This is a genomic window from Parasphingomonas halimpatiens, from assembly GCF_036663795.1.
Lineage (GTDB): Bacteria > Pseudomonadota > Alphaproteobacteria > Sphingomonadales > Sphingomonadaceae > Sphingomonas.
Window position 1 is genome coordinate 1 of sequence record NZ_JAXOJP010000003.1, and the last position, 56,808, is coordinate 56,808.

51 protein-coding genes, 1 tRNA gene and 3 pseudogenes (1 of these 55 only partly in view) are annotated in these 56,808 nt (G+C 66.0%); 37 read left to right on the forward strand and 18 right to left on the reverse strand.

What is annotated here, in order from left to right; translation table 11 throughout:
• Nucleotides 1-118 (forward strand): annotated as a pseudogene (locus U1839_RS03885) (IS5 family transposase); the annotation flags it as partial.
• Here the strand turns inward: U1839_RS03885 and U1839_RS03890 are convergent.
• The 3 genes from U1839_RS03890 to U1839_RS03900 form a co-directional block, all read right to left on the reverse strand.
• Nucleotides 115-921, reverse strand: coding sequence for an SH3 domain-containing protein (locus U1839_RS03890; RefSeq protein WP_332802363.1), 807 nt, complete (start codon nt 919-921; stop codon nt 115-117). The pseudogene U1839_RS03885 and the gene U1839_RS03890 overlap by 4 nt on opposite strands.
• A 113-nt stretch (nt 922-1,034) precedes the next feature.
• Nucleotides 1,035-1,196 carry a DUF3309 family protein gene (locus U1839_RS03895; RefSeq protein WP_281126205.1) on the reverse strand — a complete coding sequence of 54 codons (162 nt, stop codon included), beginning with the start codon at nt 1,194-1,196 and terminating at the stop codon, nt 1,035-1,037.
• A 90-nt stretch (nt 1,197-1,286) separates the two neighbouring features.
• Nucleotides 1,287-1,685: a glycine zipper 2TM domain-containing protein gene (locus U1839_RS03900; RefSeq protein WP_332802364.1), complete on the reverse strand. Its 399-nt coding sequence runs from the start codon at nt 1,683-1,685 to the stop codon at nt 1,287-1,289.
• 379 nt (nt 1,686-2,064) lie between these two features.
• Here U1839_RS03900 and U1839_RS03905 point away from each other — a divergent pair, with 379 nt between their 5' ends.
• The 5 genes from U1839_RS03905 (at nt 2,065) to U1839_RS03925 (ending at nt 6,079) form a co-directional block, all read left to right on the forward strand.
• A complete protein-coding gene (locus U1839_RS03905) occupies nt 2,065-2,256 on the forward strand; it encodes a hypothetical protein (protein ID WP_332802365.1) in 192 nt (63 codons plus the stop codon).
• Between the two features lie 198 nt (nt 2,257-2,454).
• Nucleotides 2,455-2,919 carry a cupin domain-containing protein gene (locus tag U1839_RS03910; protein WP_332802366.1) on the forward strand — a complete coding sequence of 155 codons (465 nt, stop codon included), beginning with the start codon at nt 2,455-2,457 and terminating at the stop codon, nt 2,917-2,919.
• 458 nt (nt 2,920-3,377) lie between these two features.
• Nucleotides 3,378-3,857 carry a hypothetical protein gene (locus U1839_RS03915; protein WP_332802367.1) on the forward strand — a complete coding sequence of 160 codons (480 nt, stop codon included), beginning with the start codon at nt 3,378-3,380 and terminating at the stop codon, nt 3,855-3,857.
• 4 nt (nt 3,858-3,861) lie between these two features.
• A complete protein-coding gene (locus U1839_RS03920) occupies nt 3,862-5,301 on the forward strand; it encodes a protein kinase domain-containing protein (protein ID WP_332802368.1) in 1,440 nt (479 codons plus the stop codon).
• Between the two features lie 289 nt (nt 5,302-5,590).
• Entirely contained in the window at nt 5,591-6,079 is a 489-nt protein-coding gene (locus U1839_RS03925) for a hypothetical protein (protein WP_332802369.1), read from the forward strand.
• Between the two features lie 267 nt (nt 6,080-6,346).
• Here the strand turns inward: U1839_RS03925 and U1839_RS03930 are convergent, their stop codons facing one another.
• Nucleotides 6,347-6,952 (reverse strand): DUF5681 domain-containing protein, encoded by a 606-nt coding sequence (locus U1839_RS03930; RefSeq protein ID WP_332802370.1) that lies wholly within the window; start codon nt 6,950-6,952, stop codon nt 6,347-6,349.
• Between the two features lie 355 nt (nt 6,953-7,307).
• Here U1839_RS03930 and U1839_RS03935 point away from each other — a divergent pair, with 355 nt between their 5' ends.
• The 4 genes from U1839_RS03935 (at nt 7,308) to U1839_RS03950 (ending at nt 11,745) form a co-directional block, all read left to right on the forward strand.
• Nucleotides 7,308-9,581 carry a S9 family peptidase gene (locus U1839_RS03935; protein WP_332802371.1) on the forward strand — a complete coding sequence of 758 codons (2,274 nt, stop codon included), beginning with the start codon at nt 7,308-7,310 and terminating at the stop codon, nt 9,579-9,581.
• 66 nt (nt 9,582-9,647) lie between these two features.
• Nucleotides 9,648-10,676 (forward strand): aspartate-semialdehyde dehydrogenase, encoded by a 1,029-nt coding sequence (locus tag U1839_RS03940; RefSeq protein ID WP_332802372.1) that lies wholly within the window; start codon nt 9,648-9,650, stop codon nt 10,674-10,676.
• A gap of 5 nt (nt 10,677-10,681) precedes the next feature.
• Nucleotides 10,682-11,305: a DUF2238 domain-containing protein gene (locus U1839_RS03945; RefSeq protein WP_332802373.1), complete on the forward strand. Its 624-nt coding sequence runs from the start codon at nt 10,682-10,684 to the stop codon at nt 11,303-11,305.
• Nucleotides 11,302-11,745 carry a GFA family protein gene (locus tag U1839_RS03950; RefSeq protein WP_332802374.1) on the forward strand — a complete coding sequence of 148 codons (444 nt, stop codon included), beginning with the start codon at nt 11,302-11,304 and terminating at the stop codon, nt 11,743-11,745. Before U1839_RS03945 ends, U1839_RS03950 begins: the two co-directional genes overlap by 4 nt.
• 3 nt (nt 11,746-11,748) lie before the next feature.
• On the opposite strand, the gene U1839_RS03955 is transcribed toward U1839_RS03950, so the two are convergent.
• The 3 genes from U1839_RS03955 to U1839_RS03965 are packed head-to-tail and all read right to left on the reverse strand — an operon-like array spanning nt 11,749 to nt 14,804.
• Nucleotides 11,749-13,284, reverse strand: a complete 1,536-nt coding sequence (locus tag U1839_RS03955) for a DHA2 family efflux MFS transporter permease subunit (protein ID WP_332802375.1) — start codon at nt 13,282-13,284, stop codon at nt 11,749-11,751.
• Nucleotides 13,277-14,365 carry an HlyD family secretion protein gene (locus tag U1839_RS03960; RefSeq protein WP_332802376.1) on the reverse strand — a complete coding sequence of 363 codons (1,089 nt, stop codon included), beginning with the start codon at nt 14,363-14,365 and terminating at the stop codon, nt 13,277-13,279. Before U1839_RS03960 ends, U1839_RS03955 begins: the two co-directional genes overlap by 8 nt.
• Nucleotides 14,358-14,804, reverse strand: a complete 447-nt coding sequence (locus tag U1839_RS03965; RefSeq protein ID WP_332802377.1) for a MarR family winged helix-turn-helix transcriptional regulator — start codon at nt 14,802-14,804, stop codon at nt 14,358-14,360. Before U1839_RS03965 ends, U1839_RS03960 begins: the two co-directional genes overlap by 8 nt.
• 93 nt (nt 14,805-14,897) lie before the next feature.
• Here U1839_RS03965 and U1839_RS03970 point away from each other — a divergent pair, with 93 nt between their 5' ends.
• From U1839_RS03970 to U1839_RS03995, 7 genes and pseudogenes are all read left to right on the forward strand, one after another.
• Nucleotides 14,898-15,344 (forward strand): GFA family protein, encoded by a 447-nt coding sequence (locus tag U1839_RS03970; RefSeq protein ID WP_443030563.1) that lies wholly within the window; start codon nt 14,898-14,900, stop codon nt 15,342-15,344.
• A complete protein-coding gene (locus U1839_RS03975; protein ID WP_332802378.1) occupies nt 15,325-16,086 on the forward strand; it encodes an alpha/beta fold hydrolase in 762 nt (253 codons plus the stop codon). Before U1839_RS03970 ends, U1839_RS03975 begins: the two co-directional genes overlap by 20 nt.
• Nucleotides 16,087-16,146: 60 nt before the next feature.
• Nucleotides 16,147-17,970, forward strand: coding sequence for a M2 family metallopeptidase (locus U1839_RS03980; protein ID WP_332802379.1), 1,824 nt, complete (start codon nt 16,147-16,149; stop codon nt 17,968-17,970).
• Nucleotides 17,964-18,656: an SIMPL domain-containing protein gene (locus tag U1839_RS03985; RefSeq protein WP_332802380.1), complete on the forward strand. Its 693-nt coding sequence runs from the start codon at nt 17,964-17,966 to the stop codon at nt 18,654-18,656. Before U1839_RS03980 ends, U1839_RS03985 begins: the two co-directional genes overlap by 7 nt.
• A 155-nt stretch (nt 18,657-18,811) precedes the next feature.
• Nucleotides 18,812-19,186, forward strand: a complete 375-nt coding sequence (locus U1839_RS03990; protein WP_332802381.1) for a DUF1287 domain-containing protein — start codon at nt 18,812-18,814, stop codon at nt 19,184-19,186.
• Nucleotides 19,156-19,314: pseudogene (locus tag U1839_RS26780) on the forward strand (DUF1287 domain-containing protein); the annotation flags it as partial. The gene U1839_RS03990 and the pseudogene U1839_RS26780, both read left to right, overlap by 31 nt.
• A gap of 32 nt (nt 19,315-19,346) precedes the next feature.
• Nucleotides 19,347-21,344 carry an acyltransferase family protein gene (locus U1839_RS03995; protein WP_332802382.1) on the forward strand — a complete coding sequence of 666 codons (1,998 nt, stop codon included), beginning with the start codon at nt 19,347-19,349 and terminating at the stop codon, nt 21,342-21,344.
• Here U1839_RS03995 and U1839_RS04000 read toward each other — a convergent pair.
• The 4 genes from U1839_RS04000 to U1839_RS04015 form a co-directional block, all read right to left on the reverse strand.
• Nucleotides 21,302-22,606, reverse strand: a complete 1,305-nt coding sequence (locus tag U1839_RS04000; protein ID WP_332802383.1) for a hypothetical protein — start codon at nt 22,604-22,606, stop codon at nt 21,302-21,304. The two genes, U1839_RS03995 and U1839_RS04000, sit on opposite strands and share 43 nt — an antisense overlap.
• Before the next feature lie 312 nt (nt 22,607-22,918).
• Entirely contained in the window at nt 22,919-23,731 is an 813-nt protein-coding gene (locus U1839_RS04005; protein ID WP_332802384.1) for a universal stress protein, read from the reverse strand.
• A gap of 199 nt (nt 23,732-23,930) precedes the next feature.
• Nucleotides 23,931-24,248 (reverse strand): hypothetical protein, encoded by a 318-nt coding sequence (locus tag U1839_RS04010; RefSeq protein WP_332802385.1) that lies wholly within the window; start codon nt 24,246-24,248, stop codon nt 23,931-23,933.
• Nucleotides 24,249-24,363: 115 nt separating this feature from the next.
• The gene (locus U1839_RS04015) at nt 24,364-25,473 is read right to left on the reverse strand and encodes a citrate synthase (protein ID WP_332802386.1); all 1,110 of its coding nucleotides are present in this window, start codon (nt 25,471-25,473) and stop codon (nt 24,364-24,366) included.
• An 81-nt stretch (nt 25,474-25,554) separates the two neighbouring features.
• Between U1839_RS04015 and U1839_RS04020 the strand changes: the two genes are divergently transcribed.
• Nucleotides 25,555-26,622: a citrate synthase/methylcitrate synthase gene (locus U1839_RS04020; RefSeq protein ID WP_332802387.1), complete on the forward strand. Its 1,068-nt coding sequence runs from the start codon at nt 25,555-25,557 to the stop codon at nt 26,620-26,622.
• Between the two features lie 9 nt (nt 26,623-26,631).
• On the opposite strand, the gene U1839_RS04025 is transcribed toward U1839_RS04020, so the two are convergent.
• The 3 genes from U1839_RS04025 to U1839_RS04035 form a co-directional block, all read right to left on the reverse strand.
• Nucleotides 26,632-28,071 (reverse strand): AMP nucleosidase, encoded by a 1,440-nt coding sequence (locus tag U1839_RS04025; RefSeq protein ID WP_332802388.1) that lies wholly within the window; start codon nt 28,069-28,071, stop codon nt 26,632-26,634.
• Nucleotides 28,072-28,204: 133 nt separating this feature from the next.
• Nucleotides 28,205-28,444 carry a hypothetical protein gene (locus U1839_RS04030; RefSeq protein ID WP_332802389.1) on the reverse strand — a complete coding sequence of 80 codons (240 nt, stop codon included), beginning with the start codon at nt 28,442-28,444 and terminating at the stop codon, nt 28,205-28,207.
• 71 nt (nt 28,445-28,515) lie between these two features.
• Nucleotides 28,516-28,998, reverse strand: coding sequence for a peroxiredoxin (locus U1839_RS04035; RefSeq protein WP_332802390.1), 483 nt, complete (start codon nt 28,996-28,998; stop codon nt 28,516-28,518).
• Nucleotides 28,999-29,112: 114 nt separating this feature from the next.
• Here U1839_RS04035 and U1839_RS04040 point away from each other — a divergent pair, with 114 nt between their 5' ends.
• From U1839_RS04040 to U1839_RS04100, 13 genes are all read left to right on the forward strand, one after another.
• Nucleotides 29,113-29,673 carry a YqgE/AlgH family protein gene (locus U1839_RS04040; protein WP_332802391.1) on the forward strand — a complete coding sequence of 187 codons (561 nt, stop codon included), beginning with the start codon at nt 29,113-29,115 and terminating at the stop codon, nt 29,671-29,673.
• A gap of 219 nt (nt 29,674-29,892) precedes the next feature.
• Complete coding sequence (locus tag U1839_RS04045) at nt 29,893-30,840, forward strand: hypothetical protein (protein WP_332802392.1); 948 nt, start codon at nt 29,893-29,895, stop codon at nt 30,838-30,840.
• Nucleotides 30,841-31,100: 260 nt separating this feature from the next.
• Complete coding sequence (ahcY, locus tag U1839_RS04050; RefSeq protein WP_332802393.1) at nt 31,101-32,519, forward strand: adenosylhomocysteinase; 1,419 nt, start codon at nt 31,101-31,103, stop codon at nt 32,517-32,519.
• Between the two features lie 197 nt (nt 32,520-32,716).
• Nucleotides 32,717-35,053 (forward strand): sensor histidine kinase, encoded by a 2,337-nt coding sequence (locus U1839_RS04055; protein WP_332802394.1) that lies wholly within the window; start codon nt 32,717-32,719, stop codon nt 35,051-35,053.
• A gap of 42 nt (nt 35,054-35,095) precedes the next feature.
• Nucleotides 35,096-35,350, forward strand: coding sequence for a type II toxin-antitoxin system CcdA family antitoxin (locus U1839_RS04060; protein ID WP_332802395.1), 255 nt, complete (start codon nt 35,096-35,098; stop codon nt 35,348-35,350).
• Nucleotides 35,350-35,649, forward strand: coding sequence for a CcdB family protein (locus U1839_RS04065; protein ID WP_332802396.1), 300 nt, complete (start codon nt 35,350-35,352; stop codon nt 35,647-35,649). The genes U1839_RS04060 and U1839_RS04065 overlap by 1 nt, the downstream gene beginning before the upstream one ends.
• Entirely contained in the window at nt 35,649-36,092 is a 444-nt protein-coding gene (gene tsaE, locus U1839_RS04070; protein WP_332802397.1) for a tRNA (adenosine(37)-N6)-threonylcarbamoyltransferase complex ATPase subunit type 1 TsaE, read from the forward strand. Before U1839_RS04065 ends, tsaE begins: the two co-directional genes overlap by 1 nt.
• Complete coding sequence (locus U1839_RS04075; RefSeq protein WP_332802616.1) at nt 36,089-37,054, forward strand: aminoglycoside phosphotransferase family protein; 966 nt, start codon at nt 36,089-36,091, stop codon at nt 37,052-37,054. The genes tsaE and U1839_RS04075 overlap by 4 nt, the downstream gene beginning before the upstream one ends.
• A complete protein-coding gene (locus U1839_RS04080; RefSeq protein ID WP_332802398.1) occupies nt 37,051-37,812 on the forward strand; it encodes a nucleotidyltransferase family protein in 762 nt (253 codons plus the stop codon). Before U1839_RS04075 ends, U1839_RS04080 begins: the two co-directional genes overlap by 4 nt.
• On the forward strand, nt 37,805-40,792 hold the full coding sequence (addB, locus tag U1839_RS04085) for a double-strand break repair protein AddB (RefSeq protein WP_332802399.1): 2,988 nt from the start codon (nt 37,805-37,807) through the stop codon (nt 40,790-40,792). Before U1839_RS04080 ends, addB begins: the two co-directional genes overlap by 8 nt.
• Nucleotides 40,773-44,204, forward strand: a complete 3,432-nt coding sequence (gene addA, locus U1839_RS04090) for a double-strand break repair helicase AddA (protein WP_443030564.1) — start codon at nt 40,773-40,775, stop codon at nt 44,202-44,204. The genes addB and addA overlap by 20 nt, the downstream gene beginning before the upstream one ends.
• Before the next feature lie 51 nt (nt 44,205-44,255).
• A complete protein-coding gene (trxA, locus tag U1839_RS04095) occupies nt 44,256-44,579 on the forward strand; it encodes a thioredoxin (protein WP_332802401.1) in 324 nt (107 codons plus the stop codon).
• A 225-nt stretch (nt 44,580-44,804) separates the two neighbouring features.
• Entirely contained in the window at nt 44,805-45,503 is a 699-nt protein-coding gene (locus tag U1839_RS04100) for a hypothetical protein (protein WP_332802402.1), read from the forward strand.
• Between the two features lie 74 nt (nt 45,504-45,577).
• Here the strand turns inward: U1839_RS04100 and argJ are convergent, their stop codons facing one another.
• Nucleotides 45,578-46,804, reverse strand: coding sequence for a bifunctional glutamate N-acetyltransferase/amino-acid acetyltransferase ArgJ (gene argJ / locus U1839_RS04105; protein WP_332802403.1), 1,227 nt, complete (start codon nt 46,802-46,804; stop codon nt 45,578-45,580).
• 42 nt (nt 46,805-46,846) lie between these two features.
• Here argJ and U1839_RS04110 point away from each other — a divergent pair, with 42 nt between their 5' ends.
• The 4 genes from U1839_RS04110 to secA all read left to right on the forward strand — a co-directional run bounded on the left by U1839_RS04110 (nt 46,847) and on the right by secA (nt 51,674).
• On the forward strand, nt 46,847-47,872 hold the full coding sequence (locus tag U1839_RS04110) for an energy transducer TonB (RefSeq protein WP_332802404.1): 1,026 nt from the start codon (nt 46,847-46,849) through the stop codon (nt 47,870-47,872).
• Between the two features lie 78 nt (nt 47,873-47,950).
• Nucleotides 47,951-48,529, forward strand: a complete 579-nt coding sequence (locus tag U1839_RS04115; protein WP_332802405.1) for an energy transducer TonB — start codon at nt 47,951-47,953, stop codon at nt 48,527-48,529.
• Between the two features lie 45 nt (nt 48,530-48,574).
• Nucleotides 48,575-48,838, forward strand: coding sequence for a hypothetical protein (locus U1839_RS04120; protein ID WP_332802406.1), 264 nt, complete (start codon nt 48,575-48,577; stop codon nt 48,836-48,838).
• A 100-nt stretch (nt 48,839-48,938) separates the two neighbouring features.
• A complete protein-coding gene (gene secA, locus U1839_RS04125; protein WP_332802407.1) occupies nt 48,939-51,674 on the forward strand; it encodes a preprotein translocase subunit SecA in 2,736 nt (911 codons plus the stop codon).
• A 132-nt stretch (nt 51,675-51,806) separates the two neighbouring features.
• Here secA and U1839_RS04130 read toward each other — a convergent pair whose 3' ends face one another.
• A complete protein-coding gene (locus tag U1839_RS04130; RefSeq protein WP_332802408.1) occupies nt 51,807-52,388 on the reverse strand; it encodes a CC0125/CC1285 family lipoprotein in 582 nt (193 codons plus the stop codon).
• A gap of 362 nt (nt 52,389-52,750) precedes the next feature.
• Between U1839_RS04130 and U1839_RS04135 the strand changes: the two genes are divergently transcribed.
• Together U1839_RS04135 and U1839_RS04140 are read left to right on the forward strand one after the other, a co-directional pair.
• On the forward strand, nt 52,751-54,397 hold the full coding sequence (locus U1839_RS04135) for an acetolactate synthase large subunit (RefSeq protein WP_332802409.1): 1,647 nt from the start codon (nt 52,751-52,753) through the stop codon (nt 54,395-54,397).
• A 33-nt stretch (nt 54,398-54,430) separates the two neighbouring features.
• Nucleotides 54,431-55,862, forward strand: a pseudogene (locus U1839_RS04140) (aldehyde dehydrogenase family protein).
• 48 nt (nt 55,863-55,910) lie between these two features.
• On the opposite strand, the gene U1839_RS04145 reads toward U1839_RS04140, so the two are convergent.
• Nucleotides 55,911-55,985 (reverse strand) — tRNA-Asn (locus tag U1839_RS04145).
• 56 nt (nt 55,986-56,041) lie between these two features.
• Nucleotides 56,042-56,808, reverse strand: partial view of an NAD kinase gene (locus U1839_RS04150; protein WP_332802410.1) — the 3' portion only. 10 nt of this gene lie beyond the right edge of the window; 767 of the gene's 777 nt are visible here — the last part of the coding sequence; its start codon lies off the right edge, out of view; its stop codon occupies nt 56,042-56,044.

The window sequence follows — 56,808 nt, forward strand, 5'->3', positions numbered from 1 at the left end:
GCTCAAAAACGCCCGGCGGCTCGCCACCCGATATGACAAAACCGCCGATAGCTATCTCGGCTTCATCCACCTCGTCTCAATCCGGCTGTGGATGCGCCAATTTGTCAACGCCTCCTAGGGGTGTTTCTCGCCCTCGCCCTTCCTGCCGCGATGTTGCTCGGTTGTCGCTGGCGGATGGGCGGGATCGAAGTGGCGCACATTTGGCGGCGGCGGCGGATTGACGGGCGGCGCGACACCGGGGGAGAGGTGAGGCTGTAGCTGGGGTGGCGCGACCTGGGTCGGAGTGGCGCGGAAGTGTCCGTCCGTCGCGCGCGGTCGCGGTTGAGGCTGAGGCTGAGGTTGAAGTCGAGGCTGGGTCTGGGGTTGCATCCGCGGCTGGGTCTGGGGTTGCATCCGCGGCTGGGGCTGGGGTTGCATCCGCGGCTGGGGCTGGGGCCGGACCGATTGTGCCGGGTGTCGGTTTTGTCGCTGAAACGCTGGCGGCGCCTGGGGGCGGGGGCCCCAATGCGGCTGGAAGTTGTTGTAATATTGCTGCTCCCAGCGCGGGCGTTCGGCGTAGAAACTACGGCCGCGATAGTGGCTGTCCCAATAGCTTCCGAAGATGAACGCCAGCACAGAGATGCCCGGATAGGAGGAGACAGCGCTCCGTCGGCCGCGATGGTCGACGACCAGGTCGCTGCCGGGGATCCAGCCGCGATCGGAGCGGTAGCCGGCGTCGCACCAGCTCCGGTCGTTCAGGCAGCCATAGACATCGACACGAGCATTGCGCGCGACGCGCTGCACGGCGGGGTAGTCGTAATCCGGACCCGCACGCATGGTGGTCGTGCGCACGGTATATCCGGCCGTCGCCCGTTGCGCGAGCGCGGGACCTGCCGGCACGGCCAGCGCGGCGAACGTCGATAGGACAATCAATCTGCGCATGGAATATTTCCTCCAGATCAGAATCGAACTCTTCGAATGAGGCGGCGGGACGAAGCGCCGAACGACAGGCACACCGTCAGTTCTTCGACCGGCCCGGCCCTACGACGCCCGGATCACAGTCGGCCGGTCAGCAGCAGGACAACGGCAATGATCAGCAGGACGCCGAGGACCCCGATTCCGCCATGTCCAAAGCCATAACCATAGCCCCCGAATCGGCCGCTGAAGCCACCGAGCAGGAAGATGACGAGAAGAACGACGAGTATCATTCCAAGCATATCGAATTTCCTTCAAAGATTTCGCCGACTCGCCTCACCGAGGCCTGGGTCAGCAAGAAAAGAGGCTCCGCACCCATTCCGGCACCGGGCCTAACGACATCGCGCATCGCGATCGATTGCCTGACCCGCCAGCGCGCCGGCACCCGCGCCCAGGATCGTTCCGAGGGTTTCTGACCTGCCCGGCGCGAGAAGGTTGCCCAATATGCCCCCGGCAATAGCGCCCACGACCAAGCCGGTCGTTCCGTCGGAATGCCGGCAGTAGTAACGCCCATCACGTCCGCGATAGACGCGGTCCTGGCGCGACAGGCGGCGCTCGCGGTAACGCGGATCGTCGCGATAATAACGGTCCGCCTCATAGCCGCCATATGACGGGTCGGGGTGGTTGTAGTCGTACCGGCTCCATCCGGAGGCCGGGCGGTGAGTGCCGCCATCGCCGACGCAACCGGTTATCAGCATTGCCGCAGCCAGTCCGAGAACAGCAATCCGCATGACCCTTCTCCCTCGAAATCCATGCGAGCAGATTATGGATACCGATTGATGCCGCTATGCGTAGATTCCCCAACGACAGATCAATATTGTTGCCGGCAGCGCCACCGAGGCGGCGAAAAACTTGGCGATTGTGTCGTTCAACATCGGGAATATCGGGCGACAATTTGCGGCTCGTGCTATTTTCGGTTGGATTTGGTGTCTCACGGCTCCCTCGAGCGCGCGATTCGCTCCCACCGAAGGCGTTCGATGACCCGCATTTGCGTCCCGCGGCGGCGGTCGGTGCGATCAGCGTTTCGACCGGCAAATTTGCCGTCTAAGGATAACCCCGTAGCGACACCGCCACGAACAAGTGAGACGCTCTGGTGGAGAAGGAGCGGTTATGGACATCAAGGATATATCCTATCTGTTGAAGCGAGCGCGTTCTCACCGCGCATTGGCGCTAGCCGCGAGATCCGTCGAGGCGCGGTGCATCCACCATCAATTCGTCAAACGCTACCAACGCGTGCTGGTCGGTATTCGACGCGGGCGGGAGCCGGTGGCTCATCATGTCCAGGAACTGCTCGCAGCTTGACCCGCGACCTGTTGCCGTGCGCCGGCATTGCAACGGGTCTCTGATCCAGATCAAGCTAATGGTTTGAATTAAAACAAGAACGTTGCAACCCTGCGAAGCTGCAGCAAGTGGCAGCAGACCAGCACTCGCATCAATAAATTCCGCTGACGTTGTCGTAACGGGGTTCCGTTTCAGCGCCCGCCCACAATGGAGACTAAGATGACGATCAAGGATATTGGGCCGCAGCCGCAATCGTTCGACATTGAACGCGCAACGCAGGATAACGAAGATTATCGTTCCGTCGCATGGAGCGGGCGCTATCTACAAGTGACGCTGATGTCGATCCCCGTCGGCGGGGACATTGGGCTCGAAGCACATCCAGAGACAGATCAGTTCCTGCGCCTCGACGCGGGCAGCGGCCGGGTGCAGATGGGAGCAGCGAAAGATAAACTGACTTTCGAAAAGGAAGTTTCAGACGGCTGGTGTGTCTTGGTTCCGGCGGGAACGTGGCACAACATCACCAATATCGGCACGGTCCCAATGCAAGTCTATACGGTCTACGCGCCGGCCCATCACAAGCCCGGCAAGGTACAGGCGACAGCGGCGGTGGCTGCAGCAGATAAGGATGACAGCCCAGCGGCGTGGTCAGTCCAGCCGAAACCTGCGGACGACAAACACGGCTAGTGGTCCGATTCTGATATTCGCTCGCGCTTCCTGCGCGGGATCGGCGGAGAGGGCGATGCCATGACCGCCGACACCGTGGCCAAGGCGCAGGTCGAGGTCGTCATCGTCTGACGCCGCGATAGCCCCTCCCCTTCAGGGGAGGGGTTGGGGTGGGGCCCCTCCGCAAGCGCAGCGTAAGCGGCACTGCCCCACCCCAACCGCTCTCCTGAAGGGGAGGGGCCTAAGAGAATCATGCCGGCTGTGATTTGGTATGAGGGCAACCGGGGCACTTGCGCGCGTCATCCCGCCGGTCCGCTTTCGTTCAGCTTGGCGCCGCTACAAGCGCGATGGGGGTGGGGGATCGATCGATGCCCATACCATTGGTGGCGCTGTTGCTGATGGCCGCCGCAACTATGCCCGCCGAGGCCGCGCATAATACGCATAGCTTTAATGTGAATATGTGAGTATGCAAGGAAATTATGCGGGACGACGAGATACCAGAGGACGTGTTGGAGCGGCTTCCGCGGATGCTGACGAGCGCGCATCTGCCCGTTCAGTTGGTCATCGCGAAGGCGATCGGCGCGGATCAGCCCTTCGTGTCGAGGGTGCTGAACGGTGAGGTGAAGCGGGTCACCGACCGGGTCGAGCGTCTGTGGAAATATGCGAGCTCTCGCATAGCCGAGGCCGAGCGGGCGGTGGATGCCGTCGCCGATCTTGAGCGCGAGTCCCTGCCGGCCGGGGACGGGGGCGTTGCCGGTCATGCCGCGCAGCCTAGGCTGCAAAATGAGTCGACGGACGCTTTCACTGGATCAGACGCCTATGCCGACGACGCTCTGAGCGGCGTCAAGGCCTATCTGGCGGATGGCTACGATCCCCGGCTGATCGTGGAGCAGTTGGTAGTGCTCAGGCGGGCGCAGCAGGTCCGACGGCCAGGTCGGACCACTGGAAAAGCGATCTAGTCGGATGGCCAGACAGCCAAGGAGCAGCGTTCGCGGCGGGGACCGGATCGGGGGTTGGAGACTGACGCGGCGCCTTGGTCAAGGCGGCAACGGCGAAGTGTGGCGCGCCGAACAGGCGGGCCGGGGGGCGGCCGCCATAAAAATCCTAAAGCGCGTTGACGCCGAGGCGCTCGCCCGATTCGAGGCAGAGACGGCGGCTCTCGCCATGGCGGTGGCTGTTCCGGGCATTGTCCCGCTGATCGTGCAAGGCACTCTCCCGGGTCGTAAGGGCGCGGTGCACTGGTTCGCGATGCCTCTGGCCGCTCCGTTCGCTAGCCGCATCGCCAAGCGGGCGGCGGTCGAGGTTGTTGCGGAGTTCCTGCCTCTGGCAAAGACGTTGGCAGATCTTCACGCGCTTGAGATCTTCCACCGCGACATCAAGCCCGCCAACATCCTCGTGCTGGACGACCGCCTCTGCTTCTCAGACTTCGGCCTGGTCAAGTATCCGACAAGACCCGGCATCACCCCGGCCCGACAGGACGTCGGGCCCAAGTTCACGATGGCGCCCGAGATGCGGCGGGTTGCGGCCGCAGCGGCCGGTGGTCCGGCGGACGTGTTCTCCTTCGCTAAGACGCTCTGGATCGGTCTGACCGGGCAGCCGCTCGGGTTCGACGGGCAATATGTGTCGGCAGGGAATCTCGCGCTGTCGAACTATATGGCCGATGTGTTCACAACGCCGATCGACGAGCTTCTCGGCGAGTGCACTGACAACGATCCTGCTGCACGACCGACGATGGATGTCGTGCACGCGAGGTTGGCGGATTGGCTCGCCATGATGGACGACTTCGACGAACGGAACCTTGGAGAATGGACCGAGGTCCAGAACCGGCTGTTTCCCGTTGGCGCGCCATCATCCGCCACATGGACCGACATTGACAGCATCTGTTCGCTTCTTCGGCTCGTTGGACAGAACCAGTCCTTGAACCACATGTTCTTTCCCGATGGTGGGGGGATGACCGTGACGGGTGTGACGCGCGCGACGGAGGCTGGCCTGATCGAACTGCACTCGGGCTTCGTCACGGTGCTTAAGCCGGAGAAGCTGACGTTCGAATCCTTTAGGGCGGGCTCCCAGTGGAACTATTTCCGCCTGGAGGCGGCACCGATAGAGCCCACCGGAACCCAGCGGGCCTATCTGACGGACAACGGCTACGCAGAGGAGATATACGAGCTTTCCGATGGTCGTTTCGTATCGCCCGATGCTTGGGACAATGGAGAGTATGTTGACGACCCCGCCGCCAGGGGGGCCAAGCATGTTCGTCGTTATCGGAAGGGCGCGTTCGTCATTTTCAGCACCGCCTCGCCCTACAACAGGACGAGCGCCACATACGACGGGCGGCACGAGAAGATGAGCGAGGCGGAGTTCCGAGCCTACATGCAGGCCAATGCCGATCACGCTGTCGAGTAGTGCTGGAGGCCGCATTCGAGCCTGGCCACCGCGAACCCTCGCCAGCTAGAGACGGATGGAAGGCGGGCAATAGGTCGAACGGAGGCATGAGGTGATCAAGTTCGTTCTAAACCAGGTGGGGCCCGTTCTTGAATTCGAGGCCGAGAAGCGCGATGGCAAATGGGTTTAGTGTGAGCTGGACGACAATGGCGAGGCAACGATCAGCCGTCTTCGGGCTCGAGAATGCGGATCTGCTCCGCTCTCCGACTGAGAAATGCCGATGGCCTCTTGAGCGCTTGAAGAGGCGGGTTTGACCGACCTTTCGGTGCGGGAAGTCCCGATTGAACATCGTCCGTCACCAGTCGAGGTTTATGAAACGCCGTTAGGCAGAGGAGGACTACTCGTGACTGCGTCAACCATGATGATCGCTTTGATCCATTGGAGAATTAAGCCCGATTACGTCGAGCAGTTCCTCACCCACTGGAGGGAGAAAAACCGCATCGAAGATCGAACCGGCCTGATCGCCGAGTACCTCAGCGATTCCCTTCGTCCGAGCGACATGCCGTTCATAACTTGGCATCTCGACGAACAGTCGCTCGGAAACTTCCGATCTTTCGTCACGGTTGGCATCTGGGCAGACGCTACTGCCTTCGAAGATCAGATCGCGCGTTACTTCAACGACGACCGGCCCATGCTCGATTTCGAGCAGTTCCGCCGTCGGCGCGTCGTCTTCAACCCGGTCGAGTGGCGTATAGGCGACTCCCATGGCCCGAAAGACGATACGCCCGGGGTGGAATGAGGCGAAATACTAATGTGATGAGCATAATCGTCAGCTTTCGGGAAACGGCCGAGTGCTTCTGGCTGACAGCTTGCCGCATCGGACCACCCGAAAGCCATCGGTAGCCTAACGGCCAATCTTCCCCATCCTCTGTCGTGGCGTGCTCATTTCAGAAACGTCGAGTGTTTGGCTCGGGGTCGCCGTTCGGGACCGAACACGGAATTGACGGCAAAGCCCCGATCGCTGGCATCAAGCGGGCCGGACATTCACCCAAATTCCCCCACACCATCACCCATCCTCCTCCCGCTCTCCCGGCGCCGCTTTCACCACCGCCACCTTGGTTCGCCAATCAACGATGATCTCGTCCGCATAGTCCGGCCCTTTCCGCCGGCCATTGTCGTCAACGACTCCGCCCATCGGGCACGCCACCGCATTATGCACCGCGATCTGGTCGCGGCGCTGTTCGGCTTCGGCCTCGCGCACGATCCGCACCCATTGCCGCTGCGCGACGCGGCTGCCGGCGATCGCCGCCTCGCCCAGCGCGCGGAACACCGCGCGGTTCATCGCCAGTTCCTGCTCCTCCTCGCCGATCCGCATCGTCACCATGCGGTAAGCCTCTTCGAGGATCATCGCCTTGGTCGGCTCGTGCGCGCCGGGCAGGCGGTCGCCCGGCGCGCCGGTCGCGCCCCGCCGTGGCCGTCCCGCCGGGTTGCCCGATTGCCCGGGCTTGAAGCGATAGGCGATCGGCGGGCGGCAATGGCCGGTGCGCCACGCCGCCGCATCGGTTGCGGCGTCGTTGCAATCGGCCGCCACCTCGGCCTCGCTCCCGGCCCGCACCGTCCGCAACATCGCGCGCCGCGCCGCGCGCGTGATTCCATTTCCACGCTGGGTCATTAATTCCTCCGAATCATGAGACACGCTTTTGAACCACAGCGCGCGCCACGGTTGAATCACGCCGGTGCCACCCGCTCCCTGTTCCGCCGCGCCACGCTCGCTGTTCGCCCGAACAGGGAGCGGCGCAACGTGCTGTATTCGCTGCCCAACATCGCCGAGCGGCGCTTCGTGTCGGCGCAAAACGTCACTTTGCCCGAAAACAGCGAGAAACAGCGAGGATCAGGGAGTGGAACAGCGAGCGTAACAGGGAGCGCGCCCGCGCCGGCCTTTACGCCGCGCCCGCGCACCGCAATAAGCGCGGCATCTCGCGCCCCGCGCTCGCCGGGCGAAAGCGCATCGGAACTGGAGATGGATGATGTTGAAGTCCTGGCTGCTCTCGGGCGCCATGCTTGCCTGCCTCGGCGCCCCCGCCATGGCTGCTGATCCCGCCGCCCCCGCCGGTGCGCCTGGCGCCGCCGCGCCCGCTGCCGACGCCACGGCACAGCCGTTGACGCTGCGCCGCGTGTTCGCCAGCCCCGATCTCGCCGGCCCGCAACCGCGCGCGCTCAAGCTGTCGCCCGATGGCGCGCTGCTCACCTCGCTGCGCCCGCGCGCCGACGAGAAGGAGCGTTTCGATCTCTGGGCGCTCGACACGCGCACTGGCCGCGAATGGATGCTGGTGGATTCGAAGAAGGTCGGCACCGGCGCCGAGCTGTCCGAGGCCGAGAAGATGCAGCGCGAGCGCGCGCGCATCGGCGGGCAAAAGGGCATTGTCGCCTATGATTGGGCACCCGACGGCAAGGCGTTGCTCGTTCCGCTCGACGGCGATCTCTATCTCGCCACGCTTGACGGCCATGTCTCGCGCCTGACCGACAAGCCCGGTGGCCAGCTCAACCCGGTCGTGTCGCCGCGTGGTGGCTTCGTCAGTTTCGTGCGCGACCAGAACCTCATGGTGCAGCCACTCGCCGGCGGCGCCGCGCGCGCCGTCACCAGCGATGGCGCCGGCACGGTGCATTGGGGCGAGGCCGAGTTCGTCGCGCAGGAGGAAATGGCGCGCACCACCGGCTACTGGTGGTCGCCCGACGATGCCCGCATCGCGGTCGAGCGTTTCGACGAGGCGCCGGTCGGCATCGTCACCCGCGCCGCGATCGGCGCCGAGGGGACCAGGGTCTACGCCCAGCGCTATCCCGCCGCCGGCACGCCCAACGTGCTGGTCGAGCTCCATGTGATGAACGCCGACGGCAGCGGCCGCGTGAAGGTCGATCTCGGCAGCAACCCCGACATCTATCTCGCCCGCGTCGACTGGACGCCCGACGGCAAGACTTTGCTCGTCCAGCGCCAGAGCCGCGACCAGAAGACGCTCGACATGCTGGCGGTCGATCCGGCCACCGGCGCCTCGCATGTCCTGTTCACCGAAAAGGCCGGCGCGCGCAGCTGGCTCAACCTCCACGACGTCTTCCCGCAAAAGGACGGCAGCCTGATCTGGCGCTCGGAGCGCGATGGCTATGGCCATGTCTGGCGCTTCTTCCGCGGCAAATGGACCCAGCTCACAAAGGGGCCATGGGTCGTCACCGACATCGTCGCGGTCGATGAGGTCAAGCACCGGGTGTTCTTCCTCGGCAACAAGGACGATGTCCTCGCGCAACAGCTCTACAGCGTCGACATCGCCCACCCCGGCGCGGTCACGCGGCTGACCGAGCTCGGCTGGTGGAATGGCGCGACGATGGACAAGGCCGCCAGCCGTGTCATCGTCACCCGCTCCAGCACCACCCAGCCGCCACAGACCTATCTCGCCGACACCGCCGGCACGCGGCTGTCCTGGGTCAACGAGAATGCGGTTGGCGCCGGCCATCCCTATCAGCCCTATCTCCAGGCCCACCAGCCGACGACCTTCGGCAGCTTCAAGGCGGCCGACGGCACCACGCTCTATTATTCGATGATCACCCCGCCGCTCGTCGCGGGCCGGAAATATCCGGTGTTCTTCGAACATTATGGCGGCCCGCACGCGCAGCAGGTCACGCGCGGCTGGCACAATCCGCTCGCGCAATATCTCGTGTCGAAGGGCTGGATCTACTTCCAGGTCGACAATCGCGGTTCGTATAATCGCGGCAAGGCGTTCGAGGACCAGATCTATCGCGCGATGGGCGGCGTCGAGGTCGCCGATCAGCGCGCCGGCGCCGCCTGGATCAAGGCACAGCCCTTCGTCGATCCCGGCAAGATCGCCATCTATGGCTGGTCCTATGGCGGCTATATGACGCTCAAGATGCTCGAGGCCGATCAGGGCCTCTACGCCGCCGGCGTCGCCGGCGCGCCGGTGACCAAATGGGAGCTTTACGACACCCATTATACCGAGCGTTACATGGGCGATCCGACCAAGGACGCGCAGGCCTATGCCACCGCCGACGCGCTCGGCGCGGCAACGAAGATCGCCGATCCGCTGCTGCTGATCCACGGCATGGCCGACGACAATGTCGTGTTCGAAAACTCGACCGCCTTCGCCGCCGAAATGCAGAAGCACGCCCGCCCGTTCGAGATGATGTTCTACCCCGGCTACACCCACCGCGTCGCGGGGCCGGGGATCAGCGAGCATGTCTGGGGCACGATCCTCGATTTCCTCGATCGCGAGGTGAAGAGCAAGCCGACCAAGTAAAGCTTTCTGGCCACACGGGCGGGGTGGCGCTATGGGCCGCCGCGCAGTTTGTTATCGGAGTTTGTCATGGGTTACCGGATCGTAGTCGCTGGTGCGACGGGCAATGTCGGGCGCGAGATGCTCAACATCCTCGCCGAGCGTCAGTTTCCCGTCGCGGAGATCGCCGCTGTCGCCTCGTCGCGCAGTCAGGGCGAGGTGATCGATTTCGGTGACTCGGGCAAAACCCTCAAGGTCCAGAACATCGACAATTTCGATCCCACCGGCTGGGACATGGCGCTGTTCGCGATCGGCTCGGAGGCGACCAAGCTCCACGCGCCGCGCTTCGCCGCCGCCGGCTGCACGGTGATCGACAATTCGTCGCTCTACCGCATGGACCCCGACGTGCCCTTGATCGTCCCCGAGGTGAACCCCGAGGCGATCGCCGGCTATGTGAAGCGCAACATCATCGCCAACCCCAATTGCTCGACCGCGCAGATGGTCGTCGCGCTGAAGCCGCTGCACGACTTCGCCACGATCAAGCGCGTCGTCGTCGCGACCTATCAATCGGTGTCGGGCGCGGGCAAGGCCGGGATGGACGAGCTGTTCGAGCAGAGCCGCAACATCTTCGTCGGCGACAGCGCCGAGGCCAAGACCTTCACCAAGCAGATCGCCTTCAACGTCATCCCGCACATCGACAGCTTCCTCGAGGACGGCTCGACCAAGGAAGAGTGGAAGATGGTCGTCGAGACCAAGAAGATCCTCGATCCCAAGATCAAGGTCACCGCGACCTGCGTGCGCGTGCCGGTGTTCGTCGGTCATAGCGAGGCGATCAACATCGAGTTCGAGAACGAGATCAGCGCCGCCCAGGCAAAGCGCATCCTGCGCGAGGCGCCCGGCATCATGCTCGTCGACAAGCATGAGGACGGCGGATACGTCACGCCGGTCGAATGCGTCGGCGACTACGCCACCTTCGTCAGCCGCGTCCGCGAGGACTCCACCGTCGACAACGGCCTGTCATTGTGGTGCGTGTCGGACAATCTGCGCAAAGGTGCCGCGCTCAACGCGGTGCAGATCGCCGAACTGCTCGGCCGCCGCCACCTCAAGAAAGCGGCCTGACCCTGTTGGATTCCTGGCGCGCGCTCCCGCCGCGCCAGCGGTTCCTGCTTGTCGTGCTGGCGGGCGCGGTGGCGCTCGCCAACGTCGCCCAGCCCTATCCCGAGATCGCGCCGCTGCAGCACGTGCCGACGGTGCTGCTGCTGCTCGCCGCACCCTTCCTGCTGCGCCGCTGGCCCCTGTCGAACGGCGCCGTCGCGGCGGCGGTCGGCTTCTTCCTGATTCACACCTTCGCCGGACGCTATACCTATTCGAACGTGCCTTATGATTCGTGGATCCACCACCTGACCGGCCACACGGTCAGCGCTAACTTCGGACTCGCCCGCAACGAGTTCGATCGTTTCGTCCACCTGATGTTCGGCGTGCTCGCCGTGCCGGTCTATCCCGAGGCGAACGAGCGCTTCGGTGGGGCAGGGCGTCGCGCCGCCCTGTGGAACGCGCTGCTGTTCGTCGGCATGGTAAGCGCCGCCTATGAGATCTTCGAATGGCTGCTCACCATGCTCGTCGCGCCCGACATGGCATCCGACTATAACGGCCAGCAGGGCGATCCATGGGATGCCCAGAAGGATATGGCGATCGCGATCGTAGGCGCGCTGCTTGCGGTGGTGCCACGCTGGAGGAGGACGCGATGACCGAGCTTCTCGAAGGCGGCTGTCGCTGCGGCGCCGCGCGCTACACGCTCACCGTTCCAGCGATGCCGGAGGTCTATTGCTGCCACTGCAATTATTGCCAGAGCTGGTCGGGCAGCGCCTTCACCCAGCAGGTCATCGTGCCCGCGGAAGCGCTGACCGCGACCGGGCCGATCATCACCTATGGCTATGACACCGACAGCGGCGCGACCTCGACGCACCGCTTCTGCGCGACCTGTCACACCCGGTTGTGGAACGACAACACGCGGCTGCCCGGTTCCATCGTCGTCCGCGCCGGCACGCTCGACGCCAGCGACACGCTCGTCCCCGCGGCGCACATCTGGGTCAAGCGCAAGCAGCCGTGGATCGTCATCGACGAGGCGGTGCCGAGCTTCGCTGAGAGCCCGTCACCCGCCGAGTTCCTCGCCATCGTCCTGCGATGACGGTCACTCGGCGTGGATCACCTCGACCTTGCCCCTGGGCTTCTTGAGCAGCAGCACCAGCGCCAGGACAAGGATCGAAATCCACGCCATCAGGTAGAAGTCGTCGATATAGGCGATCATCGCGGCCTGCTTGTTGATCATCCCGTCGGCGTAAGCGAACACGGTGTCCGACAGCGCGCCGAACTTGTCGAGCGCGCCGAGATCGAGCGCCGGGATCGACTTGTCGGTGATGTGGCCAGCGAGGTCGCCATGGCTGGTCTGGATGTTGCGCGCGAGCAGCACGGTAACCATCGAGATGCCCGCCGACTGGCCGATGCTGCGCATCAGGTTGAGCAGGCTCGACGCATCGGTGCGGTAGCGGCCGTCGAGCGTAGCGAAGGCGAGGCTGTTGAGCGGCATGAACACCAGCCCCATGCCGAGCCCCTGCACGAAGCCGCTGGTGATGACCGGCCAGAAGTCCATCGCGAGCGACCATTGCGACATCTGGCGCAGCGAAAAGGAGAAGATGACAAGCCCGACCACGACCATATAGCGCGCGTCGACCTTGCCCATCAGTTGCCCGCTCAGCCACATGGTGAACAGCACGCCGACGCCGAGTGGCGCCATCATCAGGCCGGTATCGACCACCGGATAGCCGAACAGCTGCTGCAGCATCGGTGGCAGCAGCGCCATCGGCGCCATCGTCGAGATGCCGATGACGATCATGAAGAACATACCGACGGTGAGGTTGCGGTTCCTGAACAGGTGCCGATCGAACAGGGGCTTGCTGGCGGTCGCGAGATGAACGAGCGCGATCCACAGCGCGGCGCCGGCGACCATTGCCTCGATGCAGATCTCCCAGCTGCTGAACCAGTCCTTTTCCTGGCCGCGATCGAGCATCAGCTGAAACGCGGCGACGGCGATGCCGATGAAAGCGAAGCCGATCGCGTCGAAGCTGCGCTTCACCTTCGGACGCGAGGGCAGGAGGAACCACAGGATCGCGAAGGTTGCCGCGCCGACAGGGACGTTGATGTAGAAGCACCAGCGCCAGTTGTAGTTGTCGGTCAGCCAGCCGCCGATCACCGGGCCCATGATCGGCCCGACCATCACGCCCATGCCCCAGACCGACATCGCCTTGGCGGCGCGCTCGGGCGGGTTGATGTCGAGCATCGCGGTCTGCGACAGCGGGTTGATGAAGGCCGCGAAGACGCCCTGAAACACCCGGAACAGCACCATCTCCTCCAGGCTGACGGCGGTGCCGCACAGCATCGAGGCGATGACGAAACCGCCGACCGCGATCAGGAACAGGTTGCGCGAGCCGAGCCGGTCGCTCAGCCAGCCCGTTGCAGGCAGCGCGATCGCGGTTGCGATGATGTAGCTGGTCAGCACCCAGGTGACGGTGTCGATCGTCGCGCCGATGCTCGTCGCCATATGCGTCAGCGCGACATTGGCGATCGTCGTGTCGAGGATCTGCATCACCATCGCGCCCATCACGCCGATGGTGACCAGCCAGCGGTGCCGCACCTGCAGCACCGACCGGCCGACGGCGACGTCAGCCATGCGGCTTAGTGTCGATCGTCACGTCGGCGCTGAGGCCGGGGATCATCGGGCGGCTCGGCGTGCCGTCGATCGCGATACGCACGGGGACGCGCTGCGTGACCTTGACCCAGTTGCCGCTGGCATTCTGTGCCGGCAGCACGGAGAATTCGGAGCCGGTACCGGCGCCGATGCTGGCGATATGGCCGCACAATTTCACACCGGAATAGGCATCGAAGCTGATCTCGGCGGGCTGGCCGACGGCCATGTGATTGAGGTCGGTTTCCTTGAAGTTGGCCTCGACCCACGCCGCCTGGCTGACGACGAGGCTGACCGCGGGAACGCCGCTCGGCGTGATCGTGCCGATCTGGAGCCGGCTGGTCTGGCTGATGATGCCGTCCTTGGGCGCGCGCACCACCGTGCGGGCCAGTGCCAGCGCGGCCTTGTCGCGCTCGGCCATCGCCGCCTGGATCGCGGCGGGTACGCCCGAACCGGCGGTGCCGCTGCCCATCTGGCTGCGCGCCTTGGCGGCCGAGGCCTGCGCCGTGGCGAGGCGCGCGCGAGCGGCGGCGACCTCGTGCGCCGCCGCGTCGAAGCTGGCGCGGGTGGTGAAGCCGCGCTTCATCAGCGCCGCCTGCCGGTCATAGGTCGCCTGGGCGAGCGCGATGTCGGCCTGCGCGCTGGCGATGTCGGCTGCTGCGCTGCCGGTGTCGGTCGACAGCGTCGCCACCTGCACGCGCGCCGTGGCGATCGCGGCATCGGCCTGCTCGAGCGCGATGCGATAGGGCAGGGGGTCGATCTGGAACAGGATGTCGCCGGCCTTGACGCGCTGGTTCTCGCGCACGTTGACCGAGACGATGCGACCCGTGACGTCCGGGCTGATCGAGATCATGTCCTGCCGCACATAGGCATTGTCGGTCGACAGATAGCGGCCCGAGGTCAGCCAGAGATAGGCGCCGCCCAGCGCGATAAGCAGCGGCACGCTGAGCATCACCACGATGCGCACCCAGTTGCGCTTCCGTGGCGGGGTCGTGATGACCTCGATCCGTTCGCCAGCGGCGCCGTCGACCCTGGCGGCCGGCATTCTGGGGTCTGCATCAGCCATGTTTGGCCTCTTTGTCTTCCGGGAAATCGTTCAGATTGTTGCGAATACGCCCGATGATCTCGAACACGCTGGCACGTTCGGCGTCATCGACGCCGCTCAGCGCCAGTTCCATCATGCCGTCAGTGCGCGCGCGGAGCTGCGCGATCAGCGGTCTCGCCTTGTCGGTGAGGAAGATCAGCCAGGCGCGGCGGTCGCCCGGGTCCGGGCGGCGCTCGACCAGCCCCGCTTCCGCCAGGCGGTCGATCATCCGGCACAGGGTGATCGGCTCGACCTCGAGCAGCTCGGCGAGGCCGCCCTGGTTGATGCCCTCGTGTCGCGAGAGCGTCGTCAGCGTCCGCCACTGCGCACGCGTAACGCCGATCGCGCGGGCCCGTTCGTCGAAGCGACGCCGCATCAGGCGCGATACGTCGCTGATCAGAAAGGCGAGGGAATCACTCATGGCACCGCACATAATAAGCATACTTATATAATGCTAGGCTCGTTGCGTGTGGATGTTGCACGCTTGATTGTTCTTTTGCGCTATAAGGAACGCATGACGATGGACGTTTCCGGCGGATGCCAATGTGGCCGCGTGCGATATGCCGTGGCGATCGAGAGCGACGAGGCATATCTATGCCATTGCCGAATGTGCCAGCGCGCCATCGGGGGCGTGGCGGCGGCGTTCAAGAATGTGCGACAGGCCGATGTGCGATGGGAGCGCGAACCTGACTATTACGCGTCGTCACCGCTGGCGCTGCGGGGCTTCTGTGCGACCTGCGGCACCTCACTGAGCTTTAAATATCTCGATGGCAGCCCGAACATCGACCTGACGGTCGGGAGTTTCGACGACCCATATCGCTTCAAGCCGACCTCGCATTTCAGCATCGAGAGCCGGCACGAGGCGTGGCTCGACACATCGGGCTTGCCGGGGAAGCGCACCAACGAGCATAAGCCGCTGGTTGACCGCTGGATGAAATCGCTTGGCAATCTCCCCGACTGAACCGCAGTTTTTCGATAGCTTCGACGGCGAACGCATCGCCTGGCGCGAACTGGGGACCGGCAGGCCCGTCATCCTGATCCACGGCTATTTCTCGAACGCCGAGGTCAACTGGCTGCGTTACGGCCATGCCGAGGCGATTGCGGCGCGCGGTTTTCGCGTGATCATGCCTGATCTGCGCGGGCACGGCGCCAGCGCACGGCCGCACGACGCCGCGGCCTATCCGCGCGACGCGTTGATGCGCGACGGGCTGGCGCTGATCGCGCATCTCGGTCTGAGCGACTATGATCTCGGCGGCTATTCGCTCGGCGCGCGGACGACGGTGCGGATGCTGGCCAATGGCGCTGCGCCGCGCCGCGTCATCCTGTCGGGCATGGGGCTGGCGGGGTTGATCGAGACGGCGGGGCGGGGCGAATATTTCCGCCATGTCCTGACGCATCTCGGCAGTTTCGAACGCGGATCTACCGAGTGGATGACCGAGGCGTTTCTCAAGACGACCAAGGGCGATCCGGCCGCGTTGCTGCGTGTGCTCGATACGTTCGTCGACACCCCGCTCGCCGCGATTTCGGCGATGGAGGCGCCGACGCTGGTGGTGTCGGGTGACGAGGATGACGACAATGGATCCGCTTCGGCGCTCGCCGAGGCGTTGCCGCACGGCGTCTTTCGCGCCGTGCCCGGCAATCACATGAGCGCGGTGACCACGCCGGAGCTTGGGATAGCGATGGCCGACTTCCTCGCCGCTTGACGCTGCGCCGCGCGGGGCACAGTCTGCGGCATCCATAACGATAAGCCGCAGGGACTTTTCATGATCCGTCTCACCACTTCGCTCGCCGCGCTGGCGATGGCGCTCGCCGTCGCGCCGGCCTTCGCCCAGACCGCACCCACCGCCGCGCCGACCGCCAAGGACGCCGATGCCTTCGTCGCCTCGGCCGAGGCGCAGCTTGCGCCGCTGTCGGTCGATGTGAACCGCATCTCCTGGGTCAACGCGACCTTCATCACCGACGATACCGACGCGCTCGCTGCGCAGGCCGGCGCGCGGCAGACCGAGTTGCAGGTCAAGCTCGCGACCGAAGCGGCGAAGTTTGCCGGCATTCCGGGCCTGTCGGTCGACACCGCGCGCAAGATCGACCTGCTGCGCAGCGGTCTCACCTTGCCCGCGCCGACCAGGCCCGGCGCGGCCGACGAACTGGCGACGATCGTCACGCGTATGTCGTCTCAGTACGGCAAGGGTCGCGGCACGCTCGACGGCAAGCCGATCAACGGTAGCGACATCGAGGCGGCGATGGGCACGACGCGCGACCCGGCCAAGCTGCAGGAGATGTGGACCAGCTGGCACGACAATGTCGGTGCCCAGATGCGCGGCGACTATGCCCGGCAGGTGACGATCGCCAACCAGGGCGCGGTCGAGCTCGGCTACAAGGATGTCGGTGCGCTGTGGCGCGCCGGCTACGACATGACGCCCGACCAGTTCGCCGCGCTGACCGACAAATTGTGGAAGCAAGTCGAGCCGCTCTACCTCGCGCTGCACACCTATGTCCGCTGGAAGCTCAACGAGAAATATGGCGACAAGGTCCAGTCGAAGACCGGCCCGATCCGCGCCGACCTGCTCGGCAATATGTGGGCGCAGGAATGGGGCAATATCTATGACCTCGTCGCCCCGCCCGGCGCGGGCGACCTCGGCTTCGACACCGGCGCGCTGCTCGCGGCCAAGGGCTATGATCCGGTCAAGATGGTCAAGGCGGGCGAGGGCTTCTACTCCTCGCTCGGCTTCCCGGCGTTGCCGCCGACTTTCTGGGAGCGTTCGCAGATCACCAAGCCGCGCGACCGCGAGGTGATCTGTCATGCCTCGGCCTGGGATATCGACAACAAGGACGATATCCGGGTGAAGATGTGCATGAAGGTCAATGCCGACGACTTCGTCACGATCCATCACGAGCTCGGCCACAATTATTATCAGCGCGCCTATAGCGGGCAGCCCTTCCTCTACGAAAATGGCGCCAATGACGGTTTCCACGAGGCGATCGGCGATTTCGTCGCGCTGTCGATCACGCCCAACTACCTCGTGCAGATCGGCTTGCTCGACCAGGCCAAGGTGCCGACGCCCGACAAGGACATCGGCCTGCTGCTGCGCCAGGCAATGGACAAGGTCGCCTTTCTGCCGTTCGGCCTGCTGATCGACAAATGGCGCTGGGGCGTGTTTTCGGGCGCGATCCCGGCGAGCGGTTACGAGAAGGGCTGGAACGACCTGCGGCTGAAATATCAGGGCATCGTGCCCCCGGTCGCGCGCGACGAAACGCGCTTCGACCCCGGCGCCAAATATCATGTCCCGGCGAGCGTGCCCTATACGCGCTATTTCCTCGCGCGGCTGCTGCAGTTCCAGTTCTACCAGGCGGCGTGCAAGCAGGCCGGGTGGAAGGGGCCGCTGCATCGCTGCTCCTTCTACGGCAACAAGGAGGTCGGCGCGAAGCTCAACGCGATGCTGGCGATGGGCCAATCGAAGCCATGGCCCGACGCGCTGCAGGCGTTCACCGGCAGCCGCGAGATGTCCGGCCAGGCGATGGTCGATTATTTCGCGCCGCTGAAGGCGTGGCTCGACAAGCAGAACAAGGGCCATGCCAGCGGATGGTAAATCTGCTCGCCTTGCTGTTGGCGGGCGCCTTCGAGCTGCCGGTTCCTGCAACATTGTTGCGGGAACCGGTAAGAGTAGAAATCGTAACGGACGGTAGTGTCGAGACGCCGCCCGACCGGTTTCGTGTTACCGGCGTGTTGATAACGCGCGGTGCCTCACTCGATTCTCTGCAGGCTGAAATCGACAAGCACCATGCCATAATCGTGCGCGAGATGGCCGCGATGGCAGCGACTGTTTCGCCACCGGACAGGTCATCGTTGCAGGGATTTATCGGCAACGAGCAATATGGCGACGTAGCGGATACGGTCGGTAGTGAACCGATATCGTTGTCCGATGAGTTTCGCTTCGATGTTGCGGATCGGGCATCCGCAGATCGGGTTGCGGCGGCGCTCAAGAAGGATGGCGTCACAAAGCCAGTCGTATCGGGCATCCTGACAAATGATACCGCTGCGATCGATCGCGCTCGTTCTGCCGCGCTCACCCTCGCATATGCCAAGGCCGAGCGAACGGCCGCGTCCCTAGGCATGCATGTGTCGGCCTTGCGGCGGATCAGTGACCAAGTGGAAAGTCCCAACCGCGTTGCTTGGCAGTTGGCGGAGACGCTAGGTGCAACGTCGTCGGCGTCTGGCAATGTCGTCACAAGAATAACGCTGCTGGTCGAGTTCGAGCTGACGCCGGGATCGTGAGAGAACCGGACCTGCACGGCTTTTTCACACCGCGGATCGGACAGGCAGGATAAGCTGCCCATCGGAGGCAGGGACAGATGGCGAGGATGATGGATCGCCGTATATTGCTGGCCGGGTTGGGCGCGGCCTGCGCTCTGCCGGGCTGCGCCAGGGCAGTGACGCCGAGCGCCGCGACCCGGCTTATCGCCGCGGCGCGGCGGCAGGTGGGTGTCACGCTCACTTATGATTCGGGCTACAGCAAACTGGCCTTTCCCGGCGGCGACGTGCCGCGCCAGCGCGGCGTGTGCACCGATGTTCTGATCCGGGCCTATCGCGATGCGTTAAGGCAGGATCTGCAGGTTCTGGTCAACAGCGACATGCGCGCCGCCTTTTCGGCCTACCCGAAGCGCTGGGGCTTGCGCGCGCCCGATCGCAACATCGACCATCGCCGGGTGCCGAATTTGCAGACCTGGTTGAAGCGCCATCGCGCGCAACGGCCGGTGCCTAACGATCGAACGGGATGGCTTCCCGGCGACATCTTCTCTGCCTGATCCAGGGGTGGATTCCGCATATCGGTCTGGTGTCCGATCGGCGTGGGCCGAATGGCTGGCTCGTGATCCACAATATCGGGGTCGGCGCGCGCGAGGAGGATATGCTGTTCGCCTATCAGCTCGCGGCGCGCTATCGCTGGGGAATCCAGCGGGAGGTGCTGTGCGGGAAAGATTGGGTGCCGTTGATATCGACACCCGCGATGAGTCGCGGGATCGGCATATCGACGGGTTGCGTGCGGTCGCGGTGGGCATGGTGCTGGCCGCGCATTGTGGTGTGCGCGGCACGGGCGGCGGGTTCGTCGGCGTCGACGTCTTCTACGTCATTTCGGGTTTCCTGATCACGCGGCTGCTGCTGGACGAACAGGCGCGGTCGGGGCGGGTCGATCTCGTTGCCTTCTTCGCCCGGCGCGCGCGGCGGCTGGTGCCGGCGCTCGTGGTCATGCTGCTTGCCGTGCTCGCAGCAGGATTCGTGCTATTGCTCCCCGACGAGCAATCGTTCCTCGCGCAGACCAGCTTTTCGGCGCTGGCCTTTGCCGCCAATGTGCATTTCGTCGCGCTCGCGCAGGATTATTTCGCGCCGCGCAGCGCACTGTCGCCGCTGCAGCATTTGTGGACGCTGGGGGTCGAGGCGCAATTCTATCTTGTCTGGCCGCTGATCCTCGTCGCACTGAAGAAGATCGGCGATGGGCGGCGCCTCGGCCGCGTCGATCCGGTGGTTCTCATGCTGGCCATCGTCATCGCCGCGTCGCTGGCAGCGAGCATTGTGCTAACGCCGCGTGACCCCGTCGGCAGCTTCTATCTGTTGCCGACACGGGCCTGGGAACTGGCCATGGGCGGGTTGCTGAGCCGGATCGGCCCGATACCCTCGCGCTGGGCGGGAGCGCTGCTCGCGATGGGGTTAGCCGCCCTGGTAGCATCGACCGTCCTGTTTCGCGGTCTGGTCCTGTATCCGTCCTATTTCGCGCTGCTGCCGGTCGTCGGCGCGGCGATGCTGATCCTTGGCGGCCCTAGCGCGCCGCGCACGCCGGTCGCGCGCGCGCTGGGATCGGCGCCGATGATCTATCTCGGCCGGCGCTCCTATGGTCTTTATCTGTGGCACTGGCCACTGTTGGCCTTCGCGCGGATCTGGTGGGCGGGGCAGGTAAGCGCCTTTGCCACCGCGCTACTGATGGCGGCGGCACTGGGGCTGGCGATTGCCAGTTGGCGGTGGGTGGAAAAGCCGATCATCGCGCGACGCGGATTGGCGCAGATGTCAGACCGGGCGACGATCGCCGTGACGGTCGGCGTGTTGCTGTTGTGCGTACTGCCGGCGGTGGGATTGCTGCGTTGGTCGGGCCGGGCGTTGCCGCCCAACGCGATCCTCGCGCAATATAACATTGGCCGGCTGGCCCAAAAGCGCGACTTCCCGTTCTGCGGCCGCGACGGTCAGGGTCCGCGCTGCTTCCTGGGGAAGCATGACGCGGCGCGATCGGTGCTGCTCTACGGCGATTCACACGCGTCACAGCTGTCTTATGGGATCGACGCCGCGGCACAAAGCACCGGCGTCCGTATCGTCGTGCGCACGATGGCGGCATGCGCGCCGACCGGGTTCGATGTCGGGCAAACGGCGCGACGGGCGACCCGTGACGCGTGCGATCGGTTCAACGCCGGCGTTCTCGCCGATTTGCCGGCCTTGCGTCGCAGCGAGGGGATGGTCGGCGTCATCGTCGCCGGTGACTGGACGCATTCCGACAAGAGCTGGGGCGATCAGCTGGAACTGGTCGTCGCGGCGATCCGTCGTTCGGGCCTGAAGGTCGTGATCGCGCGGGACACGCCCGCCCAGCCGATAAATTACATCCGCCGGGAAGTTTTCCTGAGCGGACCCGGCGCGAAACTTGCTGTCTCGGAGGTCAACGAACAACGTCGTCGGGAAGCCGAGACGATCGCCCGGATCGCGCGACGCGAAGGTGTCCGCATCTGGACGCCCATTCCCGCACTGTGTGAAAACGGTATCTGCCCGGCGCAGGCCGATGGGAAACTGCTCTATCGCAATGCGACGCATCTGTCGGTGTTCGGATCGGTGCGGCTCGGCTCCGCGCTGGTCGAGCCGGTGCGATGGGCGGCATCGCTCCCCGATCAGCCGCGCATCCCGAAAGCATGGGTGAGCACGAAGCCGTAAAGCCCTGGATAGGTGACGATCCCGGCATGCGCCGCGACGTACAGCGTCGGCACGAGCAGATTGGCGAGCGCCCAGCCGAGCCGCTGCCGGCCGGACAGGCGCGGCACGACCGCGGGCAGCGCGACGATCAGCGCGAAACTGCCGAACGAGACCATGCGCGTATAGTCGGTCGCGATCGCCGTCAGCGCGACCCCGCCGACTGTCGCCATGGCGATCAACGCCGCGCGGCGGAAATCTCGTGCCGCGACGAACCGCACCGCCGCCATCGCCATCGCCGCCAGCGCGAGCTTGTAGCTGGCGAACAGCGCGATCGCGACCAGCGGCAGCGTGGGGATGAACCGCGCGATGTTGCTGCTCCCGCCGGTCAGCTGCGCCGTCGTGCCGCGTCCGAGATCGAAACCGTAGCTGGCGAGCCAGATCAGAAGATACAGCGCCAGGATCGCCGCGAAATGGACCATGAAACGCCGGTCGAAGATGCAAAGCGCGAGCGTGCCGAACGCCAGGACGGCGGCGGTTTCGTGCGTCAGCAGCGCGAGCCCGAAGCATACCGGTTGAACGATGGTGCTGCGGCCGGTGCGCTCGAACGCGATCAGCGCCAGCAGGGTCAGGCCGAGCACGCCGACCTCGACATAACCGGGCAACGCGAGCATCGCCGAGAAGATCCCGACCGTCAGCAGCGCGGCAAGCTCTATCCGCGACAGCAATAGTCCCTTGCCGCGCAGATAGAGGTCAGCCAGTGCGAAGACCAGGATGGCGATCATCCAGCTGAACAGGGGGTAGAAGACGCCGCCGAGATGCAGGTCGTGCGCCAGCACCGAGAGCAGGATGCGGCGATGGTAGAAGCCTTGCTGCTGCAGGAACGGCTCGACCGAGACATAACCATAGACGCGTCCCATGCCGGTCGGCGTAATCTGGAAGAGGAAGATGCTGGCGATCGCCAGCGCGATCAGGATGTCGCGCCAGCGCTTCGCCCCCGGCAGATCGCGTCTCAGTGCCGCAAAGGCGTGGCGGAGCAGAAACCCCAGCACGAGCAGACAGGCCGCAAAGGCGGTGTCCTTGATCGAGGCGAGCAGATATTGATCATAATAGTCGCCGGTCGCGAAGATCATCCGTCGCGTCGAAGGCAGCGGCCAGTCCGCCGATTTCTTCAGGATGCCGCGAACGATGTCGAGCACGACGTCATTGGTGAAACTGGTGACCGCAAAGCAGATCGCGAGCGCGACATAGAGCGCCATTGCGGCGCGCGTGTCACGGTCGACCATGGCAGCCCACGCTGTGCGGTCAGATGCATGACGGGGGGGATCTACGGCAGACGCCGTTTCGATCATGCCGTCGGGAGAAGGGGACATCGTGATCGGCTTCCGCGTGGCGGCCAGGATGGCGACCGCCGGCCCTTGCCATGAAACACGAAAATTGCACAAGCGTGCGACGGCGGCGCCGACGCCACCTTCACCCGGGGCTTGCGATGCGTGTGGCACGGCAGGAGCGCGCGTGGTCGCTGACGCGCTGGATTTTTCTCGCCGCGAACGCGCCCGCGACGAGGAGAATTCGTTCTTGGCAATACCGCCAAGCCGTCACGCCGCGGCGGTGAAGACCTCATATGCCGCGGGTAGCGCGAGTACCGGACAGGTCGCTGCGCTGACGATGCGCTCGGTCGTGCTGCCGCGGATCGCGTCGAGCAGGCCGTGGCGTCCGGCCATCGGCATGGCGATCAGGCCGGCGTGGCGCGCCTGGTCGAGCAGCGTTTCGACCAGCGGCCCGCCAAGCGTGCGGACATGCTGGCCGTCGAGCAGGGTTGGTGCCTCCTCCCCGATATGGATGTAGTCGCGCGCAACCGTGAGCCCCTCGAGAACAGCATCCAGCAAGCGGACGGCGTTCTGGGGCGCGGGATCATGATCGACCGGCACGAGCACGGTCTTCAGATCGATCTGTCCGCTTCTGGCATCGACGAAGGGCTTTGCCGCCGGGCCGAAGATCAGCGTCGGCACGAGCGTCTCTTGCACCATTTCCGCCGACAGCGACCCGCCCAGCCAGCGACTGAGCCCGGTCCGCCCATGGCTCGCCATGACGATCAGGTCGGGCAGATGGTTCTGCATGAAGCGCAACAGGCCATCGGCGGTTTCCGTATCGCGGATCTCTACCTTGTGGATCGCGACCCCGGTCTTGCTCGATATGTCATCGATCGTCGCGTCGGTGTCGAGAAACCCCCAGCGATGCAGGATCGGGCGGATATGCGGGAAGAGGTCCCAATCATTGTCGCTATCGGGGGTGTGGACATGCAGCACGTCGAGCCGGCAGCGATTGACCAGGGCGAGGCGAAGCGCGTGTTCGAAGGCTACTTGCCCCTCGGGCGAGAAGTCGGTCGGGTGCGCGATGGAGGTGATCATGGTGAACTGCCGCCTGTTGAGATGCTGCCGGGATAAGATGATCGGGGCGGCGCGGGGAATAAGTACAACGACGTAAATCCCCGGCGGCGATCGGCCGCGCGAAAGGTGCGGGCGAGGACGACGGGACTCGGGCCGGCTGTACCATGACGAGCGCGGCAGAGCGGGCCGCGCCGCAGCGCGACCCGCTCGACAAGATCGTTCAGCCGGGGATTGTGCCTTCATCGGCGATCCGGGCATCGAATGACGCTGACGAATCGGTGCCATCGGCCTGGTGCGCAGTTTCGCGGTCGAACAGCAGCTCTTCGATGTCGCTCCAGCTATTGCCGCGCAGCATGAACAGCGCGGCGGTCGCGACGGCACCGACGGCGGCCACGCCGCCGACGATCGCCGCAGTGCCCCAATGGCTCGACGATTTGGTCGGTGCCTTGCGCGTGCGGCGTGGTGTCGTCGCGCGGCGCGCTGCGGTTGCGGTTGCCGGCTTGTCTGTCTTGCTGCTGGACTTGCGGGTGGTTGCCATCGTCGTACTCCTTGATGATCTGGAACACGCGTAACGCACGAATGGCGCGGCGTGTCCGTCGGGTCATTCGGCGCGCCACGACAGACCGGAAGAGCGTAGCTGCAGCTTTTCTCCGCTATGCCGGATCGTATATTGCGCGTGGGCGGATGACCCCACCGCTGGCCGCCTGCTCCATCGCATGGGCGGCCCAGCCAACCGATCGCGCGACCGCGAACAGGCGAAAGGCGGCATCCGGCGGCAACGCCGCGGCGCGGGTGATCGCCAGCACCGCAAAGTCGATATTCGGCGCCGCGTCGGTTGCATCGACGACCACGTTGCGCAGCTCTTCCAGCGCCGGATCGAGCGTGACATGGGCCAACAGCGCGGCACAGCGCGGGTCGCCATGGGGGTAGAGCGGGTGGCCAAATCCCGGCAACGGGTGACCCGCAGCAAGCCAGCGCATGACCGCCGCCTCGGTGCCGATCGCGGCGGTTTCGGCGAGCAACGCCGCCAGCGTTGCCCCGGCACCACCGTGGCGCGGACCCGATAGCGTGGCGAGGCCGGCGAGCAGGCTGGCCGGAAGCGACGCGCCGGTCGAGGCCGCGACGCGCGTCGCGAAGGTCGAGGGGTTCAACTCATGGTCGGCGAGCAGCACCAGCACACGACGGAGCAGGTCGCCGTGCCGGGCATCGACTGACCATCCCCGCGCCAGTCGCTCATGGACCGGGCCATCGCCCTGGCCGCCGAAAGCGGCCGCCAGCACCGCCACCGCTTCGTTTGCGTCGCCCACCAGGCGGGCAGGGGACCGCCCCAGCATCGATCGGCCCTTCGCGACGAGAGCTGCCAGGGCGACGAACGGGTCAGGCGCAGCCTCCGCCTCTCGAAAGGGCGCCATGTCGGACTGCTGCCACAACTGCGCGGCGACCTCTTCCAGCGTCGCCGTTTCGGCGAGCTCGCCCGCATCGCGGCCGCGAAAGATCAATCGACCATGGCGCACCGTCGATATCGAGGTCCGGATCACCGGCTCGCCCCATGCCATGGCGCTGGCGGCGATCGTCGTGCGGCGCCGCCCGCGCGCGCGGCGGCTGGTCAGCGCGAGAATGTCTTCGCCGCGATAGTGGCTGCGTCGCGGATCGTCCGGGTCGGTGCGCCGCTCGATCAGTCGGCGACTGACATAGGCGTAGAGCGTCTGCGCACGGACGCCGAGCATCGCCAGTGCTTCTTCGCGGCTCAGCCATTGTTGCATGATTGATTCACTTGATCAAGATTGATGAATGTCACGCAGGCGAGCATTTCGCGGGCCAATGGTCAACAAGGGAGTGACGATATGCGCGGTGGTCTCGAAGATGTCGTGGCGGCGGAGACGGTATTGTCGGACGTCGATGGCCTTGGCGGGCGCTTGATCATTCGCGGCTTTCCGCTCGACGCGCTGGTCGGTCAGCGCGGTTTCGAAGACGTCGTGCACTTGTTGTTCGGGGGCTTTTTCGACGATCTGCCGCCGCCCGATCGACTGGCCACCATGCTGGGTCATGCTCGGGAAGAAGTCTATGACATCGTCGCTCCGCTGATCGGCCATTGCGCCGAAATGCAGCCCTATGACGCGATGCGCGCGGGCGTCGCGCTACTCTCCGACGGCGTGACGCTGCAGGATGCGCTGCGCTTGATCGCCGCGCCCGCGGTGCTGATCCCGGCGCTGATCCGCGAACCGTCGGGAGCGGCACCGATCAGGCCCGAGCCGACGCTGCGCCACGCCGCCGACATCGTCCGGATGCTGGGCGGGGGCGGGGGCGCTGAAGCGCTCGACGCCTATCTCGTCACCGTTTGCGACCACGGTCTGAACGCATCGACCTTCGCCGCTCGTGTCGTCGCTTCGACCCAGGCAGGCCTGACCTCCGCGGTGCTCGCCGGGCTCGGCGCGCTGAAGGGGCCATTGCACGGCGGTGCTCCCGGCCCTGTGATCGACATGCTCGACGCGATCGCGACAGCGGGCGATCCGCGCGCGTGGCTCACGCGCGCGGTGGCCGACGGCAACCGGCTGATGGGGTTCGGCCACCGCATCTATCGCACGCGCGATCCGCGCGCCGATGCGCTGAAGGGTGCGCTGCGCAGGCTCGGTGGCGGCAACCAGCGGCTTCGCTTTGCCGAACAGGTCGAGGCCAGCGCGCTCGACATCTTGCGTCAGCACAAGCCCGAGCGGGTGCTCGAAACCAATGTCGAATTCTACACCGCGCTGCTACTGGAAGCGGTCGGCTTCCCGTCGGACGTCTTCACCGGCGTTTTCGCCATGGGGCGCACCGCCGGGTGGATCGCCCATGCGCGCGAGCAGGCGCTCACCGGGCGGCTGATCCGCCCGCAGTCACGCTACATCGCCCCGACCGACGACCATGCCGCTTAGCCGAGCCGCTTACCGGAAGGGCGGCTCGTTGAACGCGCGGAGTTTGCGGCTGTGGAGCTTGGCGCCTTCGCGGCGCAGTTCCTCGCAGGTTTCGATGCCGATGCGCATATGCTCGTTGATCGCGCGCTCGTAGAAGCGGTTGGCCTGGCCGGGCAGCTTGAGCTCGCCGTGCAGCGGCTTGTCCGAGACGCACAGCAGCGTGCCATAGGGCACCCGGAAGCGATAACCCTGCGCGGCGATCGTCGCCGATTCCATGTCGATGCCCGCGGCACGGCTGAGCGAGAAGCGCAGCGCCGATTTCGAATAGCGCAATTCCCAGTTGCGATCGTCGGTGGTGACGATCGTGCCCGTGCGCAGCCGGCGCTTCAGTTCGTCGCCGCTCTGGCCCGACACGGTCGCGGCGGCGCGGGCCAGCGCCTGCTGCACCTCGGCGATCGCCGGCACGGGGATTTCGGGCGGAAGCACATCGTCGAGCACATGGTCGTCGCGCAGATAGGCATGGGCAAGGACATAGTCGCCGATGCGCTGGCTCGGGCGCAGGCCGCCGCAATGGCCGATCATGATCCAGGCTTCGGGACGCATCACCGCGAGATGGTCGCAGATCGTCTTGGCGTTGGACGGGCCGACGCCGATGTTGACCAGCGTAATGCCGGTGCCGTCGGCGGCCATCAGGTGATAGGCCGGCATCTGGTGGCGGCGCCAAGCGCTGGTGTCGGCGAGCACCGCCTCGACATCGTCGCCGGCGCGGATCATCACGCCGCCGGCGCCCGACACGCCGGTGAAGCGGCTGCCTTCGCCAAGCTGGCCGCACGCCCAGCGGACGAATTCGTCGACATAGCGGTGATAGTTGGTGAACAGCACATAGCGCTGGACATGTTCGGGCGGGGTGCCGGTGTAATGGCGCAGCCGGGCGAGCGAGAAATCGGTGCGCAACCCGTCGAACAGTGCGAGCGGATAGATATCGTCGCTGACCGCATAGAGCCCGTCGGCGATTTCGTCGCCGATGTGGGACAGCTCGGCGGCGGGGAAATGCCGCGCCAGATCGACCGCCGAGATTTCGTCGAGGCTCAGCGCACGGCCGGGATCGATGACATAGGGAAAGGGGATTTCCTGCCGCCCCGGGACCGCAGCGACGGTGACGTCATAGTCCTCGATCAGGAAGGTCAACTGCTCGGTGAGATAGTCGGCGAACAGCGCCGGCTTGGTCACGCTGATGCGGTAATTGCCCTCGGTGACGAGGCGCCCGAACGAGCGCATCGGCGCCGGCCGGCTGTCGCCACCCTTATAGGTCAGGTGAATTTCGGGATAGGCGAAGCTGCCGTCGCGGCGCATCGCCGGATCGGGCACGGTGCCATTGGTGATATAGGCGGTCAGCGCGGTCTGCAGGCGCGCGACCGAAGCGCGATAGAGCCGATCGAGTTCGGCGACGATGTCGGATGCTACTGTCATCGGTGACGGCTAATGCCGTAACGACCGTCTGGCAAGCAATAGGGCGGCGGTCGCAGTTCGCCGCGAACCTTGCGTCGTTCGCCCCGGGCCTGCCCGCCGGGAGGGCGTGGCAAGCTCGGCGCGAAGCAACGGTTCAATCCTTGGCCGTGCCGTCGGCCTCATCGTCATTGTCGAGCAGCTTGCTCGCGCCATAGGCAGCGCCGGCTACCGCCGCTGCCGCACCGGCCGCGATCGCCGCGGCGGCCAGCGGATGTTCCTTGACCGCATCGACGGTCGATTCGACGGCGTCCTCGATTGCCTCCTGGGCGCGCTCGAGGAACGACTTTTCATGCTCTGCCGTCGGCTTGTCGCTATCCGTGTCGCTCACTGCCATTCTCCTGATCGTTGGTGCCCCACGCGTGCGCGGTCATAACATGACCGCGCACGCGCCGCGACCGTGAAAGCCTAGAGTTCGCCGATCAGATGCTCGGCCGAACTTACATTGAACTCGCCTGGTGCCTCGACATTGAGCTGCTCGACCACGCCGTCGTTGATCAGCATCGAATAGCGTTGGCCGCGCTTGCCAAGTCCGAACTTCGATCCGTCCATCGTCAGGCCGACCGCTTCGGCGAAATCGCCATTGCCGTCGGCGAGCATCGTCACCGCGCTGCCGGCGCCCGCGCTCTTGCTCCACGCGCCCATGACGAAGGCGTCGTTGACCGCGGTGCAGGCGATCTCGTCGACGCCCTTGGCCTTGAGCTCGTCGGCCTTGTCGACATAGCCGGGCAGGTGGCGCGCCGAGCAGGTCGGGGTGAAGGCGCCCGGCACCGAAAAGAGCGCGACCTTGCGGCCCTTGAAATATTCGTCAGAGCTGACCTGCTCGGGTCCGCTCTCGCCGACCTTGGTGAGGGTTAGGCTGGGCACGCGATCGCCAACGCCGATGGTCATGGGGGAACTCTCCTGTTGGGCCGCAGTGGCGCGGCGGTCGGGAGCGTACGTCGCAACACTGGCGGCGGATTTCAAGCATGGCGGTATGCGTCCGAAGCATTATGCTGGCGGGCGATGGATTCCGCCCCCTTCCTGACAGGACAGTTCCTGCTCGCCATGCCCGGCATCGGCGATCCGCGCTTCGATCGCGCGGTCATCGCGGTCTGCGCGCATGACCCGCAGGGGGCGATCGGCATCGGCATCGGCGCGACGATCGAGGGGCTCGGGCTGCACGATCTGCTCGAGCAGTTCGAGATCGCGCCCGGCGTGTCGCCCAACGCGCCGATCCATTTCGGCGGACCCGTCGATTCGCGGCGTGGCTTCGTTTTGCACTCGCCCGACTGGAGCGGGCAGGACACGATCGATGTCGCCGGGCGCTGGGCGCTTTCCGGGACGATCGATATCCTCAAGGCGCTGGCGGACGGCACCGGCCCGCGTCGCTGGCTGGTCGCGCTGGGCTATGCTGGGTGGGGCGAGGGCCAACTCGACGAGGAAATGACTCGTCACGGCTGGTTCAACGTGCCGGGCGACCTCGGCTTGCTTTATGATGTCGATGTCAGTGCACGGTGGCATGGTGGGTTCATCTCGGCGGGCATCGATCCTGCAATGCTGGCAAGCGCGGCCGGCCACGCCTGAGCGGCGGTTCAGCTCTCCAAAATCTGCGTCGCGTGCTGCAACATGACAGATTGTTCATGATATTGCCGGCATATTTCATCGTCATTCCATGGCGATGTGACGGCCTCTTGCGGGAAAACATGGCCCTTGCACACATTTTGCGCGCATTTTGTTACAAATTTATCATCGACTTGTCAGGCAGCGATGGTAGGTTGCGATACCCCAGCCTAGGATTGACCCGTGTTCCTCCAGACCCGGCCCGTCGATCGCCTGATAGCGCGACTTGGCGACTCGCGTGGTCTCGGCGCCGACCGGCGCATCGCCGTTTGCGGCACGCATCGCAGCGGCACGACGCTGTTGGGAAGTTTCCTGACCGCGGATTCGCGTAGTCGGCAGATCTTCGAGCCGTTCAACCCGGTGTTCGGGATCGAGGACGCAACCTACAGCTTTATCGCGGGCGATGTGGCTGATGCCCAGTGGCACGCGGTGATCGACCGCTTTCTCGCCGCCGATGGCGTTCGTTTCCGTCGTCCCCCTGTCGACCACAACCGTTTCGGGCGCTGGCTCAAGGGTACGCGCGCGGCGCGCGAATTTGCCGCTGCGCGCTTGTTTCGCCCCCGTCGACTGGTGTTCAAATGCCCGTTCATGTCGCTGTCGAGCCAGTATCTGATCGACCGGCACGGTATCCAGGTCGTCTTCACGATCAAGCATCCGGCGGCGTTTTTCGCGTCGCTGCGGCGGGTTGGCTGGCACGAGGCGCTGCCGCTCGACGACATGGTCGCGCAGGGCGTGATCGATGCTGCGACTCGCGATGCGGCGACCACCGCCGCGGCCCGCGCCGGGCTGTTCTGGTCGGTGGTCAATGCCCATGCGCTCGAGACCTATCGCCGGTTCCCCGGCGCGACCGCCTTCTGGTCGCACGAGCATTTCTGCCGTGCCCCGGACAGCGAGATGGAGCGCGTCATGGCTGCGCTGCACATCGATTATAGCAGCGCGATGCGCCGCGCGGTGGCGCAGGCGACGCAGGGCGCGATCGTCGAGCCGGACGGCAACACAGTCCACGCGCTGGTACGCGACTCGTCGGCGATGGCGGATTCCTGGCGGGGCAGAATTTCGCCCGAGGAGGAAGCCGAACTGCGGACGCGCTGCGGCGCGCTGTACGAGGAAATCGTCGGGACCGGCTGGTAGCAGCCCTGCAGTGGGCATTCGGTCCGGCTCAGCGCGTCGCGTGGCGCGCCTTCTGCGCTGCGGTGTCGGGTGATCGGCGACAAGGCGCGTCGAAAGCATTTTCTTATCGCTCGGTCCGTTGCGCGAGATGTGCGAGCGCGTGCCCGGACGGCCAATGCGGCAGCCGTTGCGTTTCAAACATATAAAGATATCGTTATATTTGATTTGGGGAGGCGCTGCGCCTATGTGGCGCCCAACTTACCTTATATCCGGAGATTCCCGTGGCCAGCGTTCTCGACCGTCCGACCGACTATGTCATTGCCGATATCGGCCTCGCCGACTTCGGCCGGGCGGAGATCAACATCGCCGAAACCGAGATGCCGGGCCTGATGAGCTTGCGTAGCGAGTTCGGCCCGTCGCAGCCGCTCAAGGGCGCGCGCATCACCGGCTCGCTGCACATGACGATCCAGACCGCGGTGTTGATCGAGACGCTGACCGCGCTGGGCGCCGATGTGCGCTGGGCGACCTGCAACATCTTCTCGACCCAGGACCATGCCGCCGCCGCGATCGCCGCGACCGGCGTGCCGGTGTTCGCGATCAAGGGCGAGAGCCTGGCGGACTATTGGGACTATGTCGGCGACATCTTCAGCTGGGACAGCGAGATCGAAGGCCAGACCGCCAACATCATCCTCGACGATGGCGGCGACGCGACGATGTTCGCGCTGTGGGGCGCCAAGCTCGAGGCCGGCCACACGCTGGGCGAGCCCGAGAATGAAGAGGAAGTCGAGTTCCAGCGCGCGCTGAAGGCGTTCGTCGCCAAGAAGCCGGGTTACCTGACCGAGACGGTCAGGAATTTGAAGGGCGTGTCGGAAGAGACCACCACCGGCGTGCACCGCCTGTACGAGATCGCCAAGAAGGGCGAGCTGCCGTTCCCGGCGATCAACGTCAACGACAGCGTGACCAAGTCGAAGTTCGACAATCTCTATGGCTGCAAGGAATCGCTGGTCGACGCGATCCGTCGCGCGACCGACGTGATGCTCGCCGGCAAGGTCGCCTGCGTCGCCGGCTTCGGCGATGTCGGCAAGGGCTCGGCACAGTCGCTGCGCAATGGCGGCGCGCGCGTGATGGTCACCGAGGTCGACCCGATCTGCGCGTTGCAGGCGGCGATGGAGGGCTTCGAGGTCGTGACGATGGAGGAAGCGGTGACCCGCGCCGACATCTTCGTGACCGCCACGGGCAATGCCGACGTCATCACCGCCGATCACATGAAGGCGATGAAGCCGATGTCGATCGTCTGCAACATCGGCCATTTCGACAGCGAGATCCAGATCGCGGCACTGTCGAACTACAAGTGGACCGAAGTGAAGCCGGGCACCGACCTGGTCGAGTTCCCCGACGGCAAGCAGATCATCGTCCTCGCCAAGGGCCGGCTGGTCAATCTCGGCTGCGCGACCGGTCACCCGTCGTTCGTGATGTCGGCCAGCTTCACCAACCAGACGCTGGCGCAGATCGAGCTGTGGACCAAGAGCGAGCAGTACAAGAACGAGGTCTATGTCCTGCCCAAGCATCTCGACGAGAAGGTCGCGGCGCTGCACCTCGAAAAGCTCGGCGTGAAGCTGTCGCAGCTCACCCCGAAGCAGGCCGGTTATATCGGCGTGCCGGTCGCAGGACCGTTCAAGCCCGACCATTACCGCTATTGATCGTGGCGTGCGCCGGTCAGCCGGCGCCTCGGCGACGCATGAAGGGGCCCGGCCAATTGGTCGGGCCCTTTTTCGTGTCGAGTGCGCTTCCCCAAGGTCGCCTGGATAGCCTAAGGATCAGCGGATGATGGCGTGCCAACCGAGCAAGATGCGCAACAGCGCCGATCGCTATGCCGCCTAGCTCGCTCCCGTCGATCATGATCGCCGGGGTCGCCGTGGCGCTGCTGATCGGTGGCGGTATGTGGTTGCTATACCTTGGGGTCGGCGCCCGGCGCGCAGCGGCCAGCGCCCTGGCCGAGAATGGGCGCATGGCCGCCCTCCTCGCGGGGGCGCCCGCGCTGGCCATGGTCGTGCGCGCCGATGGCCGGCTGGAATTGCCGGCCCGACTGTCGGATTGGCTCGGCCTCACCGCCACGCCGACCTATCTCGACGATCTTGCCGGTGAGACGACCGGCCTGGCGAAGGACGCGCTCACCGCCTTGTCCGCCGACATTGCCGCCGCGCAGAAATCCGGCCGCGCCTTTTCGCGCGCCGTCCGCGTTCAGGGCTCCGCGCGCGCGCTGATGATAAAGGGGCAGCGTGCGCCGCGCGATGTGCAGGCGCCGGGCGGCGTCGTGCTGTGGTGGTTCGACGCGAGCGAGAGCGAAGCCGAGATCGCGAAACTGAAGGCGGACGTTGCCGAGGCGCATCACGCCTTCGACGTGTTGAGCGGGCTGATCGAGGCGACGCCGCTGCCGATGTGGTATCGCGGCGACGACATGCGTCTCGCCATGGTCAACAGCCGCTATGTCGATGCGGTCGATGGTGCCGATGCCGAGGATGTGATTCGCCGCGGATTGGAACTGGTCGAGGGATCGGGGATCGGCGGGCCGCTGGCCAGCGCGATGCTCGCGCGCGACAGCGGCACGCTACAGATGCAGGCCATGCCGGCGACGATCAAGGGCGAGCGCCGCATGCTTCGCGTATATGACGTGCCGATGCCGACGGGCGGCGTTGCCGGCTTTGCGGTCGATATCGAGGATCTCGAACAGGCGCGTGCCTGGATCAAGCGCTTCGGCGATGCGCAGCGTGCGATGCTCGACCGGCTCTCGGCCGGCGTCGTGCAGTTCGCGCCCGATCGTGCCTTGACCTTCTGCAACCAGCCGTTCCGCCGGCTGTTCGCGATGAAGAGCGAATGGCTGGCCGACCGGCCCGAGTTCGATCGCGTGCTCGAACGGATGCGTGAAACCAACCGCCTGCCCGAGGTGCGCGACTTCCCCGGCTGGAAGGCCGAACGACGCGACTGGTTCCTCGCCGCCGGCGGGGCGATCGAGGAGAACTGGCATCTGCCGGGCGGCGTGCATCTGCGCGTCGTGGCGCAGCCGCTGCCCGATGGCGGCCTGCTGCTGATCTTCGAGGACCGTACCGAACAGGTCCAGCTGGCGAGCGCGCGCGACACGCTGCTGCGCGTGCGCACTGCGACGCTCGAAAATCTTGCCGAGGCAATCGGCGTGTTCGCGGCCGACGGGCGGCTGCAGCTGTGGAACAACAAATTCCGCACGGTGTGGGGCCTCGACGAGGAATTCCTCGCCGGGCATCCGCGCGTCGACGCACTGGTAACCGCGGTCTCGTCGCGACTGGTAAAACCGGGAAGAGCGAGCCTGATCAGTGATCTCGTGCGCGCCGCGACCGTCGAGCGACAGGGCCGCGGCGGCAGCGCGGCGTTTGCCGATGGGCGCCATTTCGATCTCGCCGCAGTGCCGCTCCCCGACGGCAACGGGCTGTTCACGATGCTCGACGTCTCGGACAGCCGCCGGATCGAACATGCGCTGCGCGATCGCAACGAAGCGCTGGTGGCGGCCGACCAGGTCAAGACCGCCTTCGTCGCCAATATGAGTTATGAGCTGCGCACCCCGCTGACCTCGATCAGCGGCTTCGCCGAGATGCTGAGCGAAGGTTATGCCGGCAAGCTGAGCAAGGACGGCGACGCCTATGTCACCGCGATCCTCGATTCGGTCGAGCGACTCGGAATCCTGGTCGATGAGGTGCTCGACCTGACGCAACATGACGGCCGCACGCCCGTGCTCGAAAAGCTCGACGTCGATCTCGATGCCGTCGCGCGCGCCGCCGCCGATGCGTTGGCTTCGGCGGCGAAGCGCAAGAAGATCGACTTTGCGATCGATATTCAGCCATCGATCGGCACCGTGCGCGGCGATGCCAAGCGATTGCGCCAGGTGATCGAACATCTGTTACGTCACGCCATTGCCGGTGCCGCCGAGGGCGGGCGCGTGCTGTTGCATGGCGACGGTACGGCCGCCGCGGCGCGGATTGTTGTCTCCGATGACGGCGCCGGGATGAGCGTCGGTGAGGTGAGCCGCGCGTTCGACCGCTTTGCCGAGCCCGGCATCACGCGCGACGGTGAGCGCGCGCTGGGATTGGGGCTGCCGCTCGCTCGGCAATTCGTCGAGGCGCATGGCGGCACGATCGAGCTCGTTTCCGAACCCGGCGAAGGGACCTTCGTGACCGTCGATCTCCCTCGCCGGCCGCTTGCCTGATCCAGCAAGTGCGCATATTGTCTGCGCATAAGGAGTGCGGTCATGTCTCGTTCCCGTGTCGGTGAAACAAGCGTTCCTTTCCGGCGCGCGATCAATCTGTCGATCGATTCAACGCTGATCGACGAGGCAAAGGCGTTGGATATCAACGTATCGCGTGTGTGCGAGGAAGCGCTGCGTGAACGTATTCGCGCCGAGAAGGGCGCGCGCTGGCTGGAGGAAAATCAAGCCGCGATCGAGGATTGGAACGCCTATATCGCCGAACATGGCTTGCCGCTGGAGCGTTATCGGCTGTTCTGATGGCACGGTTCGATGTCTATCGGCCGGGCACCGGCGAGGCGCTGTTGCTCGATTGCCAGGCCGATCTGTTGTCGAGCCTCGACAGTCGCTTCGTCGTGCCGCTGATGCCGCTGGGGTTCCTGGCGAACCCGTTCGGTCGGCTAAACCCCTTCTTCGAAATCGACAGCGTCCGCCTTGTCATGGTGACGCAATCCGCCGCCGCTGTCCCCGTCCGTGCGCTGGGGCGACATGTCGTGTCGTTGGCGCATGAGCAGGCGACGATCATGAACGCGCTCGACATGTTGCTGACGGGCTATTGATGCGCCGGCTCGCTGATCCTGCCGCGAGCGAGGCGTTCGGTGCGGCGCTGGCGGCGTGCGTCGTTCCGGGTGACGTCATCACGCTCTCCGGCCCGCTCGGCGCCGGCAAGACGAGCATCGCGCGCGGCCTGTTGGCGGCGTTGGGACTGACTGGCGAGGCGCCGAGCCCGAGCTTTGCGATCGTCCAGCCCTATGATCCGCCCGAGGTGCGGATTCCGGTGCTGCATGTCGATCTCTATCGCATCGACGATCCGGCCGAGCTCGAGGAACTTGGCCTTGACGAGGCGCGTAGCGATTCGGTGACGGTGATCGAGTGGCCCGAACATGCCCCCGGGCACTGGCCCGACGCCCTGGCCCTGACCCTGGCGATGCTGCCCGATGGTGCGCGCGCCTTGACAGCGCAGGTGCCCCCGGCTTGGGAAGCGCGATGGCGCCAGATATGATTCCCCCGGCCGGAGCGGTCGCTTTCCTCGCGGGCCATGGCTGGGGCGGGGCAACCATCCTGCCGCTCGCCGGCGATGCGTCGTTTCGCCGCTATTTCCGCATCGTCGACGGCGAGCGCCGCGCCGTTCTGATGGACGCGCCGCCGCCGCACGAGGATCCGCGCCCGTTCATCGCGATCGCCGAATGGCTGTGCGAGCGGGGTTTTGCCGCGCCGAAGATCCACGGCATCGATCTCGCCCAGGGCCTCGTGCTGCTCGAGGATTTCGGCGACGACCGGATGCGCGAGGCGGTCGATGCCGATCCGGCGCGCGAGACGATGTTGTACGAGACGGCGATCGACATCCTGATCGCGCTGCACGCCGAGGACGCGGTGGCGGCCGCGCCCTATGATCATGCCGTGCTGCGCCGCGAGGCCGACCTGCTGGTCGAATGGTATTGCCCGGCGATCGGCATCGAGGCGGACCTGGCGAGTTATCATGCGGCGTGGGACGCGGTGTTCGATCTCGCGCTGCCGTCGCGGCCTGTCACGGTGCTGCGCGACTATCACGCCGAGAATCTAATGCTCACCGCCAATGGGCTCGGCCTGCTCGACTTCCAGGATGCGCTGGCCGGGCATGCCGCCTACGACCTGGTCTCGCTGCTGCAGGATGCGCGCCGCGACGTATCGCCGGCACTCGAAACGACGATGCTCGATTATTATTGCGCGCGAGCGACGGCCGAGCCCGATTTCGACCGCGCCTATCATGTGCTCGGCGCGCAGCGGAACGCCAAGATCATCGGCATCTTCACGCGGCTGTGGCAGCGCGACGGCAAGCCGCGCTACCCGACGCTCTGCCCGCGCGTCTGGCGTTATCTCGACCGCGATCTCGCGCATCCCGCGCTGGCACCGGTCGCAGCGTGGTTCGATGCGACGATCCCGGCCGACAAACGCGGCGACCCGATGGTGATTGCCGCAGCATGAGCGCCAAGCGCACGCTTTCGATCCGGCCGGCCGCGCGCGGTGCGGTGCCGGAAACCGCGATGGTGATGGCCGCGGGGTTGGGCAAGCGCATGCGCCCGCTTACCGCAACCCGGCCCAAGCCGCTGGTCGAGGTGGCGGGGCGGACTCTGCTCGACCATGTGTTCGGGCGCCTGCGCTCGGCCGGGATCAAGCGCGCCGTGGTCAATGTCCATTATCTGGCCGACGCGCTCGAAGCGCATCTCAAGAACCGCGTGTCGGGGATCGAGATCGTCATATCGGACGAGCGCGGCAAGCTGATGGAGACGGGCGGGGGGCTGGTCCAGGCGCGCGCGCTGATCGGCGACAAGCCGTTCCTTGTCGTCAACAGCGACAATCTGTGGATCGATGGCCCGACCGACGCGATCCGCATGCTCGCCGCGCAATGGGACGACGCCAAGATGGACGCGCTGTTGCTGATGGTGCCGCTGGCGCGCGCGCACAACCATGGCGGGCAGGGCGATTTTCATCTTGCCGCCGACGGCCGCATCACCGGCCGACGCAAGCCGGGCCGCGTCGCGCCGTTCGTCTACACCGGCGTCCAGATCCTCTCGCCGCGACTCATCGCCGACTGGCCCGAGGGCCCGTTCTCCACGATGCTGTTCTGGGAGCGCGCGATTGCCGCCGGGCGCGCCTATGGCCTGGTCCATCAGGGGCTGTGGTTCGACGTTGGCACACCCCAGGCGATTGCAGCGACCGAGGCCCTGATCGCCGATGGATGAGCGCGATCATGGCCGCACCCGGCCCGCGCTCTACACCATCCCGGTTCATCGGGCCTTTGCCGATGCGCTTGCGGCAGGGCTGATCCGGCGCTTCGGTGCCGATCCGCTTGGCCTTGCGCGCGGGCTGATCTTGCTGCCCAACAACCGCGCCAAGCGTGCGGTGACCGATGCTTTCGTGCGGGCAAGCGGCGGAGGCCTGTTGTTGCCGCGCCTCGTCGCGATCGGCGATCCCAGCTTCGACGAGGCGGGCGGCGCCATGCTCGACCCCGCCGATGATGCTGCACCGGTGGCGCCGGCGATCGATCCGTTGCGGCGACGCCTGATCCTCGCGCGGCTGGTGAGCGAGGAACGGCGCCGCACCGCCCAGCCCGTCGACGCGGCCGAGGCGGTTAGGCTTGCCGGCGAACTGGCGCGCACGCTCGACCAGTTGCTGGTCGAGGATGTCGCACCGTCGCGACTAAAGGCGATCGAGCTCGCCGAGGAACTGTCGACGCACTGGCATCGTTCGCTTGCGCTCTTCAGTGCGGTCATCGAGCGCTGGCCGGCCGAGCTTGCGTGTCTCGGCATGGTCGATGGCGCCGCGCGGCGTGGCCTGCTGCTCGATCGTGCGGCCAGGAGCTGGCGGGTGCGGTCGCCGGCCGGCTTTGTCTGTGCGGCGGGCATCACCGACTCCGCACCTGCCGTGGCACGGCTGCTGCGCTGCGTGTCGGAACTGCCCGATGGCATGGTCGTGCTCGCCGGCCTCGCGACCGAGATGGATGAGCGCGAATGGCAATCGCTCGGGCCGCATGCCCCCGACCCGGCGACGGGTCGCCGGCGTCCGTCGATCGAGACGCACCCGCAATTCCATCTCAAGCTGCTGCTCGATCGCATGGGGGTCAATCGCGGCGAGTTCGAGGTGTGGCGTGAGGGTGGCGGCCATGACGCGACGATCGCGCGCGGGCGCGCCATCGCCAATGCCTTCGCGCCGGCCGATTTCACCGGCAAATGGACCACACTCGACGCCGACCAGCGGCGGCTGAGCGGGATCACCGCTGCCGAGCTGGCGACGCCGGCCGAGGAAGCACAGGCCATTGCGCTGGCGCTGCGCGAGGCGCTGGAGACCGAAGGGCGTACCGCCGCGCTGGTCACCCCGGATCGCGCGCTGGCGCGGCGCGTCGCGGCACACTGCGCGCGCTGGGGGATCGAAATCGACGATTCCGCCGGCCGCCCGCTGTCGCTGTTGCCGTCGGGCACCTTGCTGACCGCGCTCGCCGAAGCGGCGACGCAGCGTTTCGCGCCGCTCGCGTTGCTGACGCTGCTCAAGCACCCGCTGGTCCGCTTCGGCGCGCCGCGGCTGGCATGGCTCGATGGGGTGCGTGCGCTGGATCGTGCGTTGCGTGGTCCGCGACCGGCGGCCGGGCTGGCGGGGATCGACGATCATCTCGCCCATCCGCCCGAGCGCGAACGCGACCTTCGCGCGCGTGCCGCTTCGTGGTGGACCGAAGCGCGCGCGCTGCTGGCGCCGATCGAGGCGGTGTTCGATGCCGGTGAGCAGGATCTCGCCACGCTGGTCGCCGCGCTGCGCGAGGCGGCGCAGGCGCTGTGCGGCGATGCGCTATGGGGCGGGCCGGCCGGTCGCGCGGCGGCGATGTTGCTGTCGGGCCTCGAGGCCGATGCCGCCCATGGCCCGCCCACCATCGATCCGGCGAGCTTGCCCGGCCTGTTGCGCACGCTGATGGACGAGCAGGCGGTGCGGCCACCGCAGGGCGGACATCCGCGGCTCGCCATTTACGGCCTGATCGAGGCGCGATTGCAAACCGCCGACCTGATGATTCTCGGTGGCCTCAACGAGGGCGTGTGGCCGGGCAAGCCGGTGCCCGATCCGTGGCTCGCGCCGCGTATCCGCAGCGAGCTTGGCCTGCCCGGGCTAGATCGCCGCGTCGGGATCGCGGCGCATGACCTGGCCGGCGCGCTCGGTGCGCCGCGCGCGCTGATCACCCGCGCACGCCGCGACGCGACCCAGCCAGCGCTCGCCTCGCGCTTCTGGCTGCGTCTGCAAGCGCTCGCCGGCGAGCGCTTCGAGCGCGCCACCGCGCTCGAACACTGGACGCGCGCACTCGACGATCCCGGCGCGCCCGAGCCGGTCGAGCGCCCCGCGCCGGTGCCGCCGGCCGAACTGCGCCCGAAGCGCATCGCCGTCACCGATGTCGATCGCCTCAAGGCCGACCCCTATGCCTTCTACGCGCGCCGCATCCTCCGGCTGATGCCGCTCGATCCGGTCGATGCCGACCCGAGCGCGGCGTGGCGCGGCACGGCGGTGCATGCGATCCTCGAAGAATGGGCGCGTACCGATGACTGCGCACCCGAGAAGCTGCGGCCGCGCGCGCTGGCGATGCTGCGCGACGAGCGCACCCACCCGATGATGCGCGCGCTGTGGCAGCCGCGGCTGATCGAGGCGATCGACTGGATCGCGACGCGGATCGCCGAACAGGCGGCGAGCGGGCGCAATGTCCTCGCGGTCGAGCGCGACGGGCGGATCGACATTGCCGGGGTCACGCTGACCGGCAAGTTCGATCGCATCGACCGGATGCCCGACGGCACGCTGGCGGTGATCGACTATAAGACCGGCATGCCGCCGAGCGCCGCCGCGCTGCGTGCCGGGTTCAGCCTGCAGTTGGGCCTGCTCGGCCTGATCGCCGAGCGTGGCGGTTATGACGGCATCGCCGGCGCGGCGCGCTTGTTCGAATATTGGTCGCTCGGCAAGCAGCAGGATCGCTTCGGTTATGTCACCTCGCCGGTCGACCCGGCGGGGAAGGGGGGCAAGGACCTGCCCGAAGACTTCACCGCGCGTGCCGCGGCGCATCTCGTCGCCGCGATCGAGCTGTGGCTGACCGGCGACGAGCCATTCACCGCCAAACTGCACCCCGATTTCGCGCCCTATGCCGAATATGACCAGCTGATGCGGCGCGACGAATGGTATGGCCGTGAGCGGCGCTAGCGGCGCCCTGCCGCGGCTGACCGGGCAGCAGGGCCTGGCCAGCGCGCCGCACGGCCATGTCTGGTTGTCGGCCTCGGCCGGCACCGGCAAGACCCAGGTCCTCGCCGCGCGTGTGTTCCGCCTGCTGCTCGGCGGGGTCGATCCCGGCGCGATCCTCTGCCTGACCTTCACCAAGGCCGGCGCGGCCGAAATGTCGGCGCGCGTCAGCCAGCGGCTCGCCGCCTGGGTGCGCATGCCCGAGACCGAGCTGTTCCGCGATCTCGCCGCGCTCGACGAGGTGCCAGACGACGCGCTCGTTGCCCGCGCGCGCACGCTCTTCGCCAAGGTGCTCGACGCACCCGGCGGGGGCATCCGCATCCAGACGATCCATGGCTTCTGCCAGAGCTTGCTTTCGGCCTTTCCGGTCGAGGCCGGGCTGGTCCCCGGCTTCCGCCCGATCGAGACGCGCGAGGAGGCGGTAATGGCGCGCGAGGCGCTCGCGGACCTGCTGCTCGACGCCGATCGCGAGGGACGCGAGCGGCCGGTCGAGGCTATCGGCAAGCTCAGCGTGCGGCTCGGCGAGCAGGGCGCCGAGAATTTCCTGCTCGCCTGTGCGCGGGCGCCCGAGGCAATGGCTGCACTGCCGCTCGGCGATGGTATCGGCCCGTTCATCCGCCGCGCGCTCGATCTGCCGTCCGGCGATGTCGAGCAGGCGATCGTTACGGCGTGCGACGATGCGGCGTTCGATCATGAGGCGCTCGATGCGATCGGCGGGATGAACGCCAGCTGGGGCACCAAGGGCGGCATCGAGCGCTCGGGCCTGATCTCCGCCTGGCTGGAGCGAGATGCGGCGGGACGCGCGGCGACGCTCCACGAACTGCACAAGATATGGGCCAAGGCCGATGGCGACATGCGTTCCTTCGGCAAGGGCCAGGCACCGCAGGTCGACGACTATCCCGCTCTGGCGACAGGGTTGTACGACTATTGCGCCGGTCTGCTCGCGCTGCGCACTCGTGCAGCCTATGCCGATTTGCTTGCCGCCGCGCTCGACGTCGGGCGCGATTATGCCGCGAGTTATGACCGCGCCAAGCACCGGTTGGGCGCGGTCGATTTCGACGATCTGATCCGCGCGACGCTCGCACTGCTCGGCCAGCCGGGGATGGGCGAGTGGGTGCGCTACAAGCTCGACCAGAGCACCGAGCATATCCTGATCGACGAGGCGCAGGACACCAACCCCAGCCAATGGGCGATCGTACGTTCGCTCGCCGACGAATTCTTCGCCGGGCTCGGCTCGCATGACGAGCGGGCGCGGACGCTGTTCACCGTCGGCGACTTCAAACAGGCGATTTTCGGCTTCCAGGGCACTGCGCCCGAATTCTTCGCCGCGGCCGAAGCGCATTTCGGCGGCCTTGCCCGTGCGCTCGACGAAGGGCCGCCGTTCAGCCGGCTGTCGCTGACGCATTCCTTCCGCTCGACGCTGCCGGTGCTCGAATTCGTCGACGCCGCGCTCGACCTGCTGCCCGAACCCGGCCTCGGCCTGATGGCGATGCGCGAGCCGCATGCCAGCGAGGTCAAGGGTCCGGGTACGGTGACCCTGTGGCCGCTGGTCGTCGAGGGCGGCAGCGAGGAGGATCCGGAAAGCTGGGTGCCCGACGCGACGCGCGCACTCGCCACCAAAATCGCACGCGCGATCCGGCTGTGGCTCGACCAGGGCCTGATGCTCGAAAGCAAGGGCCGGCCGTTGCGCCCCGAGGACGTGATGATCCTGGTCAAGCGGCGCGGCGATCTCGCCTCGCTGGTCGTCGCGCGGCTCTATGCGGAAGGCGTGCCGGTGGCTGGGGTCGATCGGCTGCGGCTCAACGCGCCGCTGGGGGTGCAGGATCTGCTTGCGGCGATCCGCTTCGTGCTTCAGCCCGAGGACGATCTGTCGCTGGCATCGCTGCTGGTGTCGCCGCTGCTCGGCTGGAGCCAGGAGCGGCTGATGGCGGCCGCGCCGCGTGGTTCGCTCGGCCTGTGGCAGCATCTCCAGCGCAGTCAGGACGATGCGGCGCTGGCGCCGCTCCGCGCGATGCTCGCCCGCGCCGACATCGCCACGCCCTATCAGTTTCTCGAGGAATTGCTGTCGGGCAAACTCGATGGCCGGCGCAAGCTGCTCCACCGGTTGGGGCAGGAAGCGCGCGACCCGATCGAGGAACTGCTCGGTGCGGCCTTGCAGTTCGAATCGCTCGGCACGCCGTCGCTGCAGCGCTTTCTCGACTGGTTCGATCGCGGCGACGTCGAGATCAAGCGCGACCCATCGGCGCCGCTCGACGCGGTGCGCGTGATGACCGCGCATGGCGCCAAGGGATTGCAGGCACCGCTCGTCATCCTCGCCGACGCCGGCGTCGACCCGACGCGCTCGCCGCGCTCGACGCTCGCCTGGCAACCCGAGGGGTTTGATCACAAGATCCCCATTTTCGCGCCGCGCGCCGCCGAGCGTGGCGCGGCGCTAGAGACGCTGGCGGCCGAGACCGCGGCGCGCGAACTGGAGGAGCATTGGCGGCTGTTCTACGTCGCGGCGACCCGCGCCGAGGAGCGGCTGGTGGTCGCCGGTTCGCTCGGCCCGATGGCGCAGGGCGAGGCGCCGGCAGCGAGCTGGTATGCTGTCGCCGATCAGGCAATGGCCGCGCTCGGCGCGGCGCCCGACGATGCCGGAGTGAAGGTGTTTCGTGGCGCTCGGCCCGCCGCTGCGATCGTCGCCCGACCGCGCGACGCGCGCCCGGTCGAGCCGCTCCCGCCGCCACCCGCCTGGTCGCGCGCGTCGGCCCCGGTCGAGGCGCGCCCGCCGCGCCCGCTCGCGCCGTCGTCGCTGGGTGACGACGCCGTTGCCGATCCGCCGCCCACTCCGGCGATGCGCGCCGCCGCCGAGCGCGGGCGGCTGATCCACGCGCTGTTCGAGCGACTGCCGGCGATCGCACCCGGGGCGCGGCGCGCGGCGGCCGATCGCTGGCTGGCGCAGGCTGGCGGCGTAACCGACGCGGCCATGCGCGATGATATCGTCGCCACCGTCCTCGCCATTCTCGACGACCCGCGCCTCGCCGATCTGTTCGGCCCCGACGCGCTGGCCGAGGCGCCGATCGCCGCAGTGGTCGAGGGCGGCGTCGTGGTATCGGGCACGGTCGATCGCTTGGTCGTCGGCCCCGACCATGTCGCATTGGTCGATTTCAAGACCGGCCGCGCGGTGCCGCCGACGCTCGATGACGTGCCGGTCTATCATGTGCGGCAGATGGCGGCGTACCGCGCCGCGCTCGCAGCGATCTTCCCGGGACGCGCAATCACCCCCATATTGCTCTACACGAGCGGCCCGACCCTGTTCACGCTATCCGACGCTCTGCTCGACGCGCACAAGCCCGGCTTCGTGCCCGAACAGCAAAGCTTCGACATGCCGGGTTGAGCCGGCGTTACCGCCTCCCTAGATTGAACCCCGACACAGGAGATTTCCCCCATGGCTACCAAACAAGTTACCGATGCCAGCTTTCACGCCGACGTGATCAGCGCCGACAAGCCCGTGCTGGTCGATTTCTGGGCCGAATGGTGCGGCCCGTGCAAGATGATCGGCCCGAGCCTCGAGGAGATTTCCGACGAACTCGGAGAGCAGGTGACGATCGTCAAGCTCAACATCGACGAGAATCCCGATGCACCCGGCCGTTACGGCGTGCGCGGCATTCCGACGATGATCCTGTTCAAGGACGGCGCGCCCGCCGCGACCAAGGTCGGTGCCGAGCCCAAGGGCCGCCTCAAGGCGTGGCTCGAAGGCGAACTCGTCTGATCACGCGCGCTCTCGGCGCTGCAGCGCGCCGAGAGCGCAATTGTCTGCCGACCGGCCAGGCTCGCGCGGCCATGCCCCGCAAATTGCCGAAGAGCATGATGCTCGTGGATTTTGCAGTCTGCACAATCGCGCTTGCTTGTAGTTAAAATATTGCGTGTTTCCTTATTCTTGGCTAACCTTCTCGCGGCCGCTGCGCACCTGCCGCGGCCACTGGGGGGAGCCTAAATGAAGAAGTTCATCGCCGGCGCGGCCATGGCCGCGCTCGTATCCACATCCTTGTCGGCACAGTCGGTTGCGACCGGGCAAGCCGCCGCCACGCCGGCACCCGTAGCCGCGGTGGCCGGCCCGCTGACGCTCAGCGCCGGAACCCCGATCACGCTCGTCGTTACCCGCGAAGTGAACAGCAGCACGCAAAATGCGGGCGACACTTTCCCGCTAACGGTGCTGAACGACGTTCGGGTCGGCGAAACGGTCGTCATTCCGCGCGGCACGCCGGCAGAGGGTGAAGTTACCTGGCGCACGGGCAAGGGTGCGTTCGGGAAGTCCGGCAAGCTCGAATTCTCGGTGCGAAGCATAACGCTCAACGGTCAGGCAATCCCCGTCTCCGGCGATTATCGTCAGGAGGGTGAAGGCAATACGATCGCGACGGGTGTCGGCATCATTGCTGTCGGCGTTTTTGCGGGCTTCATTACCGGCAAGCGTGCCAGGGTGCCGACCGGCCGCGAGCTGCTCTCGCAAACCGTTCAGAGCGTGCAGTTCGGCGCCGACGGCCGTCTCGACCCCTCCTATGACGGTCATGCCGCCATGGCCGCTGCGGCGCTGAACACGCCGATCGGCAAGTGCAAGGCGCAGGCCGCGACCGTGGCCGACGCGCGCAAGCAGAAGAAAGCACTCGAGCTTTGCTACAGCAAGCGGATGGAATGATTTTGCCGGGGGCGGCGGTGCTTCGGGCAACGCTGCCTCGGTTCTTCGCTAGAATTGCGCAAGCCGAAGAAGCGCTAACTGCGATAATCGGCGTTGATCGAGATATAGCCATGGGTCAGGTCGCACGTCCACACGGTCGCGCGGCCTGATCCCAGGCCCAGATCGACGCCGATCTCGATTTCACGTCCCGCCAGATGCGCCGCAACCGGTGCCTCGTCATAACCCTCGACCGCCAGCCCGCCCTCGGCGACCTGCGTATCGCCGAAGCGGATCGCCAGCCTGTCGCGCTCGGCCGGCTCGCCAGCCTTGCCGACCGCCATCACGACGCGACCCCAATTGGCATCGCCGCCGGCGATCGCGGTCTTGACCAGCGGCGAGTTCGCCACCGACATGGCGACGCGGTGCGCGCTGGCGTCGCTGTCCGCGCCCGTCACCTGGATCTCGATCAGCTTCTGCGCGCCTTCGCCGTCGCGTACGACAAGCATGGCGAGCTGGTGGCACAGATCGGCGAGTGCGGCGCGAAAGGCATCGGCACCGTCGCTGTCGTCACCGCTTAGCGGCGCATTGCCCGCCTTGCCCGTCGCGAAAGCCAGCACGGTGTCGCTGGTCGAGGTGTCGCTGTCGACCGTAATGCACGAGAAGCTCTTCACATTCGCCGCCGACAGCGCCGCTTGCAGGAAGCCGGGGGTTGCGGCGGCATCGGTGAAGATGAAGCCGAGCATCGTCGCCATGTCGGGCATGATCATGCCCGACCCCTTGATGATCCCGACCAGCGTGACCGTCCGGCCGTCGACCACCGCTCTGGCGACCGCGCCTTTGGCATAGGTGTCGGTCGTGCCGATCGTCGTCGCGGCATCCTGCCAGCCACACGGCGCGGCGGCGAAGGCGGCATCGAGCCCGGCCTCGGCCTTGGCGATCGGCAACGGCACGCCGATTACCCCGGTCGACGCGACGAACACGTCGGACGGTTGGCAACCGAGATGCGCGGCGGTCCGCGCCGCAATCGCCTCGACCGCAGCGCGCCCGCGATGGCCGGTAAAGGCGTTCGAATTGCCGGCATTGACCACCAGCGCCCGCGCCTCACCCAGTACCAGCGCCTTGCGGCACCATTCGACTTCGGGCGAAGGGCACTTGCTCTGCGTCAGCACGCCCGCGACCGCCGTGCCCGGGTCGAACGCGACGAAGGTCAGGTCGCAGCGATCCCACCTCTTGTAACGCGCGCGCGCGACGCGGGGCACGACGCCAGCGACCGGCGGCGCATCGGGAAAGGGCAAAGCGAGGGGTGACGTGGCGGATGACATGGTCGGCGTCCGTGATATGGGGACCGGAAAAGGGGGAAGCTGATGAACGTGCGCGGCAGATATGCGGTGACGGCGATGCTGGCAATGATCCCGGCCGTCGCGGGTGCCGTCGACCTGCCGCGCTGGTCGTTACCGCATATCGGGGTGCCCGTCGTCCCCGCGCTGCCGAGGGTTCCCGTTCCCGTACCGCTCCGCTTGCCCGAGCCCGGGGTCGTATGGCCGGCGCCGCTGCCGCAAGATGCAACGCGCCCGAAGATAATCGGCAATCCGGGCGAGTATTTCGGCGAAAATGCCTATCCGCCTGCCGCGGTCCGTGCCGGCGAGCAGGGCCGCACCGTCGCGCGGGTGCTGGTCGACGAGCATGGTAGTCCATCGGCGTGTCATGTCGAAGCAAGCAGCGGTTCTGTCGAACTCGACACGGCGACATGCCGCATTGCGCGGGCGCGGCTGCATTTCGTGCCCGCCCATGATGCCCAAAACAACCCACTGGCCAGCAGCTATTTGTTGCCGGTGCGCTGGGTATTGCCGGAGCCGGACCCTACGCCGCGCACCGCATTCTCCCGGGTGACGCGCGCGGAATTGAGCGCCTCGGGTACGGTCATATCTTGTACGACGACTGCTATTGGGGCGGGCTCCGGCAGTTTCGACGGGGATTTTTGCGCCGAGATGCGGAACGAGTCGGCGATCGGCAAACGGGTGGTCGCGACGAGCGGCGGCAAGCGTACGATCTTGTGGATGCAGCTGGCGGTGACATTCGATGGCGACGCGCCGTTTCGAGAGGAGCACAAGCATGTCGGCCGCAGCGTTATCGGGATCGGACGATTCCATTTAAGCATCGCCAGGGATGGCATTGTTACCGCGTGCGAGGTGGTCGAGCAGGCGGGGGCATTCGCTTCGGCGCCGATCTGCGATAACAGGTTCGATCGATACACGTCTGTTACGACGGCAGAAAAAGGCGCGGCGACCGTTCTCTTCTCCTTCAGCACGACACCGGCGCCGGCGGTTGCCGCGGCACCGGTGCGTAAGGGCGCTCATCGCGCAAGGCGCGGCGCTTACCGTGTGCGCTGAGTATCGAACACCACGCTCAGCGGATGACAAAGCCGGCGCCGGTGATAAGGGTTGTGCGGAGCTAGCAAGGTGATCGCAATGGGAATTCGTGGGCAATTTGGGTTGATGCTGGCGCTGGCGATCGTGCCGGCGAGCGCTTTGGCAAGCGACAAGGCCTCGCCGCCGCACGTCGTCGGCAACGCCGGCAGCTATTTCGGCCCCGACGCCTATCCGCCCGAAGCGCTGCGCGCGGGCCAACAGGGACGCGTCATCGCGTCCGTCGCGGTCGATGCCGGCGGCACGCCGACCGGCTGCACGACGGCCACATCGAGCGGTTCGGCGTCGCTCGATACCGCGACCTGCGCGATCGCCATGGCCAAGATTCATTTCACGCCAGCGCTCGATTCGCGCGGTCGACCGACAACGGGCAGCTACAATCTCGCGGTCCGCTGGGTATTGCCGGTCGACGACAGTCCGGCGGCGCAGAAAGTCATCACCTTCGGCGGAACGCCCGCGGCGCCGGTGTGCGCGACGGTCGTGGACGGTGCGGCGCGCCACCTGGTGCCCGGCACGTGCCGCGCGCTGGTCGACGCGCTCGTTGCGCAGGGCGCGAATCTGGCGGAGGTCCGCGTCAGCATCTTCGTCGGCGCGAGCGATCTTCTGCCGCCCGGCCAATAGCGCGGCTGGACGCGCCGCACCCGACGCACTACATCGCGCGCAGCGATGGAACTGATCCTTCTCCTGACTGCGTTCTTCAGCGCGATGACCGGCGTCATTACCGGTGCGCGCGCGGCTGATCTGCGACCCGGCCAGGCTGTGGTCGCAAGCAGCGTGGTGCACAAGGTTGTACCCGCGGCTGCCGTGAAGGCCACGCTGCGGCCGATGGCTGGCTACACCGCCCTGTCGGCCCACCGCGATGTCGTTATGACGACCGCCTTCGCGATCGTGGCTGCCGTGCCGCTTTATGTGAGCCGCCTGCGCGTCTAGCCGCAGGGTCTCGCGGCTGCGGCCGCAAATCCGTTTCGCATTCTCTGTGGTGCCGACCCATGACTGGGGGCGCCGATCCCCCATGACTTAGGAATTCCCCATGCTCGGCGGCCTTGCCAAGACCCTGTTCGGTTCGTCCAACGAACGCTACGTCAAGTCGCTCAGCGGTTTGGTGAACAAGATCAACGGTTTCGAACCCATCGTTTCGGCGATGAGCGATGCCGATCTGTCCAACCAGACGGCGGTGTTCCGCGAACGCCTCGCCAATGGCGCCGGGCTCGACGACCTGCTGCCTGAGGCCTTCGCCACGGTGCGCGAGGCGGCCAAGCGCACGTTGGGGCAACGCCATTACGACGTGCAGATGATCGGCGGCATCGTGCTCCACCGCGGCGAAATCGCCGAGATGCGCACCGGCGAGGGCAAGACGCTCGTCGCGACGCTCGCCACCTATCTCAACGCACTGCCGGGCACCGGGGTGCACGTCGTCACCGTCAACGATTATCTCGCCGCGCGCGATGCCGGCTGGATGGGCCAGGTCTACCGCTTTCTCGGGCTGACCGTCGGCGTGATCGTGCCCAACCTGTCCGACCAGCAGCGCCGCGACGCCTATCATTCGGACATCACCTACGGCACGAACAACGAGTTCGGCTTCGATTATCTGCGCGACAACATGAAATATGAGCGCGCCTCGATGGTCCAGCGCCCGTTCAATTTCGCGATCGTCGACGAAGTCGATTCGATCCTGGTCGACGAGGCGCGCACGCCGCTGATCATTTCCGGCCCGACCGACGACAAGTCCGACCTCTATCGCAGCGTCGACATCGTCGTGAAGCAGCTCGCGCCCGAGGATTACGACAAGGACGAGAAGCAGAAGTCGATCGTCCTGACCGAGGACGGCACCGAGAAGGTCGAGCGCATGCTCGAGGCCGCCGGGCTGCTGCAGGGCGCGAACCTGTACGATTTCGAGAACACGCAGGTGGTGCATCACCTCAACCAGGCGCTGCGCGCCAATGTGATGTTCAAGCTCGACACCGACTATATCGTCAAGGACGGCAAGGTCATCATCATCGACGAATTCACCGGCCGCATGATGGACGGCCGGCGCTGGTCGGAAGGCCTTCACCAGGCGGTCGAGGCCAAGGAAGGCGTCGAGATCGAGGCCGAGAACCAGACCATGGCCTCGATCACCTTCCAGAATTATTTCCGCATGTATCCCAAGCTGTCGGGCATGACCGGCACCGCGGCGACCGAGGCAGCCGAATTCTACGACATCTACAAGATGAACGTCGTCACCATCCCGACTAACGTGCCGGTGAAGCGCGTTGACGAGGAGGACGAGTTCTACAAGTCGACGCAGGACAAGTTCGCGGCGATCGCCAAGAAGATCAAGGTCCATGCCGAGCAGGGCCAGCCCGTGCTGGTCGGTACCGTCTCGATCGAGAAATCCGAGCTGCTCAGCGAATTCCTGCATCAGGAAAAGGTCCCGCACGAGGTGCTCAACGCGCGCCAGCATGAGCGCGAGGCGCACATCGTCGCGCAGGCCGGGCGCAAGGGCGTGGTGACGATCGCCACCAACATGGCCGGCCGCGGTACCGACATTCAGCTCGGCGGCAATGTCGAGTTTCGCGTCAATGACGAGCTCTCTGCCATGCCGGAAGGCCCGGAGCGCGACGCGGCGATCGCCCGCATCAAGGCCGAGGTCGAGGCCGAGCGCCAGGAAGTGCTCGCCGCCGGCGGTCTGTTCGTGCTCGGCACCGAGCGCCATGAGAGCCGCCGCATCGACAACCAGCTGCGCGGTCGCTCGGGCCGCCAGGGCGACCCCGGTCTGAGCCGATTCTATCTCTGCCTCGACGACGATCTGCTGCGCATCTTCGGGCCGGACACGATGTTCGCCAAGATGATGCGCTCCAACATCGGAGATGGCGAGGCGATCGGCTCCAAATGGCTCTCGAAGGCGATCGAGACCGCGCAGAAGAAGGTCGAGGCGCGCAACTACGACATCCGCAAGCAGGTCGTCGAATATGACGACGTGATGAACGACCAGCGCAAGGTCATCTACGAGCAGCGTTCGGACATCATGGACGCCGACACGGTCGGCGAGGTGGTCGAGGACATGCGCGCCGAGACCGTCAACGCGATCGTCGGTGATGCCTGCCCGCCCAATTCCTATCCCGAGCAGTGGAATGTCGAGGGCATGAAGGCCGCGCTGCTCGATACGCTCGCGATCGAGGCGCCGATCGACGATTGGCTCAAGGAAGAAGCGATCGACCCCGAGCTGGTCGAAACGCGCGTCCGCGCGCTGGCCGACGCGGCGATTGTCGAAAAGGCTGCGCAGCTCGAACCCGAGACTTGGATCCAGGTCGAGAAGTCGATCCTGCTGCAAAATCTCGACCATCACTGGAAGGAGCATCTCGCGACGCTCGATGCGCTGCGCCAGGTGGTCCATCTGCGCGCCTATGCGCAGAAGACGCCGATCAACGAGTATAAGCAGGAAGCCTTTGCGCTGTTCCAGCGTATGCTCGAGGCGATCCGGGTCGATGTCACGCGGACCATCGCGCATGCCCGCTTCCAGCTCGAGCCGCCGCCGTCACTGCCCGAACTGCCGGCCTTCATCACCCAGCATTTCGATCCTTTCACCGGCGACGATGACAGCAACGATATCGACGGCGGTTCGCTCGGGCTGGTGACCACGCGGCTGCCACCGCTGTCGATCCCGCAGCCCGACGGCTCGGATTTCGGATCGAATCCGGAGGAATGGGAAGGCAAGGTCAGCCGCAACGCGCCATGCCCCTGCGGCTCCGGGCGCAAGTACAAGCACTGCCACGGGGCGATCTGACTGGTTCCCTTAGCCCCTCCTCTTCAGGGGAGGGGTTGGGGGTGGGGCCGTGCCGCAAACGAAGCGCTCTGGGATAAGCCCCACCCCAACCCCTCCCCTGAAGGGGAGGGGCTTGAGCCAGTGGACCTAGTATTACTTCGGCAGCACGATCGACGGGCCGATATGGTCGATCACCGCATGGGCGTCGAACGCGCGGACATTGTCCTTGGGCTTGGGGCCGCGGCCGATGATGATCTCGGCGCTGGCCTCATATTTGTCGACCGTCTGGATATCGACGTTACGATCCCAGAAGGGATCGCCGAAGAACGGGTCCCAGCTGCGCCAGCCATAGCCGCGGCCGAAATAGCGCCAGCTCGGCCCCCAATAGCCGCCCCAGCCGCCATAAGGGCCGCCAAAGCTCGGTGTGGTGTAGCTGCGCGAGCTGTGATCGGTGTTGCGATCGGCCATGATGAAATAGTCGCCGCCCTGCTGCACCGTCAGTTCGGCAGCGCGGTACAGCAGATATTTCTCGACCGTGTCGCGTGACGTGTAGCTGTTGCCGCTGAACGTAACCTCGAAGCGGTCGGGCTCGATCTGATGATCGCTATAGCCGACCCGCGCGAACCCGGTGCCGGTCGCCGGTCGATAGGCCGTCTCGGTCGCGCAGCCCGCGACCAGCAGCGCGCCCGATGCCAAGGCGCCGAGCAGGATGATGCGTTTCGATTTCGTGGACATTGTTCTCAGTCTCCGTGCGACCCGTGCGGCGAACCGCCTCGTTGTAGCGATGGCTAGTGGAACGCAGGATGAACGGAATCGCTCCCGATGTCATTCTTTCTCCACGCAATCGGGCATTGTGAGGAGGGGTCTGCGCCCGGACCAGCCAGCCCCCCGGCGCAAGGGTGGCATTAGTGGCGCCGATCATGAACATCGGACGACCTGGATAGGCGGCGATCGGCATTGTTCGTTCTCGCTGCGATCGCGCGCACGACGCTGCTTTGCCCAGCCCCACTATATTTACCGCGCGCTTTCTGCTCGTCTGTCGGCTGACCCGGCGAGGCGGGCACCAGTTTTCGGCAAGCTGCTGTGATGACGGAGGATTGACTGTGAAAGCGTCGGATCTCTTTGTGCGATGCCTCGAGGCGGAAGGTGTCGAATATATCTTCGGCGTGCCCGGCGAGGAAAATCTCGACTTTCTCGACAGTCTCTCGCGCTCGAAGATCAGGCTGATCCTGACCCGGCACGAACAGGGCGCCGGCTTCATGGCGGCAACCTATGGCCGCCACACCGGCAAGACCGGCGTCTGTCTCGCGACGCTCGGGCCGGGGGCGACGAATCTGGTGACGGCTGCCGCCTATGCCACGCTCGGCGGCATGCCGATCCTGATGATCACCGGGCAGAAGCCGATCAAGAAATCAAAGCAGGGCCGCTTCCAGATCCTCGACGTCGTGGCGATGATGGGTCCGATCACCAAATATACCCATCAACTGGCCAGCGCCGACAACATCCCCAGCCGCGTGCGCGAATCCTCCCGCCTTGCCGAAGAGGAAAAGCCCGGGGCGACGCACCTCGAATTTCCCGAGGACATTGCCGAGGAACAGACCGACAGCCAGCCCTTCGTGCCCAGCCTCGCGCGCCGGCCATCAGCCGACGTCAAGGCGGTCCGCGCCGCGGTCAAACGGCTCGAGGCGGCGCGCTCGCCGATCCTGGTGCTCGGGGCAGGCGCCAACCGCAAACTCACCGGGCGCATGCTGCTGCAGTTCGTTGAAAAGACCGGCATTCCTTTCGTGACGACGCAGCTCGGCAAGGGCGTGATCGACGAGACCCATCCCAAATTCCTCGGCTGCGCGGCGCTTTCCGCCGGCGACTTCGTCCACCGCGCGATCGAGAGTGCCGACATGATTGTCAATATCGGACACGACGTCATCGAAAAGCCGCCCTTTTTCATGAAGCCCGGATCGGCGGCGGTGATCCATGTTTCCAACCGCTCGGCTGAGATCGATCCGGTCTATTTTCCGCAGATCGAGGTGATCGGCGATATCGCCAATGCGATCTGGCAGATGAAGGAAGATATCGTCCCGTCGCCAAGCTGGTCGTTCGAGGCGATGGGTCGCGCGCGCGCCGCCGAGGTTGCGCACACCGCGTCGCTTGACGGTGATCAGCGTTTTCCGATCGCGCCGCCCTATCTCGTACGGATCGTCCGTGAGGTGATGCCGGCGGATGGCATCATCGCGCTCGACAATGGCGTCTACAAGATCTGGTTCGCGCGTAACTACCCGGCGCGACAGCAGAATACCGTGCTGCTCGACAATGCGCTGGCGACGATGGGGGCTGGGCTGCCTTCGGCGATGGCCTCGGCGATGGTCTATCCCGGCCGCAAGGTCATGGCGATTTGCGGCGATGGCGGGTTCATGATGAACAGCCAGGAAACGGAGACGGCGGTTCGGCTCGGGCTCAACCTTACCGTGCTGATCCTCAACGACGGCAGCTACGGCATGATCCGCTGGAAACAGGCCAATATGGGCTTTGCCGATTTCGGCCTCACCTATGGCAACCCCGATTTCGTCAAATATGCCGAAGCCTATGGCGCCTTCGGCCATCGGGTCGAGAATGCGGAACATTTGCGCGATCTGCTGCGTCATACGCTTGCCACGCCCGGTGTGCATCTGATCGACTGTCCGGTCGATTACAGCGAGAATGACCGCATCCTGAATCACGAGATAAAACAGTTGAGCGCGGCGGTTTAACCCGGGCAGCGGCGTAGACGAGGAGCCGGGCGCATGGTCCAGTTGCAGCAACAATATCCGCTCTACCTCAACAACAAGGCGGTGCAGTCCAACGCCGATCTGGCGGTGACCGACAAGTTCACCGGCGAGGTGGCGTTCCGCGTCGCCCAGGCCGACGCGGCGACGATCGACGCCGCGATCGCCGGGGCGGTGCGCGCCGCCGGGCCGATGGCGCGGCTCGCATCCTATGAGCGCCAGGCGGTGCTGCAGCATTGCGTCGATCGTTTCCGCGAGCGTTTCGACGAACTGGCCTATGCGCTGTGCGTCGAGGCCGGCAAGCCGATCAAGGATTCCGAAGGCGAGGTTACCCGGCTGATCGATACCTTTCGCATCGCCGCCGAGGAAAGCGTGCGGATGACCGGCGAGGTCCAGCCACTCGACATTTCGCCGCGTGCCCGCGGTTATCAGGGGATGTGGAAGCGCGTGCCGATCGGCCCGTGCAGCTTCATCTCGCCGTTCAATTTCCCGCTCAACCTCGCCGCGCACAAGATTGCGCCGGCGCTTGCGGTCGGTTGCCCGTTCGTCATGAAGCCGGCCAGCCGTACGCCGCTGGGGGCGATCCTGATGGGCGAGGTGCTGGCGGAAACCGATCTGCCCGAAGGCGCCTTCTCGATCCTGCCGGCGCACCGCGAGGGCGCCGATCTCTTCACCACCGACGAGCGCCTGAAATTGCTGAGCTTCACCGGCTCGCCCGCGGTCGGCTGGGATCTCAAGGCGCGTGCCGGCAAGAAGAAGCTCGTGCTCGAACTCGGCGGCAACGCGGCGGTGATCATCGATGCCGATGCCGATCTCGACGATGCGCTCGACCGTGTCATCTTCGGCGCCTTCTACCAGTCGGGGCAGAGTTGCATCGGGGTGCAGCGCATCATCATCCACGCACAGGTATATGATCGCTTCCGCGACATGCTGGTGGAGCGCACGCGGACGCTGAAGGCAGGCGACCCCAAGGATCGCGCGACCTTCATCGGCCCGATGATCTCGGAAGGCGAGGCCAGCCGGCTCGACGGCTGGATCCAGCAGGCCATCGCGCGTGGCGCGCGTTTTGTGCGGCGGCAAGCGCGAGGGCGCGATGCTCGAGGCGACCCTGCTCGAAAATGTCGACCGCGACGCCGACGCCTATCGCGAGGAGGCCTTTGGTCCGCTGGCGATCCTGTCGCGTTTCGAGCGATTCGAGGACGCACTCGACGAGGTCAATGACAGCAAGTTCGGGCTGCAGGCCGGCGTGTTCACGCGTGACCTGTTCAAGATGTTCGATGCGTGGGACCGGCTCGAGGTCGGCGGCGTCGTGATCAACGACGTGCCGAGCTACCGCGTCGACAACATGCCTTATGGCGGGGTGAAGGATTCGGGGCTTGGCCGCGAAGGCGTCCGCTTCGCCATGGAGGACATGACGGAAATCAGGAATCTCGTCATCCGGCGGCGCTGAGGCAGCCTGTTCCGACCGCGCTGCCAATGTCGATGAGGCTGAAATGCCTGGCTCCCTGAGTAGGATTCGAACCTACGGCCGCTCGATTAACAGTCGAGAGCTCTACCGCTGAGCTATCAGGGAATGCGCTAGGCAGAGGCGCTCTATAGCTTCCGAAATTTCAGATGCAACCCTCGCCGTCACGCGATAAATTGCTCCATCGTGATGCGATCGTCGAGCGCATGATCCGGGTCGAACAGCAGGGTCAGCTCGCGCGCGCGATCGATCATGATGTCGACGCGGGCGACGTCGCGCACTTCGCGCTGGTCGGCGACCGCGCTGACGGGCCGCTTGGCGGCCTCGAGCACGCGCAGCCCGATGCGGGTCTTGTCGGGCAGGATCGCGCCGCGCCAGCGCCTCGGGCGGAACGGGCTGATCGGGGTCAGCGCGAGCAATGCCGATCCGAGCGGCAGGATCGGGCCCTGGGCCGAAAAATTATAGGCGGTCGAACCGGCCGGCGTGGCGACGAGGATGCCGTCGCATACCAGTTCGGGCAGCACGACGCGGTCGTTGATCGTCACCTCGAACTTGGCGGTCTGGCGCGTTTCGCGCAGCAACGAGACCTCGTTGATCGCGGGCAGGGCGAAGGTCTCACCGTCGATCGTCTCGGCAATCATGCCGAGCGGCGTCACCCGGAACGGCTTGATTCGCGCCAGCCGCTCGACCAGGCCGTGGCGCTGCCAGTCGTTCATCAAAAAGCCGACTGTGCCGAGATTCATGCCGAACACCGGGACGAGCGGCTGGCGCCGTTCGAGCATGGCGTGGAGCGTCTGCAGCATGAAGCCATCGCCACCCAGCGCGACGATCAGGTCGGCGTCGGCGACGTCCACCCAGTCATAGCTGTCGTGCAACTCGCGCATGGCGGCCTGTGCCGGCGGCGTCGGCGAGGCGACCAGCGCCCAGCGCT

Bases quoted from the DNA above. Each gene is read 5' to 3' on its own strand.
- U1839_RS04120 (WP_332802406.1), top strand. From the start codon at position 48,575: ATGGAACTGATCCTTCTCCTGACTGCGTTCTTCAGCGCGATGACCGGC.
- U1839_RS03905 (WP_332802365.1), top strand. From the start codon at position 2,065: ATGGACATCAAGGATATATCCTATCTGTTGAAGCGAGCGCGTTCTCAC.
- U1839_RS03955 (WP_332802375.1), bottom strand. From the start codon at position 13,284: ATGGCTGACGTCGCCGTCGGCCGGTCGGTGCTGCAGGTGCGGCACCGC.
- U1839_RS04005 (WP_332802384.1), bottom strand. From the start codon at position 23,731: ATGATCACCTCCATCGCGCACCCGACCGACTTCTCGCCCGAGGGGCAA.
- U1839_RS03910 (WP_332802366.1), top strand. From the start codon at position 2,455: ATGACGATCAAGGATATTGGGCCGCAGCCGCAATCGTTCGACATTGAA.
- U1839_RS04010 (WP_332802385.1), bottom strand. From the start codon at position 24,248: ATGGCAACCACCCGCAAGTCCAGCAGCAAGACAGACAAGCCGGCAACC.
- U1839_RS04025 (WP_332802388.1), bottom strand. From the start codon at position 28,071: ATGACAGTAGCATCCGACATCGTCGCCGAACTCGATCGGCTCTATCGC.
- tsaE (WP_332802397.1), top strand. From the start codon at position 35,649: ATGCGCCGGCTCGCTGATCCTGCCGCGAGCGAGGCGTTCGGTGCGGCG.
- U1839_RS04110 (WP_332802404.1), top strand. From the start codon at position 46,847: ATGAACGTGCGCGGCAGATATGCGGTGACGGCGATGCTGGCAATGATC.
- U1839_RS03980 (WP_332802379.1), top strand. From the start codon at position 16,147: ATGATCCGTCTCACCACTTCGCTCGCCGCGCTGGCGATGGCGCTCGCC.
- U1839_RS03900 (WP_332802364.1), bottom strand. From the start codon at position 1,685: ATGCGGATTGCTGTTCTCGGACTGGCTGCGGCAATGCTGATAACCGGT.
- U1839_RS04060 (WP_332802395.1), top strand. From the start codon at position 35,096: ATGTCTCGTTCCCGTGTCGGTGAAACAAGCGTTCCTTTCCGGCGCGCG.
- U1839_RS04075 (WP_332802616.1), top strand. From the start codon at position 36,089: ATGATTCCCCCGGCCGGAGCGGTCGCTTTCCTCGCGGGCCATGGCTGG.
- secA (WP_332802407.1), top strand. From the start codon at position 48,939: ATGCTCGGCGGCCTTGCCAAGACCCTGTTCGGTTCGTCCAACGAACGC.
- U1839_RS03985 (WP_332802380.1), top strand. From the start codon at position 17,964: ATGGTAAATCTGCTCGCCTTGCTGTTGGCGGGCGCCTTCGAGCTGCCG.
- U1839_RS03915 (WP_332802367.1), top strand. From the start codon at position 3,378: ATGCGGGACGACGAGATACCAGAGGACGTGTTGGAGCGGCTTCCGCGG.
- trxA (WP_332802401.1), top strand. From the start codon at position 44,256: ATGGCTACCAAACAAGTTACCGATGCCAGCTTTCACGCCGACGTGATC.
- U1839_RS03935 (WP_332802371.1), top strand. From the start codon at position 7,308: ATGTTGAAGTCCTGGCTGCTCTCGGGCGCCATGCTTGCCTGCCTCGGC.
- U1839_RS03950 (WP_332802374.1), top strand. From the start codon at position 11,302: ATGACCGAGCTTCTCGAAGGCGGCTGTCGCTGCGGCGCCGCGCGCTAC.
- U1839_RS04065 (WP_332802396.1), top strand. From the start codon at position 35,350: ATGGCACGGTTCGATGTCTATCGGCCGGGCACCGGCGAGGCGCTGTTG.
- U1839_RS04100 (WP_332802402.1), top strand. From the start codon at position 44,805: ATGAAGAAGTTCATCGCCGGCGCGGCCATGGCCGCGCTCGTATCCACA.
- U1839_RS03965 (WP_332802377.1), bottom strand. From the start codon at position 14,804: ATGAGTGATTCCCTCGCCTTTCTGATCAGCGACGTATCGCGCCTGATG.
- U1839_RS03970 (WP_443030563.1), top strand. From the start codon at position 14,898: ATGACGATGGACGTTTCCGGCGGATGCCAATGTGGCCGCGTGCGATAT.
- U1839_RS03960 (WP_332802376.1), bottom strand. From the start codon at position 14,365: ATGGCTGATGCAGACCCCAGAATGCCGGCCGCCAGGGTCGACGGCGCC.
- U1839_RS04040 (WP_332802391.1), top strand. From the start codon at position 29,113: ATGGATTCCGCCCCCTTCCTGACAGGACAGTTCCTGCTCGCCATGCCC.
- U1839_RS03930 (WP_332802370.1), bottom strand. From the start codon at position 6,952: ATGACCCAGCGTGGAAATGGAATCACGCGCGCGGCGCGGCGCGCGATG.
- U1839_RS04055 (WP_332802394.1), top strand. From the start codon at position 32,717: ATGATCGCCGGGGTCGCCGTGGCGCTGCTGATCGGTGGCGGTATGTGG.
- U1839_RS04015 (WP_332802386.1), bottom strand. From the start codon at position 25,473: ATGCAACAATGGCTGAGCCGCGAAGAAGCACTGGCGATGCTCGGCGTC.
- U1839_RS04030 (WP_332802389.1), bottom strand. From the start codon at position 28,444: ATGGCAGTGAGCGACACGGATAGCGACAAGCCGACGGCAGAGCATGAA.
- U1839_RS03895 (WP_281126205.1), bottom strand. From the start codon at position 1,196: ATGCTTGGAATGATACTCGTCGTTCTTCTCGTCATCTTCCTGCTCGGT.
- U1839_RS04115 (WP_332802405.1), top strand. From the start codon at position 47,951: ATGGGAATTCGTGGGCAATTTGGGTTGATGCTGGCGCTGGCGATCGTG.
- U1839_RS04130 (WP_332802408.1), bottom strand. From the start codon at position 52,388: ATGTCCACGAAATCGAAACGCATCATCCTGCTCGGCGCCTTGGCATCG.
- U1839_RS04035 (WP_332802390.1), bottom strand. From the start codon at position 28,998: ATGACCATCGGCGTTGGCGATCGCGTGCCCAGCCTAACCCTCACCAAG.
- U1839_RS03920 (WP_332802368.1), top strand. From the start codon at position 3,862: ATGGCCAGACAGCCAAGGAGCAGCGTTCGCGGCGGGGACCGGATCGGG.
- U1839_RS04020 (WP_332802387.1), top strand. From the start codon at position 25,555: ATGCGCGGTGGTCTCGAAGATGTCGTGGCGGCGGAGACGGTATTGTCG.
- addA (WP_443030564.1), top strand. From the start codon at position 40,773: ATGGCCGTGAGCGGCGCTAGCGGCGCCCTGCCGCGGCTGACCGGGCAG.
- argJ (WP_332802403.1), bottom strand. From the start codon at position 46,804: ATGTCATCCGCCACGTCACCCCTCGCTTTGCCCTTTCCCGATGCGCCG.
- U1839_RS03940 (WP_332802372.1), top strand. From the start codon at position 9,648: ATGGGTTACCGGATCGTAGTCGCTGGTGCGACGGGCAATGTCGGGCGC.
- U1839_RS04080 (WP_332802398.1), top strand. From the start codon at position 37,051: ATGAGCGCCAAGCGCACGCTTTCGATCCGGCCGGCCGCGCGCGGTGCG.
- U1839_RS04000 (WP_332802383.1), bottom strand. From the start codon at position 22,606: ATGGTCGACCGTGACACGCGCGCCGCAATGGCGCTCTATGTCGCGCTC.
- U1839_RS03890 (WP_332802363.1), bottom strand. From the start codon at position 921: ATGCGCAGATTGATTGTCCTATCGACGTTCGCCGCGCTGGCCGTGCCG.
- addB (WP_332802399.1), top strand. From the start codon at position 37,805: ATGGATGAGCGCGATCATGGCCGCACCCGGCCCGCGCTCTACACCATC.